Consider the following 56374-nt stretch of genomic DNA (forward strand, 5'->3'; position numbering starts at 1 on the left):
CCCCCGCGGTGCGTTGTGCCAGCCGATCCGCAGGTCACGGGGATATCGTCGGCAGGGTGACGAGTCTTCCCGGAGGCAGTGACGACGGCGGCTCCGCCAGGGAGTCCGAGGCCCTTGTGTGCGCCCGGTGCGGCATCGCGGCCCAGGCACCACAGCCCACCTGGATGTGCTCCCTGGAGAACGGCGTCCGCCAGTACTTCTGCGACGCCTGCTCCCGGGAGAACCTCAGGGCGATCGAGGGGCGGCTGGACTCGGCCTGGTGGTGAGACCTCCGAGGAACCTCACGCCTCCGCCGCCGGCTCCTCCTCAAGGCCTTCTTCCAAGTCCCCTTCCAGGCTCTCCGCCAGTACGAACCCGGGCAACCACTCCTCCAACTCCTCGCGCAGCCGCACCGTCGAGCCCAGCTGGCACAGCACGCCGATCGTGCTCAACGTCACCCGGTGGATGAGGAGATACGCCGGAGGCAGGTTGAGCTGCTTGCCCAACTGGTAGGCGGGGGAGCGCGGGTCACCGATCCGGGTCGCCTGGCTGCGCATCCAGCCGCGGGTGAAGGTGAACTCCTCGACTTGGGCCGGTTCGATGATCGGCAGGAGGTAGTCGAGGACGGCGTCAGGGTCCAGCTCTATGGACTCCTTGACGAAGCCTTCGGCACACAGGAGTTCGTAGACGGCGTCCGCCTCACCGTCGAGCGTCATCCGCAGGGAGTTGCCGATCGTGGCCGGCAGGCCGCCCGGAAGACGGTCGACCGTGCCGAAGTCCAGGACGCCCAGGCGCCAGTCGTCCTCGCCGTCCGGGCCGCCGGGCACGAGGCGGAAGTTGCCCGGATGCGGGTCGGCGTGCAGTAGCCCGGTGCGGGCTGGGCCGGAGAAGAGGAAGCGGGCCAGGAGCTGGCCGGCCCGGTCACGCTGCTCCTGGGTGCCGTCGGTGATCACCTCCGACAGCGGGACGCCGTCCATCCATTCCGTGATCAGTACCTGGTCGCACTGGTGGACCACATCGGGCACCACGACGTCCGGGTCTCCGGCGAACTCCTCGGCATGCGCGTGCTGGGCCTGCGCCTCCAGGCCGTAATCCAGTTCCTCGGAGACGCGGTCCCTGAGCTCCGAGATCAGCGGCTTGATGTCCACGCCCGGGATGAGAGGGCCCAGCAGTCGGGCGAAACGACTCAATTGGTTCAGGTCGGACAGCAGTGCCTCGCCCGCCCCCGGGTACTGCACCTTGACGGCCACCTCACGGCCGTCGCTCCACACCCCGCGGTGCACCTGGCCGATCGAGGCGGCCGCCGAGGGCTTGTCCTCGAACTCGAGGAACAGCTCCTGCCAGTTCTCGCCGAGCCGCTCCTGAAGCACCGCGTGCACGGTGCGTGTCGGCATCGGAGGCGCCGCCTCCTGGAGTTTCGTCAGTGCCGCGCGGTAGGGGCCGGCGATCTCCTCGGGGAGCGCCGACTCGAAGACGGACAGGGCCTGGCCGAACTTCATCGCCCCGCCCTTGAGCTCGCCGAGCACCTTGAACAGCTGTTCGGCCGTGCGCTGTTGCAGCTCGCGGCCGACCAGTTCGGCGGACTCGCCGACGATCCGCTTGCCCAGTCCCCAGGTCGCCCGTCCGGCGAAACCGAGCGGCAGCGCGGCGAGCTTGGCGGTACGGGTGACCGCCTTGCGGGGAAGATCAGACATGCGCCCTCCAGGTCCCAGCCAGCCGCGCCGCGTGGGTCGTGCGGCGTAACTCCTTCGTCGGTTGTTGCTCCGCCATTGTCTCGTGCGACTCCGCTTCCTTGGGTGTGTGTTCCCCCTTACCTTTCTCCGCCGCCCCGCACGGACATGCGGGGTGCCCCCAGACCGGCCGCGCATGCCATTGGAGGGTGGGCAGCGAGACCTCCCAGCGTGCGCCCACGCTCGACGGGACCTGGCCGTCCAAAAAGGCCAGGGCGTGCGCGGCGGCAAGGCCGGCGACGGTCGCGGCCAGCGCCAGATCGCAGGACCGCACCTTGCGCGGTGTACCGGAGCGCCACTGCGCGACCAGACGGGGCCAGGTCTGGTCACGGTCCATGCGCGCCTCGTGCAGACAGCCGGCGCAGCCCGTCTCACCCGGCAGCACGAACGGGCCGACCACGCCGGTCGCCTCCACCACGCCGACGTACAGATGGGGTGTGCCGGAGGTGATCAGAGGGTCGGCGGCGGACGGGAGGGGCGCGTGCACGTCGACGTCGTCCCGTGGGGCGAAAATCACCAGGGACAGGCCGGGATCGTCGCCCTCGGAAGGCGTGCGGGTGCTGCGGCGCGGTGGGCGGTCCGGCGCGGTCCGTCGTACGGCTCGTCGCGCCGCCTCCTCCCTGCGGTCGCCGACGGACTCGCCGGGCAGTCCGCCCGGAGCGACGTCGCCAGGCTCGACCGAGCCGACGTCGCGCACCTCGACCTCGCCGACCCCGGCGCCCGACAGCAGTGAGGCGAGGGTCACTCCCACCCGGCCGGCACCCCTGACCTGGACGCGCAGGGAGCGGCGGGCGGCCAGGCGCCTGATCGCCTCGCCCGGTGCGGACGTGGTCAGCGAGAGCGAGGCCAGGTCGGGACGCAGCCGGTCGAGCACCTCGCTCTTGCCGCGCAGCGTCTCGGCGTCCGGCCCGCCACCCTTCGCGTCGTCGACGAGTCCGGCCCGCGACAGCCGCTCCACCAGGGCGTCGACATGCCCGTCCGGCAGGTCCATCCGACGGCCCTCCTCCCGCAGGAGCGGCAGCCCGCGCGTGCCGTTGAGCAGGTCGAGGAAGCTGCCCGTCGCCGTGTCCATGGGCCCCAGCGTCATCGCGTGCGCCGGGGTCATCCCGAACTGCACGGTGTTGAGATCCCGCCAGCCGCGCCGGAGCGCGGGCTTCACGAGCGGAACCAGCGGAAGCGTCGAAACCGGCGGAACCACCGGATGCGGATCCAGCGACTGCATAACAGGCCCCCCGTAGCCTCGTAGCCCTCGTAGAACATCCCTGCCCGCCGGTGGAGGTCGGTCGCAGCTCCGCCGGTGGTGCCAGCATGCCCGGGCCCGCCGCCGGGTGCCGAAAGTTGTCCACAGGCGGTGGATATTCGTCGTACAAGTCAGTCGTATGAATCAAACGCATGTGGGGGATCGGAAGCGAACCGCCCCGGAGTCGGGACTTCCCGCGTGTGCAGCGGGTAACGTCGGGGCGTGCCCGCCGACCCACTGCACCGCGCCGGAACACCACAGCGCAGTACGACGAGCCTGCCGCCGAGCGGCTCGGGGGCGAGCGCGATCGAGGTACGCAGGAGTTCCCGTCGACGCCGGACGGTCTCCGCGTACCGCGAGGGCGATCGCACCGTGGTGCTCATCCCTGCCCGGATGTCCGAGGCCGAGGAGCAGCGCTGGGTGAGCGTCATGCTCGACAAGCTGGCCGCCCAGGAGAGCAAGCGAGTCCTCGGTGATGCCGAGCTGGCCGAGCGGGCCCAGCGCCTGTCGGCCCAGTACTTCGAGGACCGGGCCCGGCCGAACTCGGTGCGCTGGGTCACCAACCAGAACACCCGCTGGGGCTCGTGCACCCCCTCCGAGGGCAGCATCCGTCTGTCGCACCGCCTGCAGGGCATGCCCGAGTACGTCGTCGACTACGTCCTTCTCCACGAGCTCGCGCATCTGCTGGTGCCCGGACATGGGCCCCGTTTCTGGCGGCTGCTGGAGGCGTATCCGCGCACCGAACGGGCCCGGGGGTATCTCGAAGGAGTCGTCGCCGCCGAGCGGTTGCCGCACCTGCCGGGCGCGCGCGGAGAGTGACGGCGGACCCGCGCGGGATTTTGTACCGGATCTGTACCGGGATCCTCCGGTGTCCGAGTTTGCCGTTAGCCTGTCGCGACGTACTTGCATTCGGGATGGGGGACGGTCGTTACGCATGGCCAGGGAATTCCAACGCGGCCACAAGGCCAAGATCAGTGACCTCACCGCGGGCACCGATCTGTACGTGGGTGTACAGATCTCCGGCCCCGGGCTGACCTTCGACATCAGCTGCTTCGGTCTCGACGCCGACGAACGGCTCTCGGACGACCGGTACTTCGTCTTCTTCAACCAGCCGAAGTCCCCCGAGGAATCCATTCAGCTGCTGGGCGCGCAGGCGGGCGACACGGAGGCCTTCCGGGTCACCCTCGACAAGATCCCGCCGCAGATCCACAAGCTCTCGTTCACGGCGACGATCGACGGCGCCGGGCAGATGTCGCAGATCGCCCCGGGATACGTCCGTATCGTCGCCGGCGGCGAGGAGGTGGCCCGGTACTCCTTCGACGGCAGCGAGTTCTCCACGGAACGTGCCGTCATGCTGGGCGACCTCTATCTCAAGGACGTGTGGCGGTTCGCCGCGGTCGGCCAGGGCTTCGACGGCGGCCTCGACGCGCTGCTGAAGAACTTCGGCGGAGAGGTCGCCGAGGAGGAGCCCGCGCCCGCCGCCCCCGCGCAGACCCAGGCACCGGCCTTCGCACCTCCGCAGCAGGCCGCCGCGCCACCGGCGCCTCCCGCCCCGGCCCCCGCGCCCGACTTCGGAACCCCCGCACCGGCGGCCCCGTCCCTCCACTCGGCTCCGACGATCGCAGGGAACACTCCGCCCGCCGGTTTCGGTACTCCGCCCGGCGTCCCGCCGCAGGCGCCTCCCGCGCCGACGAGCCCACAGATGTTCTCGCCTCCCGGGGCACCCGCCGGTCAGTTCTCGCCTCCGGGCGCACCCGCCGGTCAGTTCTCGCCTCCGGGCGCACCCGCCGCCTTCCCGGGCCAGGCCCAGCCCTTCGGCGGCGCCACGACGCTGGCGCCGGTGCCGCCCGAGGCGAACGTGCGCGTCGTCCTGACGAAGTACGCGGAGGCCCCCGTAGGGGACCGCTGGACGGAGCAGAACCCGCAGCTCGTGCGGGCCACGCTCACCAAGGGCGCGCCGATCCTCGCCAAGCAGGGCAGCATGGTCGCCTACCAGGGCGACATCGACTTCGCCCACAAGGGCTCCGGGCTGCTCGGCAAGCTCACCGGAGCCCTCACCGGCCAGGGCATGTCCTTGATGCGCTGCGCCGGCGACGGCGAGGTGTTCCTCGCCGACGAGGCCAGCCGGGTGTTCGTCATCCGCCTCCAGGGGGAGCAGCTCTACACCAGCGCGCAGGGTGTGCTGGCCTTCGACGAGGCCCTGGACACCGAGGTGCGCCGCATCGAGGGTGCGGGGCTGCCGGGCGGCGGCCTGTTCAGCATGCTCTTCTCGGGGACCGGAGCGGTCGCCGTGAAGACACGCGGCGTGCCGGTCGTCATCCCCGTGGGCCCGGCCACCTACGTCGACGGCAACGCCGTCATCGCCTGGTCCGCCGGTGCGCAGGCCGTCACGACGACCGCGCTCAGGCTGCGCCGCTCGGGTTACTCCCGGCAGACCACGGAGGCCGTGAACCTCCAGTTCCGCGGCGCCCCCGGCAACTTCGTCGTCGTACAGCCCTTCGAGGTGTGAGGCCCATGGACACCCAGACTCTCAGCGCGCACCGCGCCGCTTCGACCGGCGTCCGCATGAGCGTGCACAGCTCCAAGACGCTCAAGGTCACCATGGCCACCGGCCACGATCTGCTGGCCAAGGCCGGCTCGATGATCGCGTACGAGGGCTATGTGCAGTTCGACGGGGCGCCGGCCAGCCTGCGCCGTTCGGCGGAGGAGATGGTCAGCGGCGAGGGCGGCCGGCTGATGCTCTGCCGCGGTGACGGCGACCTCTATCTCGCCGACTACGGCGGCGACGTCCTCGTCCTCCACCTGAACGGCGAGGCCCTCTCGGTCAACGGCGCCACCCTGCTGGCCTGCGACGCCTCGCTGGAACTGACCATCGAGCCGGTCAAGGGGCTCGCCAAGCTGTCCGGCTCGGGCCTGACCAACCTGGTCATCCGGGGCACCGGCTGGGTCGCGCTGGTCAGCCGGGGCATTCCGATGGCTCTGGACTGCGCCGAACGGGAGACGTACGTCGACCCGGACGCGCTGATCGCCTGGACGACCGGCCTGGACATGAAGGCGCGCCGCACGGTCAAGGCGAGCGCCCTCATCGGCCGGGGCAGTGGCGAGGCCTTCCAGATCGGCTTCAAGGGACAGGGCTTCGTGGTCGTCCAGCCGAGCGAGGACACCGGCGACCGATTCAAGATCCGGGGCTGAAGGGAGCACCACGCACATCATGCACAGCACACTCTTCGCACACGTCCCGGTGGAGTCCACCGGCCGCTACACCCTGCAGAACCCGCAGCTCCTCAAGACCGACGTCACCCAGGGCAGCAGCGCCGTGCTCGCCCGCCAGGGCGCCATGGTGGCCTTCGAGGGGCAGGTGGAGTTCGACAGCCAGTACCGCAACCGCAGCTGGCGCAACGTCGAGCGGATGACGGGCGAGCGCCTGGAACTGATGCGCTGCAAGGGCAACGGCATCGTGTACCTCGCCAACCTCGCCCAGCACCTGCACATCATGGAGGTCGGCCGCGGCCTGACCGTCGACAGTTCCTACGTCCTCGCCTTCGACGGCTCTTTGGGCGTCGGCATCGTCGCGGTCGACAGTGCCGTGGAGATCGCGTCGGCGGGTGCCTACAACCTGGAACTGACCGGCTCCGGACAGGTCGTCCTCATGACCTCCGGCGAGCCGCTGGTGATGGAGGTGACCCCGGAGAAGAACGTCTGCTGCGACGCGGACGCCGTGGTCGCCTGGTCCACGTCCCTGCGGACCCAGCTCCAGGCCCCCACCTCCACGTCCGCCGTGTGGCGCCGCAAGGGCTCGACCGGCGAGGGCTGGGAGATGCAGTTCTCCGGCACGGGACACGTCCTGGTGCAGCCCAGTGAGCTGCTGCCGCCGCAGCATCTGCGCAACTCGGGGATGCTCGGCCAGTTCAACATGCGGGGGAACTCCCTCGGGGGCAGCAACGCCTGAGCCCCCGGCACCGCCCGGGAGGCAAACGTAAGGGGCGACCACCATGGTGGTCGCCCCTTACACACGTTCAGAGCCTGGCGCGGGTCGCCTCGAGCAGTCGTACGACCGACTCGTCCGCCACGGCCGCCACCTCGTCGTATCCGAACCAGCGCACGTCGAGCGACTCGTCGCTCACCGAGTGCGCCGCGCCGGGCGGGGCCACGACCGCGTACTGGACGTCGAAGTGGAAGTGGCACGGCGGCGGGATCGGATGCCGGTCCAGGCGCACCGGACCGCCCGGAAGGAGCGTCAGCCCCTCGACGCCGGACTCCTCCGTGGCCTCACGCAGGGCGGCCGCCCCCAGCGAGGCGTCCTGCGGCTCGCAGTGGCCGCCCGTCTGGAGCCACATGCGCAGCTTCCGGTGGAGGGTGAGCAGCACCCGCCCGCGTTCCGGGTCGATCACCAGGGCGCTTGCCGTGAGGTGACCGGCCCGGCATGCCTTCCACATGCCGTCCGGGTGTGCCGCGAGGTGGTCCAGGTAGGCCTGGCTCAGCTCTTGCTGGTCCTCGTAGCCCTTCAGTACGAGGACCGCGTCGTCGTACAGGCTCACTCGGTGTCGTCGCCCTTGTCCGCGTCCTTGGAGTGGTCCTTCTTCTTGAGGTCGGGCTTGTCGGCCGCCTCGCCGAGCATCTTGTCCAGCTCGGAGAAGTCCAGCTGCTCGCGGTGCACGAAGCCGTCCGGGTCGTCCAGGTCGGAGGCCGTGGGCAGCATGTCCGGGTGGGCCCACAGGGCGTCCCGGCCGTCCACACCGCGCGCGTCGGTGAGCGAGGCCCACAGACGTGAGGCGTCACGCAGGCGACGGGGGCGCAGCTCCAGGCCGATCAGCGTGGCGAACGTCTGCTCGGCCGGGCCGCCCGAGGCGCGACGGCGACGCAGGGTCTCGCGCAGCGCGTCCGCGGACGACAGGCGCGGCTTCGCGGCCGCGTGGACCACCGCGTCCACCCAGCCCTCGACGAGCGCCAGGGCCGTCTCCAGACGGGCCAGGGCGGCCTTCTGCTCGGGCGTGTCCTCCGGCTGGAACATGCCCTGCTGCAGGGCGTCCTGCAGCTGCTCGGGGTTCTGCGGGTCGAACTGACCGACCACGTCCTCCAGCTTGGCGGTGTCGACCTTGATCCCGCGCGCGTAGCCGTCGACCGCGCCGTACAGGTGCGAGCGCAGCCACGGTACGTGCGCGAAGAGGCGCTGGTGGGCGGCTTCCCGCAGGGCGAGATACAGCCGCACCTCCTCCTTCGGCACGCCGAGGTCCTTGCCGAAACCCTCGATGTTCACCGGCAGCAGCGCGGCCTTGCCGGCCGGACCGAGGGGCAGGCCGATGTCGGTGGAACCGAAGACCTCGCCCGCGAGGACGCCGACGGCCTGCCCGATCTGCGTGCCGAACATGGCGCCACCCATCGAGCGCATCATGCCGATCAGCGGGCCCGCCATGGCCTGCATCTCCTCCGGCAGGACGTCGCCCATGGCCGCGCCGACGCGCTCGGCGACCGGGTCCACGAGCTCCTTCCACGCGGGCAGGGTCGCCTCGACCCACTCCGCGCGGCTCCACGCCACCGCGGAGCCCGCGCCGGACGGCAGGGACGTCGCGTCGTCGAGCCACAGGTCGGCGAGCCGGACGGCCTCCTCGACCGCGGTGCGCTCGGCCGGGCCGACGCTCGCGTCCTTGGTGCCTTCCGCCGTGCCCTGGGAGACCGTCTGGCGGGCGATCTGCTTGGCCATGTCCCAGTTCACCGGGCCGCCCTCGTACGAGAGCATCTGGCCCAGCTGCTGGAAGGCGGCGCCCAGGTCGGTGGGGTTCAGCGAACCGAACATGGCGGCGAGGGGATTGTCCGCACCGGGGCCGCCAAAGCCTCCGGCACCGGGCAGCCCGCCGAAACCGAACGGGTTGGCCGGCCCCTGACCACCACCGCTCTCCTGGTCCTTCTTCTTGCCCTCGTCGCCGTCGTCCGGCTCCTCCGGCGGAAGGCCGAATCCGAATGGGGTGTCACTCACGGGATTCCTCGGCTGGTAAGGCCGTCGGTTGTCCGACGGCACGGCTGCCCGATAACACCACCCAGCGTAGACACCATGGGCGCTTCGGGCCTCGGTGCTTCGCCGACTCTCGGCCTGCGGCAGGATGGATGCCACCTGGTACGTACGCGTCACGCGCGTCCGTACTGAAGACAACCGCTGGAGACGCCCGGTGAGTTCCCCAGATCCGCAGGTTCGCGCAGCGCGAAACCACTCAACCACGTCCGGTGTGCGCGGGCCCGTCGTCGCGGTCACCGGTGCCGCGTCCGGCGTCGGCGCACTGCTCACCGAGCGGCTCGCCGCGTCGGACGAGATCAAGCAGGTCATCGCCATCGACGAGCGGCGCGGCGAGTGCGCGGCGGCACAGTGGCACATCCTCGATGTGCGGGATCCGGCCATCGCGGAGAAGCTGCGCGGCGCCGACGTGGTCGTGCATCTGGCCCTCGACCTGGACCTGGAGACCGACGCGGCCGCCCGTACGGCCTACAACGTAAGAGGGACACAGACCGTGCTCACGGCTGCCGCGGCGGCCGGGGTGCACCGGGTCGTGCTGTGCACGTCGGCCATGGTCTACGGCGCCCTGCCGGACAACGAGCTGCCGCTCTCCGAGGACGCGGAACTGCGGGCCACGGCGGAGGCGACCGGGGTCGGGGACCTGCTGGAGATCGAGCGGCTCGGGCGGCGCGCCCCGCGGGCGCACCCGGGGCTCAACGTCACCGTGGTCCGGCCGGCCGTGCTGGTGGGGGAGACGGACACCGCCCTGACCAGGTACTTCGAGTCTCCTCGGCTGCTGGTCGTGGCCGGCTCGCGGCCCGCTTGGCAGTTCTGTCACGTCGAGGATCTGTGCAGCGCTCTGGAGTACGCCGCCCTGGAGAAGGTCGACGGGGAACTCTCGGTCGGATGCGACGGCTGGCTGGAGCAGGAGGAGGTCGAGGAGCTCAGCGGGATCCGGCGGATGGAGCTGCCGTCCGCCGTCGCTCTGGGAGCGGCGGCCCGGCTGCACCGGATCGGGCTGACGCCGTCTCCGGCGGGCGACCTGGCGTACACGATGTACCCCTGGGTGGTGAGCGGGAGCCGGCTGCACGACGCGGGATGGCGGCCGCGGTGGACCAATGAGGAAGTGCTCGCGGAACTCCTGGAGGAGGTCTCCGGACGGCACACCGTGGCCGGGCGGCGGCTCGGGCGCAAGGACGCGACGGCGGCGGGCGCCGCGGGGGCGACGGTGGCTCTGCTGGGCGCGGCGGCGGTGGTGCGGCGGGCTCGCAAGGCTCGCCGGCGGATCTGAGGCGTGCGGGGAGTGTCCTCGTGAGGTGCGCGGCGTGCGGGCCGAGCGGGGGTGGGTCGCGCAGCCCGGCGCCGACGGGGTGCCGCCTGCGCCCACCCGTGCCACCCTGCGGCACGACTGCCCGCAGGTCGACGGGGGCCATCTGCCGACGGGAGCGGTACGTCGCCTGTAGGAGACTCCGAACCCGCACGCGTGCGTGCCGGGCGATGACGCTATTCCCCGTGTTCCGCGGCGTGCGGCACGATGGGGGCATGGCACCCACACAGGACCACCCCGGTGAGCAGGCCGCACAGGATCCCATCAAGCTCCTTGCCATCCGGGAGACGCCTCTCTCCCTGGACGAGGTGTTCCGGGCCGTCGGGGACGATGCCGCGGGCGGGACCGCGCTGTTCGTCGGGACGGTGCGCAATCACGACGAGGGCGCCGATGTCGACGCGCTCGGCTATTCGTGCCACCCCAGTGCCGAGGCCGAGATGCGGCGGATCGCCGAGAAGGTCGTCGCCGAGTACCCGGTGCGGGCCCTGGCCGCGGTGCATCGGATCGGGGACCTCGGGGTCGGCGATCTCGCCGTCGTGGTCGCCGTGTCGTGCCCTCACCGTGGTGAGGCCTTCGAGGCCTGCCGCAAGCTGATCGACGACCTCAAGCACGAGGTGCCCATCTGGAAGCACCAGAAGTTCTCCGACGGCACCGAGGAGTGGGTCGGCGCCTGCTGATCCCGCCTCACCGCCTGTGACGAACTGTCCGGTTGCGTAACCGCACCCCTGGCGTGAGCGTTGTCAGTGCGGACGGTTAATCTGCTGATCAGTCAGTTGCGGTCACTCATCGGGGTTGGGAGGACGGCATGGCGGCGCTCGCCTGGTTGTTGATTCCGCTTGTGGCTGCGGTCGGCGCCGGTCTCTGGGGCGGTTGGGCCACTCGGACCAGAAAGGTGCGCGGTGACGGTCCCGAACTCGACGGGTACGCCCGTTTCCGTGCCGCCATGGAGAAGCCCCGGTCCGGCACGTGACCCGGGCGCGGCCCTGACGGTGCGCTGACAGAGGCGTCCCGTACTGTCGTGCCATGCCACGCCGCACCGCGACGATGCTCGCCTCCACCCTGATGCTGATCGCGCTCCTGTGCGCGGGAGTCTTCATCAACGTCCCGTACGCGGAGATGTCACCGGGTCCGACGGTGAACACACTCGGGGACCACGACGGCGAGCCGGTGCTGCAGATCTCGGGGCGCAAGACGTACGCGACGAGCGGGCATCTGAACATGACCACCGTCCGGGTCACGAGCGCGGACTACAAGATGAACCTCGTCGAGGCCGTCTACGGATGGCTCGCGCACGACAACAAGGTCGTGCCGCACGACACGCTCTACCCGGACGGCAAGACGGAGGAGCAGTCCACCCAGGAGAACGCCGAGGAGTTCAGCCAGTCCCAGGAGAGCGCCAAGGTCGCCGCCCTGGAGCAGCTGGACGTGCCGGTGCAGTCCTGGGTGATCGTCTCGACCGTCGTCAAGGACTCCCCGGCCGAGGGCAGACTGCACGCCGGTGACGTGATCAAGGCCGTCGACGGCACGGCGGTGAAGGAGCCCGACGACGTCGCGAAACTGGTCACCAAGCACAAGCCCGGCCAGGACGTCGTCTTCACCATCGTGCCCGCCAAGGAACAGGCCGCCGCCGAGAAGGCGAACAGGACGGCGACCAGGACCGAGGACATCACCATCACGACGAAGACGTCCGACGACGCCGGCGACAAGCGCGCCATCGTCGGGATCTCGGCGGGGACGGACCACACGTTCCCGTTCACCATCGACATCAAGCTCGCAGACGTGGGCGGGCCGAGCGCCGGGCTGATGTTCGCGCTCGGGATCTACGACAAGCTCACCCCGGGCAGTCTCACCGGCGGCAAGTTCGTGGCCGGTACCGGGACGATCGACGACGACGGCAAGGTCGGCCCGATCGGCGGCATCGAGATGAAGACCGTCGGCGCACGCAGCAGGGGCGCCCAGTACTTCCTCACGCCCGCCGACAACTGCGCGGCCGCCGCGAGCGACACCCCCGAGGGACTCACCCTCGTCAAGGTGAAGACCATCCACGACGCCCTCGGCGCCCTCAAGGACATCCGCTCCGGCGACACCGACGACCTGCCGAAGTGCACGACCAAGGGCTGACGGGTTCGGTCTCGTACGCGGCTGGGGGCGCCCTTCAAGAAGAAGGGCGCCCCCATCGCCGTACCGGAGGCGATCGCCGTTACCGGAAGACGATCGCCGTAGCGAAGACCTCAGTCCTCGAACGTCGCCGACAGCGCCTCGGCAAGGCCCGGCACCAGGTCGCCGCCTGTGAGGACCTCCGTCGGGGAGTCCTTCTCGCGCAGTCGCAGGGCCGAGTCGCGTGCGCCGTCCCGCAGGACGGCGACCGTCATGCGGACCTCCTGACGGTCCGGATGCTCGGCCACCCACCGGGCGAGCTTCTTGTCGCTCAGCCCCTCCGGGACCGACGCCTCCGCCGACGGCGGCAGCATCAGGCGCTCCACCGTGAGCGCGCAGCCGACCACGGCGTCGGGCCAGGCGATCGTGCCGAGGAACTCGTCGAGCGGTTTGCCCGCGGGGATCTCCTCCTGCTCGATGGGGGTGAGGCCGGTGGTCTGCTGCTCCGCGTCGAGGCCGAGCTGGGCCGCGAGGGCGGGTTCCTGGGTTCGCAGCCGGGCGGTGTCTACGAGGGCGAAGAGGCGGGCGGGCTGGTCCCAGCCGAGGCCGGAGGCGTACTCGTCGATCTCGAGAACGGCCCGGGTCAGCGGGCTCGCCGCCATGGGGGTGTTGGACATGGTCACAATCCTCTCTCGTTCAGGGCCGGAATCGGGAACCGAGTAAAGCGTGAGTAAGTTGCATAGGTGGGGGCCTACGATCACGAGGCCCACGGACGGCCCGTGATCACGCGGGTCTGACAGACCAACAGCGAACTTCGAGGTGCGCACCTTGGCTTTCCAGATGCCGGACCGCGGCGGAGGCCCGACGGGGCCACGGATCAGAGTGGGCCGCCCGTCCCGGCGTGTCCGGACCCTGCTCATGACATTGGGCGTGCTTGCCGTGCTCGGCATGGCGTTCACCATGTTCGCCGGGTTCTGGACGGACTGGCTCTGGTACCGGTCGGTGAACTACTCGTCCGTGTTCACGACCACCCTGTGGACCAAGATCGGACTCTTCTTCGTCTTCGGTCTGCTGATGGCCCTGGCGGTCGGTCTCAACATCTGGCTGGCCCACCGGCTGCGCCCGCCGCTGAGCGCCATGTCGATGGAGCAGCAGAGCCTCGACCGCTACCGCATGGGCATCGCGCCGTACAAGCGGTGGCTGCTCATCGGGATCACCGCCCTGGTGGGCCTCATCGCCGGCGCCTCGGCATCAAGCCAGTGGCGGACCTGGCTGATGTGGGTCAACGGCGTGCCCTTCAACCAGAAGGACCCGCAGTTCCACCTCGACGTCTCCTTCTACGCCTTCGACCTGCCCTGGTACCGGTTCCTGCTCGGCTTCGGCTTCGCCGCCGCGATCCTCTCCGTGATCGCCGCCGCGCTCACCCACTACCTGTACGGCGGGCTCAGGGTCACCTCCCCCGGCGCGCGTGCCACGGCCGCCGCGACCGGGCACCTGTCGGTGCTGCTGGGCGTCTTCGTCGCCCTGAAGGCGGTCGCGTACTGGCTGGACCGCTACGGACTGGCCGTGAAGTCCAGCGACTTCAAGGCCACCGACAGCTGGACCGGCCTCAGGTACGTGGACGCCAACGCGTACCTGCCGGCCAAGACGATCCTGTTCTGCATCGCCGTCATCTGCGCCGTGCTGTTCTTCGCCACCCTGTGGCGGCGGACCTGGCAGCTGCCGGTGATCGGCTTCGGTCTGATGGTCCTCTCCGCCATCCTCATCGGCGGCCTGTACCCGGCGATCGTCCAGAAGTTCCAGGTCCAGCCCAACGAGCAGGCCAAGGAAGCGCCGTACGTCGAGAAGAACCTCAAGGCGACGCGTGACGCGTACGGCATCGACGACACCAAGGTCACCGAGTACGCGGGCAAGTCCACCACCACGGACAAGACCAAGCTGCGTGACGACGTCGACAGCACGGCCAGCATCCGTGTCATGGACCCGAACGTCGTCTCGCCGACGTTCCAGCAGCTCCAGCAGATGCGTAACTACTACGCGTTCCCGACCAACCTGGACGTCGACCGCTACAGCAAGGACGGCAAGGACCAGGACACGGTCATCGGTCTGCGTGAGCTGAACCTCAACGGCATTCCGAAGAACAACTGGATCAACGACCACTTCCGTTACACCCACGGCTACGGCGTGGTCGCCGCCAAGGGCACCACGGCCGACGCCGAGGGCCGTCCGGTCTTCACCGAGTCCGACCTGCCGTCCAAGGGCGACCTCGGGACGTACCAGCAGCGGATCTACTACGGCGAGAAGACCACCACGTACTCGATCGTCGGCGGTCCCCAGAAGGAGATCGACTACTCCGACGACAGCGGCGAGAAGACGTTCAGCTACACGGACGCCAGCGGGGTCAACCTCTCCAACCCGGTCAACCGGGCCGCCTACGCGGTGGCGTTCAGCGAGCCGCAGATCCTGTACTCCGGAGCCATCGGCGAAGGGTCGCGGATTCTGTACAACCGCACGCCCAAGCAGCGCGTGGAGGCGGTGGCCCCCTGGCTGACCATCGACGGTGACGCCTATCCGGCGGTCGTGGACGGCAAGATCCAGTGGATCGTCGACGCGTACACGACGACGAACGGCTACCCGTACTCCTCGCGTACGACCCTCGGTGACACGACGGCCGACTCGCTCACCGCGACGAACAACTCGCGCGCGGTGGTGGCCCAGCAGAACCAGGTCAACTACATCCGCAACTCGGTGAAGGCGACCGTCGACGCGTACACCGGTCAGGTCAAGCTCTACCAGTGGGACACCCAGGACCCGGTCCTGAAGACCTGGATGAAGGCCTTCCCGGGCACGGTGAAGTCCAAGGGCGACATCTCCGAGTCGCTGATGGCTCATCTCCGGTACCCGCAGGACCTGTTCAAGGTCCAGCGTGAGCTGCTCAGCCGCTACCACGTCGAGGACGCGGACACGTTCCTCAGCGGCAGCGAGGTGTGGCAGGTGCCGGACGACCCGACGAACAAGTCGGGTGACGCGGTGCCGCCGTACTACCTGAGCATGAGAATGCCCGACCAGCCGGCGCAGGCGTTCTCGCTGACGACCACCTTCACGCCCAACGGGCGGGACAACCTCAGTGCGTTCATGGCGGTCGACGCGGAAGCGGGCACTCCCGACTACGGCAAGATCAGAATCCTGAAACTGCCGACCAGTACGACCGTCAACGGGCCCAAACAGGTGCAGAGCCAGTTCAACTCCGAACAGGACATCGCCGAGTCCATCAGACTTCTGCAGGGCGGCGACTCCGACGTGGAGTACGGCAACCTGCTGACGGTGCCACTCGACGGAGGACTGCTCTACGTGGAGCCGGTCTACGTACGCGGTGGTGGACTCAAGTACCCGCTGCTGCGCAAGGTGTTGGTGACCTACGGAGGCAACACCGCCTTCGAGGACACCCTCGACGAAGCCCTCAACAAGGTCTTCGGAGCGCAGGGTCCGACCACCGAGCCACCGGACGAGGGTGAGAACGACGGCGGCACGACCACACCACCGCCGACATCCAGCAACCCGACGGTCCAAGCCGCGTTGGACGACGCGCAGAAGGCCTTCGACGCCGGCCAGGAAGCCCTGAAGAAGGGTGACTGGGAGGCGTACGGCCGGGCCCAGAAGGACCTGGAAGACGCACTGCAGCGGGCCGAGGACGCGCAGGCCGCGGCCGACAAGACGGGTGGTGGCAGCACCAGCAAGCCCCGTCCCAGCGGCAGTCCGAGCCCGAGCGGCAGTCCAGACAGCGGCTGATCAAAAGCCCACCCCGCGCCGTGATACGGTTGCAGAACAACGGCGCGGGGTGGAGCAGCTCGGTAGCTCGCTGGGCTCATAACCCAGAGGTCGCAGGTTCAAATCCTGTCCCCGCTACCAAAGGCCGACGATGAGAGTCGTAGGCCAACGAAGGCCCGGATCCTGAAAAGGATCCGGGCCTTCGTGATGTGCGAACGCATGTGCCGACACGAGGGACGGCCGTGCCGCCGTGGGGAGTTGGGCGGTTCGTGTTTGACTTGTCTCTCTGTGGGCATGTCGACAAAACGCTGAAGTGACCTCACTGGCTGCGGTATACCAGGTGTACCCAGGTTGCAGGTGGTGCGACGATGGACGTTATGGGGGACAAGGCAACTCTGTTCGAGACAGGGCGTTTTGTGCAACCTTCCGGGCGGGACGAGGCCGGGGAGGTGGTCGAGGGTGTCGCCGAGGACGCGGCCGAAGAGATCCGTCGGCGGATCGCCGCCGAAGCCGGTGACGTCGAGGCGATGAGCGTCCTCGGGGCCATGCTGCTGCGCCGCGGTGATCTCGACGGAGCCGAGCCCCATCTGCGTGCCGCCACCGCGGGCGGGGACCGGGCCGCCGCCAACAACCTGGGGGTTCTCCTCCACCAGCGTGGGTACGCCGACGACGCCGCCGGATGGTGGCGGATCGCCGCCGTCGCCGGGTCCGCCGCGGCGGCGCACGCGCTGGGCCGCCACCACCGGGAGCGGGGCGACGAGCCGGCCGCGGAGTACTGGCTGCGCCAGTCCGCCGAACAGGGGCACGCGCTGGGCGCGTACGCCCTCGCCGACCTGCTGGAGCATCGCGGGGACGCCGGAGCCGAGCTGTGGATGCGGTCCGCCGCCGAGCGGGGGCACCGGGAGGCCGCCTACCGGCTGGCCCGGGCGCTTGATCGCAAGGCGATGGGTGAGGGGGACGCCGGGGGTGGCGACGGTGCCTCCGGTGTTTCGGGTGCCTCCGGTGCCTCCGGTGCATCCGGTGCGACCGGTACCTCCGGTGCTTCTGCGACGGAAGAGGCCGAGCAGTGGTACCGGCAGGCCGCCGCGCGCGGGCACCGGCGGGCCGCGCTGCACCTCGGGGCGATCCTGGAGAGGCGCGGCGAGCTCAAGGAGGCCGGCCGCTGGTATCTGACCTCCGCCAAGGACGGTGAGGCGCGGGCCGCCTGCGCGCTCGGGTTCCTGCTGCGGGACGCCGGGGACACCGAGAGCGCCGCCGTGTGGTGGCTGCGGGCCGCGCAGGACGGCGACGGCAACGCGGCCAACGCGCTGGGAGCGCTGCACGCCGAGCGCGGCGAGCCGCAGACCGCCGAGCGGTGGTACCGGGCGGCGATGGACGCGGGTGACGACAACGGGGCGTACAACCTCGCCCTGCTCTGCGCCGAGCAGGGGCGCACCGCGCAGGCCGAGCAGTGGTACCGGCGGGCCGCGTACGCCGGTCACCGCGAGGCGGCCAACGCACTGGCCATCCTGCTGCTGCAGGGCGGGGACGCGACGGGAGCGGAGCCGTGGTTCTCCAAGGCCGCGGAGGCCGGGAGCGTCGACGCCGCGTTCAACCTGGGGATCCTGTTCGCCGGGCGGGGCGAGGACGCTGTCGCGCTGCGGTGGTACGAGCGGGCGGCGGACGCCGGGCATACGGAAGCGGCGCTTCAGGTCGGGATCGCGCGGTTGCGGGACGGGGACGAGCGGGAGGCCGAGCGGTACCTGCGGTGTGCGGCGGGGGGTGGCAGCGCCGAGGCGGCGTACCGGCTGGCCACCGTGCTGGACGCGCGGCGGCCGCCGGTGCCTTCCCATGAGCTCGGCGAGACGGTGCACGAGAAGAGCGAGTGCGAGGAGTGGTACGAGCGGGCGGCTTCGCTCGGGCATCGGCGGGCGCAGGTGCGGGTCGGGATGCTGGCCGCGGCTCGGGGGGACGTGGTGGAGGCCGCGCGGTGGTACCGGGAGGCCGCCGAGGCCGGGTCTCGTAATGGCGCGTTCAATCTGGGGCTGCTGCTGGCTCGGGAGGGGAGCGAGCCGGAGGCCGCGGTGTGGTGGACCCGGGCGGCTGATGCCGGGCATGGGCGGGCCGCGTTGCGGCTGGCGCTCGTCTACGCGCGTCGGGGGGAGCTGGCGGAGGGGCAGCGGTGGGCTGACCGGGCGGTGGTGCTTGGGCCGGGGGAGGTTGCGGAGCGGGCGGCACGGTTGCGGGACGCGTTGCGGCAGGAACTGTCGGCGTGACGCTGCGCTGAGCCGGGGCGGGGTTTGTGGTGCCGGGGCTGTGGTGGGCGCGGGGTTGTTCTCGCCCCCGCCGCCCCTACCCGTCCCATCCCCAGGGGCTCCGCCCACTTCGACCCCGCCAGGGGGCTCCGCCCCCTGAACCCCGGCGGGGACTGCGTCCCCTGCACCCCTGAACCCCGGCGGGGACTGCGTCCCCTGCACCCCTGGCTCCGGCGGGGACTGTGTCTGCTGCACCCCTGGGCTCCGGAGGGACGCGTTCCCTGCGCCCCTGGGCTCCGGCGGGGACTGTGTCCCCTGCACCCCTGGGCTCCGGCGGGACGCTTTCCCTGCACCCCTGGGCTCCGGCGGGACCTGTGTCCCCTGCACCCCTGGGCTCCGGCGGGACGCGTTCCTGCACCCCTGGCTGGGCTGTGTCCTCTGGCCCCAGGGGGACTGCGTCCCCTGGACTCCGCGGTGGGCGGCGCCCCCTGCACCCCTGGTGGGCCTGCGGTCCTTGCAGGGCCCCGGCGGGACCGCGTCCCCTGTGCGCCTAAGGCCTCGGCGCGGGCCGCGCCCTCTGCAGTCCTGGTTGGGCTGCGCCCCGTGCGCCCCTGGTTGGGCGGCGGTCCTTGCAGGGCCCCGGCGGGGGACCGCGCCTCTGGACGCCGGCGCGGGCTGCGCCTCCCGCACTCCTGGCTGGGCTGCGTCCCTTGGGCCCGGGCGGGGGCTGCGTCCCCTGGATTCTGGCGTGGGCTGTGCCTCCTGCACCCTTGGATGGGCTGCGCCCGCTCGGTCCCGCAGGGGCTGCTTCTCTCGCCCCGTCCGGGTTCTCCGTCCCCAGGTGCCGGTGAAGGCTGCTTTCGTGGGGCTTCGGCCGGGGTGGTGTTCCGGGGCGGGTCCTCGGGCGTCGGGCGGGCCGTAGGGGTGGGTGCGGGGGGTGTGACCTGCGCCGATGGGGGGTGGATAATCGATTTGCCTCTGTTGGCTCTCTTGACGTAGTGTTCCATTCATCGACGCGGGGTGGAGCAGCTCGGTAGCTCGCTGGGCTCATAACCCAGAGGTCGCAGGTTCAAATCCTGTCCCCGCTACTGAAGGCCGAGGGCCGGAATCCAGAAATGGGTTCCGGCCCTCGGTGTTTGGCGGGAGCGACGGGTCAGGGGCGGTGGCCCACCGCCTCCTCGTACAGGGTTCTGGTCACCGTTCTCGACTCCGGTAGGGGGTCTCCTTCGGTCACGCCCTGGGCTCGGTACGCGGACTGGAGGCGGTCCGTGGTGCCGGTGCGGATCTCCCAGTCCATGCGGAGGGACGGGGTGGACCTGAGGATCGCCTCGTCGGCCTTCAGGAGCTTGGCCAGGTAGGAGACGAAGGCGGCGTCCCGCTTGTAGTCGGACGTGAAGTACGTGTTGATCGTGCGGACGTAGGCCCGCAGCAGGGCCACCCCCGCGTCCACGTCGTCGTTCAGCAGGCTCGGGCCGTACAGCATGCCGCCGAGGGGCTCGCCCCGCGGTTGACCGCCGAGGAAGGCGTATCCGGGTTCGCCGTCGACCTTGCGCCAGACCGGGTCGAGGAGCCAGGCGGAGTCGACGCCTCCGTTCTGGAGGGCGGTGAGGACGTCGGCCGAGCCCAGTTGCGCGTACTGGATCCTGTCGAGGCCGCCGCCGTGCTTCTCCAGCGCCTTCTCCATGGGGTACGCGATCACGGAACCCTTGCCGATCATCGTGCCCAGCCTGCGGCCGGCCATGGCCACCCGGTCAGGGCTCTCGCCCTTCTTGAGGCGCACCCACAGGCCGCTCTTCGACTGCGGGTCGGGCGAGAAGTTGCCCGCGACCCACCTGATGCCGAAGCCACCCCGGATGCCGTTCATGACGGCCGCCTCCGGCGCCGCCCACTGCGCGTCGATGTCCCCCTTGGCCAGGAGGGGGAGCGCGTCTGGCGTGGGCAGCACCTTCAGGGTGACGTCCAGGCCTTCCTTCTTGAACTCACCTTTTTCCAGGGCCACTTGGAGGGGTGCCACGTACTCGGCGCTCAGCGTCCCCGTCGCGATCGTCAGCTTGCGGGGCTTGGTGAGGGGCCGCGGGGGAGGGGCGCCAGGTTGGCAGCGGGCCGGTGAGCGGTTCGGGGAGAGGTCGGCGGGGTCGGTCCAGGAGGTGTCGCCGCATCCCTCCACCGGGCGGATCGTGCGGTCGCCCGCGCCCGCCTTCGGTTCGGAGCCCGACTCGTACGGCGACGAGCAGCCCGCCGACGCCAGCAGCGCGGCGGCGACGACCACGGCGGCGTACGCACGTCCACGTCCCCTCATGACTGCCCTCGTCCGCGGTCCCGGGGTGCCCACGGCGTGAGCAACCGCCCCACGATCCGTACCAACTCGGAGAACACGACGCCCAGTACGGCCACACAGACGATGCCGACGAACATCACGTCGTTCTGGAAGAGCGCGCGCGAGTCGAAGATCAGGTGGCCCAGGCCGTTCGTGGCGGCGATCTGCTCCGAGGCGACGATCACCAGGACGGCCACGCCCGCCGCTATCCGCGCGCCCACCAGGACGGACGGCAACGAGGCCGGCAGCAGTACGTGGCGGAACATCTGCCACGGGGAGGCACCGAAGACCCGGCCCGCGTCGCGGTGGCCGGTGGGGACGGTGATCACCGCCGACATGGTCGAGATCCATACGAAGAAGAAGACCGTCGTCGCCACCAGGGCCACCTGCGGGCCCTCGCCCAGGCCGAACATGTTCAGGAAGACCGGGAGCAGGGCCAGTTTGGGGACGACGTACAGGGCGTCCAGCAGGGGTTCGAGGGCCGCTCGGACGAGGGAGAGGGAGCCCATCAGGAGGCCCAGCGCGTAGCCCGCCGCGGTGCCGAGCGCGTAGCCGGCCAGGACACGCTGGAGCGTGGCCCACACGTCCGGCCACAGGTCTCCGGCCGCCGCCCGGTCCCAGCCGTCGGCGAGGATCGTGGACGGGGCCGGGTAGACGCGGTCGTCGATCCAGGCCTGGGTGGCGGCCAGTTGCCAGAGGAGGATCAGCAGCAGCGGGACGGCCGCGGCGAGCGACAGTTCCAGGGCACGCCTACGGCGGTGGGTGCGTACGGGGTGGAGTTCCCGGGGGCCTGGGCGGCGCACGAGGACCGAGGTCCGGTCGGGGGTGGTCGTCGTCATGCCGGCAGCGCCTCCTTCCGCAGGAGGTCCCACAGATCGCTCTTGAGGGAGGTGAACTCGGGCGTGGAACGGATGTCGCCGGTGCGCGGTCGCGGGAACGGAGGGCGGTGTTCGGCGATGATCCTGCCGGGGCGGGCGGACATCACCAGGACGCGGTCGCCGAGGACGATCGCCTCCTCCAGGCTGTGCGTGATGAAGAGGGTGGTGGTGTGGGTGGTTTGGGTCAGCTCCAGCAGCTCCTCCTGGAGGATCATGCGGAGTTGGGCGTCGAGGGCTGCGAACGGCTCATCCATGAGGAGGAGTTCGGGCTCGACCGCGAGCGCGCGGGCTATCGCCACTCGCTGGCGCATGCCGCCGGACAGGGCCGCCGGGTAGGCGTGCGCGAAGTCGGCGAGGCCCATGCGGGTCAGCCACTCGTCGGCGCGGGTGTTCGCCTCATGGCGCGGGACGCGCTGGATGTCCAGGCCGAAGCGGACGTTCGCGCGGACCGTCTTCCAGTCGTAGATGCCGTAGTCCTGGAAGATCATGGCGGCTGGGCGGGGACTGGACGTGCGGATCTCCAGGCGGCCGGTGCTCGGGCGGAGCAGGCCCGCCGCGATGCGCAGGAGCGTGGACTTGCCGCAGCCCGACGGGCCCACGAGGCAGACGAACTCGCCGGGGGCGACGGCGAGGTCGACGGGGCCGAGGGCGTCGACGGCGTGGGGCGCGCGGCCGAAGATGCGGGTCAGTTCGGTGGCGTGGAGTTTTGGGTGCGGATCTCCCACGGTTGCTCCTTGCGGAGTTCGGTACGGGGCGGGGGTCCGCACGACGATATGACGACCCGTCAGATACGGGAAGGGTGCGCGAAGGCCGTACACGGCCGAAAGCCCCGGCACCGAGTCGTCGGTGCCGGGGCTTTCGGAAGCGAGGGTGCTACGCCGCCGCGCAGGTCGGGCACACGCCTCGGTACGTCACCTCGACGTCCGAGACGGTGAAGCCGAAGCGCTCCGAGTCGGGGAGGTCGGCCAGCGGGTTGCCGCCGGGGTGGACGTCCCGGATGGTGCCGCACCGGGCGCAGACCAGGTGGTGGTGCGGCTGGTGCGCGTTCGGGTCGTAGCGCTTGGCGCGCTGGTCCGTGGCGACCTCGAGGACCTCGCCGAGGGAGACCAGCTCACCCAGCGTGTTGTAGACGGTCGCCCGGGAGATCTCGGGCAGCTTGGCGACGGCCCGCGAGTGGACCTCGTCGGCCGTCAGGTGAACGTGTTCGCCGTTGAGCACCTCGGCCACGACACGCCGCTGTGCGGTCATCCGCCATCCGCGTCCGCGCAGCCGTTCCAGAAGGTCACTCATGCGCATCAGCCTAACAGCAAGAGGGACCAGGTCGCGACCAGGTGTGACTTTGGATGCCTACTTGATTTGGACATTGTCTATTGTAGGATTGGCTTCGACATTGCATTGGCCGACGACGGGCTCGTGATCGAACGTCCGTCAGGCCGACGGAGCTACGGCAAGCGGCTGGAGGCCGCGGTCCAGGCCCTGCGCGGCCGAACGAACAACCAGCACTGGATCGCTTGTCGTGAGCGACGGGCCGGACTTCCCCGGGAAGGGAGGTCCGGCCCGTTCGCGTACGAGGACGGGTGCTAGGCCGGCACCTGCTGCCGGGCCGGGGCCCAGCAGCGGATGATGTCGCGGACGGAGACGATGCCGACCGGCTCGTCGTGGTCGAGGACGATGAGGTGGCGGAAGCCGCCGTGTGCCATGGCGCGGGCCGCCTCCTCCAGGGTCCAGGTCGGGGCGGCGAACACGACGTCGGTGGTGGTGTGGGCGTGGACGGGTTCCGAGTCCGGGCTCTGGCCGAGGCCGACCGAGTTGAGGACGTCGCGTTCGGTGAGGATGCCGATGCCGCCGGCGTCCGGGTCGTGGACGATGGCCGCGCCGATACGGCGGGCGGACATCAGGGCGGCGGCCTGCCGGAGGGTGTGGGTGGGGCCGATCGTGAGAACGACCGTGCTCATGGCGTCGCGGACCAGCATGGGTTCCGAGTCACCTCCTAGGAACCGCCGGGATAGTTCAGCGGTTCACAAGTTCACAAATGAGGGTGTCCTCAGAGTGGCAGGTAAAGCGGAGGTCAACAAGAGGGCGCGTGCGGCCGATTGACGGCGTGCACTCTCGTCTGCGCCCCTCAGTGCCGCTCGTTCAGATACCCCAGGAACTCGTCGTGCAGCAGCCCGTTCGACGCGGCCGCGTTGCCGCTGTGCGGGCCGGGGCGGCCGTCGAGGCCGGTGAAGGTGCCGCCGGCCTCCGTCACGACGATCGCGTTCGCGGCCATGTCCCAGAGGGAGAGTTCGGGTTCGGCGCACAGGTCGACCGAGCCCTCGGCGACCATCATGTACGGCCAGAAGTCGCCGTACGCGCGCGTGCGCCACACCTCGCGGGTCAGGTCCAGGAAGCCGCCCAGGCGCCCCTGGTCCTCCCAGCCGGTGAGCGAGGAGTACGCGAAGGAGGCGTCGGAGAGCTCCGAGACGCGGGAGACGTGCAGGCGGGAGGCCGAGGTGAGGCTGCGGCCCGAGAAGGCGCCGTGGCCCTTCGCGGCCCACCAGCGGCGGCCGAGGGCGGGAGCGGAGACGACACCGACGACGGGCTGGTAGCCGCCCTCCGCCGCCTCCATGAGGGAGATGAGCGTGGCCCACACGGGGACGCCGCGCACATAGTTCTTCGTGCCGTCGATCGGGTCGATGACCCAGCGGCGGGGCCCGGTGCCCTCGATGCCGTACTCCTCGCCGAGGATCGCGTCGCGGGGTCGGGCGCGCTGGAGCTGGCCGCGGATGATTTCCTCCGCGGCCTTGTCCGCCTCGCTGACCGGAGTCATGTCCGGCTTCGTCTCCACCTTGAGGTCGAGGGCCTTGAAGCGGGCCATGGTCGCCGCGTCGGCGGCGTCCGCGAGGACGTGGGCGAGGCGGAGGTCGTCGTGATAGTCCGGCATGTGACGAACGCTATCTGTCGGTGGTGGTGCGGGGCTACAGGGGGCCTGGTCATGGCGGTCGGCAGCGGGTGCCGGGCGGGGCCCGCCGGCGGTACGTGTGCTCACGCCTGTGGCGCCGGAAGGGCGCCCGCGGCTCGCGCATGCCGGCCGAGCGCCCCCGCGTGCCGTCGCGAACCCTTGACAGTGCCTCCGTGCGCGTCAAATCTGGGCGCAGTGCCGCTCGCCCCGGGAGGCGAAGATGCCTGCAGCGCGGGAATCCCTGCTGGACGCCGCTTACACGGCGCTGGCCCGTCGGCCGTGGTCCGCTGTGCGGATGGTGGACGTGGCGGCGGCGGCCGGAGTGTCCCGGCAGACGCTCTACAACGAGTTCGGGAGCAAGGAAGGGCTGGCCCGCGCCCTCGTCAGGAGGGAGGCGGACGGCTATCTCTTCGGGATCGAGCGCGCGCTCACCGCGACCGGCGACGCCCGCGACCGGCTGACCGCCACCGCCGAGTGGACCGCGTCGACGGCCCGCGACAACGCGCTCGTACGGGCCATGCTCACCGGCTGCTGGAGCGAGCGGCTGCCCTCGCCGACCCTGTCGGCGGTGCCGTCCTCCTCGGCCGTACCCGCACAGCGCCGGGCGGACGGCCCGCTGCCGTCACCCGGTGACTTCGTGGCCCTGGTGCGCGACCGGGCCGTGACGGTCCTCGCCGGACCCGGCACCCCGAAGTCGGACACCGTCGAACTGGCCCGCTCCTGCGAACTCGTCGTCCGCCTCGCCCTGTCCTGCGTGTCGGCGCCGCCCGGCGAGGGCGGCGTCGCGGATCTCGTCCACAGCGCCTTACAACGCCAGTTGGTCTTATAAGGTGTCGCGTCCTCCGGAGCGGGAGCGCCCCTCTGCCCGACCGGACCCGCTCAGTGGGCCGAGCCCGACAGCTGGAGGCCGATCACCCCGATGATCACCAGGCTGATCGAGACGATCTTCAGCGTGGAGACCAGGTCGCCGAGGAAGATCATCCCGTAGATCGCCGTCCCCGCCGCGCCGATCCCCGTCCACACGGCGTACGCCGGCCCCACGTCGAGCTTTCTCAGCGACAGGGTCAGCAGACCGAAGCTGCCGAGGGCGAAGACGCAGAACGCCACGGTCGGCCAGAGTCTGGTGAAGCCGTGCGACAGCTTCAGACAGACGGCGAAACCGGTCTCGAGCATCCCGGCCACGATGACCAGCAGCCACGCCATGTGCTGTCCTCCCGTAGATGTCCACGTGTCCCAGCGTTTTGTGACCGCTTCATCAGGTTTTGGTCAGGCTTGGATCCGGCTCGGTGCGATTATGCCCTTACCGGACCTACCCCGGGACAAACAACGCGGAGGTCAGTCGCCTTCCGTCCGCTCCTTCGTCGCCAGCATCCGGCGCAGCGAGTACAGCCGGGCCGGGTCCGCGTGCCCCTGCGCCACCCACGCGTCCAGCGCGCAGTCCGGCTCGTCGTGACTGCACGCGCGCGGGCAGCCCTCGGTGCCGGGCTCCAGGTCGGGGAAGGCCTGGATCACCCGGGACGGATCCACGTGGTGCAGGCCGAACGACCGCAGGCCCGGGGTGTCGACCACCCAGCCCGCGTCGCCCGCGAGCGGCAGGGCCAGTGCCGAGGTCGTGGTGTGACGGCCACGGCCGGTCACCGCGTTCACATGGCCGGTCAGCCGGCGGCGGTCCTCCGGGACCAGCGAGTTGACCAGGGTCGTCTTGCCGACGCCCGAGTGGCCCACGAAGGCCGTGATCCTGCCGTCGAGCTGCTCGCGGACCCGGCCCACCGCTTCACCGCTCTCCAGCTCCTCGCGGCTGGTGACGACGTACGGGATGTCCAGGTGGCCGTACAACTCCAGCAGCTTGTCGGGCGAGGCGAGGTCCGACTTGGTCATGACCAGGAGGGGTTCCAGGCCCGCGTCGAACGCCGCCACCAGGCAGCGGTCGATCAGGCGCGGGCGGGGTTCCGGGTCGGCGAGGGCGGTGACGATGGCGAGCTGGTCGGCGTTGGCGACGATCACGCGCTCGTACGGGTCGTCGTCGTCCGCCGTGCGGCGCAGGACCGACGTGCGTTCCCCGATGCGGACGATGCGGGCCAGGGAGTCCTTCTTGCCGGTCATGTCGCCGACGATGGCCACCCGGTCGCCGACCACGGCGGCCTTGCGGCCCAGCTCGCGGGCCTTCATCGCCATCACGATCCGGTCGTCGACCAGGCAGGTCAGACGACCCCGGTCGACGGTGAGGACCATGCCCTCGAGCGCGTCCTCGTGCTTGGGGCGGATGTGCGTACGCGGCCGGTTGCCCTTGCGGTTCGGGCGGGAGCGGATGTCGTCCTCGTCGGTGTGCTTGCCGTAACGGCGCATGGTGAGTCCCTACGCCCCGAGCATCCCGGTCCACAGGTCGGGGAAGTCCGGGAGGGTCTTCGCCGTCGTCGCCACGTTCTCGATCTGCACGCCCTCCACCGCCAGCCCGATGATCGCGCCGGCCGTCGCCATGCGGTGGTCCTCGTACGTGTGGAAGATCCCGCCGTGCAGTCGGCGCGGGCGGATGTGCAGGCCGTCGGCGGTCTCGGTGATGTCACCGCCGAGTTCGTTGATCTCCTTGGTGAGCGCGGCCAGGCGGTCCGTCTCGTGCATGCGCAGATGCGCGACGCCCCTCAGCGTGGAGGGGGAGTCCGCGAGCGCCGCGACCGCCGCGATGCCCGGGGTCAGCTCGCCGACCTCGCCCAGGTCGACGTCGATGCCGTGGATCGAGCCCGAGCCGTTGAACACCAGGCCGTACTCGGTGAGTTCGCAGGAACCGCCCATTTCGGTGAAGATCTCCCGCAGCCGGTCACCGGGCTGGGTGGTGCGGGCCGGCCAGTCGGGGACGAGCACCTTGCCGCCGGTCACCAGGGCCGCCGCCAGGAACGGCTGGGCGTTCGACAGGTCCGGCTCGATGGTCAGGTCCCGGCCGAGCAGGGCGCCCGGAGTGACCCGCCAGACGTTCGGCTCACCGCCCGACTCCGGGGTGTCCACCTGCGCGCCGACCGAGCGCAGCATGTCGACGGTCATCCGGATGTGCGGCATGGAGGGCAGCGCCGAACCGATGTGGCGGACCTCGACGCCCTGGTTGAAGCGCGGGCCGGAAAGGAGCAGGGCCGACACGAACTGGGAGGACGACGACGCGTCGATCTCGACCGTGCCGCCGTCCAGCGCGCCGCCGCCGTGGACCGTCAGCGGCAGCGCGCCGCGGCCCTCGTCGTCGATCCGGGCGCCGAGGACGCGCAGGGCGTCGATCACGCCGTTCAGGGGACGCTCGTACGACCTCGGGTCGCCGTCGAAGCGGATGGGGCCGTCGGCGAGCGAGGCGACCGGTGGCAGGAAGCGCATCACCGTGCCGGCGTTGCCGACGTCGACCGTGGCCGGACCGGCCAGGCCGGTGGGGAGCACGCGCCAGGCCTCGCCGGAGCCGTCGGGGCCGACACCTTCCTCGATGGCGACGCCCATCGCCCGCAGCGCGCCCGCCATCAGCAGGGTGTCGCGGGAGCGAAGCGGCCGGCGCAGCCAGCCGGGCTCGGAGGCGAGGGCGGCCAGTACGAGGGCACGGTTGGTGACCGACTTGGACCCGGGCACGTGGACCGTCGCGTCGACGGCTCCGCTTGCGTGCGGGGCGGGCCAGAGGGCGGTGTGTGCGGGGTTTGGGGCCATGGGGCCCACTTTAATGGTCGGCCGTGGTTCGGGTGCGGCGCCGTCGGGGCTGGTCGCGCCCCGTGGCGCAGCCGTATGCCGACCCGGCCGCGCGCCCCTGAGGAGGCCTTTCAGCCCTCCAGCAACCAACGGCCACCGCCTATCAGGGAACACAGTGAGACCGCGTGGAACAGGAACAGCCACAGCCCCGCCGGCACGTGCGTCAACCGCGACAACTGGTCCGCGTCCGAGTCCCCGGCCCCTCCGCGCGCCCGCTTCGCCTGGAGCTCGAACGCCGGTCGCACGCCGCCGATCAGCAGGAACCAGACCACCGCGTAGGCGAACGCCGCCTGGACCTGGGGTCCCGTCAGCCAGGACACCAGCACGAACGTGCCGCCGGTGACCAGGACCGTCACCGCGCCGTAGGCGTTGCGGATCATCACCAGCATCGCCACCAGCAGCAGCGTCGCCAGCCACAGAAGCGCGGTGATGTGGCCGGCGCCGAGGAGCGCGGCGCCGCCGAGGCCGAGCAGCGGGGGAGCGGTGTAGCCGGCGGCCGCGGTGAGGATCATGCCGATGCCGTGCGGCTTGCCGCGGCTGACGGTCAGGCCGCTGGTGTCGGAGTGGAGGCGTATGCCGGTGAGGGTGCGGCCGGTGAGCAGGGCGACCAGGCCGTGGCCGCCCTCGTGGGCGATGGTGATGGCGTTGCGCGCGACGCGCCACAGGACGTGCGGGACGACGACGGCGAGCGCGGCGACGAGGGTCGCGATCACCACCCACAGGTCGGGGTCGGGCTGGCCGCCGAAGACCTCGTCCCAGAGGGAGGCGAGCGAGTCGGATGCGGTGGTGGGCATTGTCGCGGTGGCTCCCGTAAGTCTCGTCGAATCTGGCAGTGTGGCACGTATGTGCGGACGGTATGCAGCGAGTCGTGGGCCCGAGGATCTCGCAGGAATCTTCGAGGTCGAGAAGTGGGAGCCCGAGGAGACATTGGCGCCCGACTACAACGTGGCCCCGACCAAGGAGGTCTACGCCGTCGTGGACCGCCCCCTCAAGGACGCGGACGACCCGAGGCCGGTTCGCCAGCTGCGCAAGCTCAAGTGGGGACTGGTCCCGTCCTGGTCGAAAACCCCCGAGGGCGGCGCCCGGATGATCAACGCCCGCGCGGAGACCGTCCACGAGAAGCCCTCGTACCGCCGCGCCTTCGCCACCCGGCGCTGCATCATCCCCGCCGACGGCTACTACGAGTGGGTCACCGGCACGCAGGAGCGGGACCTGGAGGTCGAGGGGAAGAAGAAGCGGCCGCGCAAGCAGCCGTACTTCGTGCTCCCCGCCGACGGATCGGTGTTCGCGATGGCCGGGCTGTACGAGTTCTGGCGGGACAAGACGCTGCCCGACGACCACCCGCAGGCCTGGTGGGTGACGTGCTCGGTGATCACCACGGAGGCCGAGACGAGCCCGCTGGCCGTCGCCCCCGCGGACGGGCCGCACGCCCTCGCCGACATCCACCCGCGCATGCCCCTGATGTTGACGCCGGACCGCTGGGACACCTGGCTCGACCCGTCCCGCACGGACGCCGACGACCTGCGCGAGCTGCTCGCCCCGCCGCCCGCCGGGCTGATGCGCGCCTACCCCGTCTCCACGGCCGTCAGCAACGTCCGAAACAACGGACCGGAGCTGCTGAAGGAGCTGGAGGGCCCCGAGGAGGGCACACTCTTCTGACGTGACGAAACAGACCACGCAGAGCATCGAGACCGACGCCGGGACCGCCCGCGTCACCTGGCACGGGGCGAAGAAGCCGCGGCTGCTGCTGGCCGTCAGCCATGGCGCCGGCGGCGGCGTCGAGGCCCGCGACCTCCAGGCCCTCGCGCGGGTGCTCCCGGAGCACGGCGTGACCGTCGCCCTCGTCGAGCAGCCCTGGCGGGTGGCGGGCAAGAAGGTGGCACCCGCGCCCAAGACCCTCGACGTGGGGTGGCGGGGGATCTGGCCCGCGCTGGCCGAGCCCGGCCTCCCGGTGATCTCCGGCGGCCGCAGCGCCGGCGCCCGGGTCGCCTGCCGTACGGCCGTCGAGCTCGGCGCGCACGCCGTTCTCGCGCTCAGCTTCCCCCTGCACCCGCCGGGCAGGCCGGAGAAGTCCCGCGCCGGGGAACTGCTCGGTTCCGGGGTGCCCACGCTCGTCGTCCAGGGCGGCAACGACCCGTTCGGCAGGCCGCAGGAGTTCCCGAAGGGGACGTACGAACTGGTCGAGGTGCCGTACGGCGATCACGGCTTCGCGGTGCCGAAGCGGGCGGGGATCGGCCAGGAGGAGGCCGTGACAGTTGTCACGGACGGGGTCGTGGAGTGGGCCCGGTCACTGACGTAAAGGCTCGGGAATGCTGAGCGGCGGAGCTCTGTTGAGCGGGACAGAAGTGCTGAGGAAACCGGCACCGACGTCGTAGGAGAGGAAGTCCGCCGCATGGGTTCGACCATCTGCCCGAGCCGCAGTAGCCGCGCCGACCTGGACTGGACGGTGCTGCATGCGGCCAAGGCCGCCCCGATTCGGGCGGCGGGCGGACCGGATCGTGTTCTATCCTCCGATTCTGGTGGGACCGGTCTCGGCCCCGCCCGAAATCTTGAGGAGGTGGGTCCGGTTCCCGGTACCGACGCAGGGACCGAACACGGCCAGGCGGAGCAGCCCGAGGGCCAGGGCAACGCGAACGCGGAGTCGAGCGCGGAGCGCAGTGCGCGCTTCGAGCGGGACGCGCTCGAGTTCCTCGACCAGATGTACTCGGCGGCGCTGCGCATGACGCGCAACCCGGCCGACGCCGAGGACCTGGTGCAGGAGACGTACGCCAAGGCGTACGCGTCCTTCCACCAGTTCCGCGAGGGCACCAACCTCAAGGCGTGGCTGTACCGCATCCTCACCAACACCTTCATCAACTCGTACCGCAAGAAGCAGCGCGAACCCCAGCGCTCCGCGGCCGAGGAGATCGAGGACTGGCAGCTCGCGCGCGCCGAGTCGCACATGTCGACCGGTCTGCGCTCCGCCGAGTCGCAGGCGCTGGACCACCTGCCCGACTCGGACGTGAAGTCAGCCCTGCAGGCGATCCCCGAGGAGTTCCGCATCGCCGTCTATCTCGCGGACGTAGAGGGCTTTGCGTACAAGGAGATCGCGGACATCATGGGGACACCTATCGGTACGGTGATGTCCCGGCTGCACCGGGGCCGCCGTCAACTGCGCGGCATGCTCGAGGACTACGCCCGTGAGCGCGGGCTGGTCCCGGCCGGCGCCGGAGAGTCGAACGAAGCGAAAGGCTCGGGCTCATGAGCTGCGGAGAGCCGCACGAAACGGATTGCAGCGAGATCCTCGATCATCTCTACGAGTTTCTCGACCGGGAGATGCCCGACACCGACTGCACCAAGTTCGAGCACCACTTCGAGGAGTGCTCGCCGTGCCTGGAGAAGTACGGCCTGGAGCAGGCCGTGAAGAAGCTGGTCAAGCGGTGCTGCGGGCAGGACGACGTGCCGACCGACCTGCGCTCCAAGGTCATGGGGCGGATCGAGCTGATCCGCTCCGGGCAGACCGTGCCCGAGCATGACGTGACAGCGACCCCGCAGGAGTCCTGAACTCCCGCCCGGGAACGGGCTGTCGTCACTCGAACGTGCTAATCCGCGGGTTATCGGCCCGTGGACTCCCCCCTCGCCGCCTTAGGCTCCGCACGCTGGACGGTCATGGCCGGGCTCGGGGGAGGGGCGTATGGAGGCGGTACCGGCACGGGCGCGCGTGTACGTGACCTGTGTGGTCCTCGGCGCCCTGTGCTGTCTGCTTCCGCCGCCCGTCGTGCGGACGCCCTGGTGGGCGGTCGTCCTGCTCGCCGCGCTCTACGGCGGCTGCGAGCAGGTCGCCGCCCGGTGGCGGTTCACCGCGACGTTCTACCCCGTGCTGCTCGCCGGCGCCTTCCTGCTGCCTCCGTCCGCCGCCGCCCTGGTGGTGCTGCCGGGGGCGTTGCTGTCCCGGGTCGAGCAGCGGCCGCGGTGGCTGCGGCGGCTCTGGCGGGCCGCCCAGCTCGTCGCCGCCGTGTGGGCGGCCGCGCGGGTGCACGAGGCGCTGGACGGGCGGGACGCCGTCCTCGCCTCCGACTTCCCGTACGCGCTCGCGCCCGCCGCGGCCGCGGTGCTGGCCTTCTGCCTGGTGCTGACCGTGCTGGACGGGGGCATCCTGGTCCTCGTCGAGCGCGTCCCGGCGCGCAGGGCCTGGCGGGGCCTGTTCGTCCGGTCGCTCGCACCCGTCGTCGTGCACGGGCTCGCCGGGCTGATGATGGCCGTGCTGTGGCGCAGTCCCTACGGGCCCGTCGCCGCCCTGCTCGTGCTGCTGCCGATGTGCGTGTCCTGGTGGGTGTTCGCCCAGTACCACCGGGAACGTGCCGCCCATCAGGCGACGATCCGGGCGCTCGTCCAGGCCGTCGACATCAAGGACCGGTACACGCGCGGGCACAGCGAGCGGGTCGGGCAGGCGTCGATGATGATCGCGCGTGAGCTGGGGATGCCCGACGAACGCGTCGAGGTGCTGCGGTTCGCCGGAATCCTGCACGACGTGGGGAAGCTGGGGGTGCCCACCCGGCTGCTGCGCAAGGACGGCCCGTTGACTCCCGACGAGCGGCGGGTGATCGAACTGCATCCCGAGTACGGGCACGAGATGGTGCGGGGGATCTCCTTCCTCGGCGAGGCCCGGGCGGCGGTTTTGCACCACCACGAACGGCTGGACGGCAGCGGCTACCCGTACGGGCTGGCCGGGAGCCAGATCCCGGAGTCCGCCCGGGTGGTGGCGGTGGCGGACGCCTTCGACGCGATGACGTCGAACCGCTGCTACAGCAGGGCGCGGCCCGTGCCCGTCGCCCTGGCGGAGCTGGAGCGCTGCGCCGGGACCCACTTCGATCCCCTGATGGTGACGGCTCTGGTCCGGGCGCTGAGCCGGCACGGCTGGCACCCCGCCGTCACCGCGGACGAGGCTCACGCGCCCCGCCCTCGCCCGCCGGCCCCCAGCAGGCCGGGAGCACGCCGATGACCGGCTGCCGGCGTGCGGCGACGAGCGGCTGCCGGCCCCCCTTCCTCCTCGTCCTCATCCACGGCTCGGCCGCCCTCCTCGCCGCCCTCTCCCTCGCCGCGACCCTCTGGACCGGCCTCGACGAGCGCGGCGCCGCCCTCGCCTTCGGGGTGCTGGTCACCGTCGGTGAGCTGAGCCGGTGGACCGGCGCGCAGGTCAGGGAGGCCGCGCCGCTCGGGGCCGCGGCGGCGCTGGCGTACGCGCTGCTGGGGGAGGACGCGGGGGCGCCGACGCGGCACGGTGTGGCTCAGGTCGTCGCCGTCGTCCTCGCCGCCTCGCTCCTCGGCGCGGTGCCGCACATCGCGCGCGGACAGCGCGGGACGTGCGACCATCTGGCCCGGCGGATCCTCACCGTCGGGTTCGCCGCCATCTGCTTCCAACCCCTCTACCACCAGGGCACGTTCCGCGACTGGGTCGGGCCCGCCTACGCGCTGCTGCTGCTCGCGCTGCTCTCTCTCACCGCGCTGTGCGACGCCGTGCTCGCCGCCGCGCTGGCACACTCCCGCACCCGGTGGCCCTTCGGACCGTTGCTGCGGGACGAGCTGCGGGCGCTGCTGGGGATCGGGTCGGCCGTCTGCGCGACGGGGGCCGTGATGGCCCTCGCGGTCGCCGTGGCGGGGCTGTGGGCGCTGCCCGTGTTCTCGCTGCCCCTGCTGCTCACCCAGATGTCCTTCCGGCGGTACGCGGCCGTCCGGGCCACCTACCGGCAGACCATCGCCTCCCTCGCCCGGGCCACCGAGATCGCCGGGTACACCCCGGCCGGGCACGCCCGCCGGGTCGCCGCGCTCGGGCAGGCCGTCGGGCGGGACCTGGGGCTCACCGAGCCGGAGCTGACCGTGCTGGAGTACGCGGCCCTGATGCACGACATCGGGCAGCTCAGCCTCGTCGATCCGGTTCCGGTGGGCGCCACGGCCGGGCTGCCCGCCGCGGAACAGCGCCGGATCGCGCTCCTCGGCGGGGCCGTCGTACGGCAGACCGGTGTGAATCCGCAGGTGGCGATGGTGGTGGAGCGGCAGGCCGACCCCTGGCGGGAACAGCCGGTCGCGGCGCGGGTCGTCCGGGCCGTGAACGCGTACGAGGAGAAGGCCCGGGACGCCGGGCCCGGCGGGCCCCTGAAGGCGCTGGAGGAGCTGCGGCTGGCGACCGCGGAGGAGTACGCGCCCGAGGTCGTCGAGGCGCTGGCCCGTGTCCTGTCACGGGACTGTCTGACCCTGCCCCTGGCTGGGTAACCCATGGGTAATGAGCGCCCTTCCAGCCGTACGTGGTTGGATGCGAATGAGAGGGTGTCCGGGGGCACAGCCAGCCCACTGAACGGAACTGGCAGGCGGGAATCGTGAGGATCTTCGGCAAGGGACGGAACCGGCCCTCCGCCTCCTGGCGGCAGGCCACAGATCGTGCGTTCACGCTGATCGGCGACGGTCGGTACGAGGACGCGGGGGCGCTGCTGACGCGCGCCGCCGACCTGGAGCCCTGGCTGTCCGAGTCCTGGTTCAACCTCGCCCTGCTCCACAAGTTCCGGCACGACTGGGAGCAGGCGCGGGCGGCCGGTCTCAGGGCCGTGGCCCTGCTGGACCGGGAGGCGGGGGCACCTGACTGGTGGAACGTCGGCATCGCGGCCACCGCCCTGCAGGACTGGCCGCTGGCGCGGCGGGCCTGGCAGGCGTACGGCCTGCGGGTGCCGGGCGGTGCCACCGCCGCCGGCGAGCCCGTCGGGATGGACCTCGGCAGCGCGGCCGTACGGCTGTCCCCCGAGGGCGAGGCCGAGGTGGTGTGGGGGCGCAGGCTGGACCCCGCGCGGATCGAGGTGCTGTCCATTCCGCTGCCGTCGTCCGGGCGGCGCTGGGGCGAGGTCGTGCTGCACGACGGGGTGCCCCACGGCGAGCGGACCACCGCCGCCGGGCACTCCTATCCGGTGTTCGACGAGATCGAGCTGTGGGCGCCCTCGCCCGTGCCCACCTGGGTGGTCCTCCTGGAGGCCGCCACCGAGGCCGACCGGGACGCCCTGGAGCAGCTCGCCTCCGACGCCGGCTTCGCCGCGGAGGACTGGTCCTCGTCCGTACGGCTGCTGTGCCGGATGTGCTCGGAGTCCCGGATGCCGTCCGACGAGGGCGACGGGGAGCATCTCGACCCGCACGACCACAGCGAGCCCGGGCATCCGGGGCCGCTCGGCCATGTGACCGACGGGCAGCTGTGGGTGCCGGAGCGGGAGTGCGGGGTGGCCGCGCCGGCCTCGCTGGTGCGCGGGCTGCTGGACGGGTGGGTCGCGGACAGCCCGGATTCCCGGGAGTGGCGGGACCTCGAAGAGGTCTGCTGAGGCCATGGCGCCTCGCCGTCCCCTTTAGGCTGTACTCGCAGAATTCCCAGGCATGCAGGAAGGCATACGTCGGTCATGGCGCAGCAGGACACCGATCAGCAGCACGCGGGCGTGCTCCCCGTGGACGACGAGGGCTTCGTCATCGACACCGAGGACACCGAGGAGCGCGAGAACGCCTGGCGTGAGCGCGGCACCTCGCGGCCGATCACGGTGGTGGGAAACCCGGTGCTCCACAAGGAGTGCAAGGACGTCACCGACTTCGGCGCGGAACTGGACCAGCTGATCGCGGACATGTTCGCCTCGCAGCGCACCGCCGAGGGCGTGGGCCTGGCCGCCAACCAGATCGGCGTCGACCGGAAGGTCTTCGTGTACGACTGCCTGGACGACGAGGGCAAGCGGCACGTCGGTGTCGTGTGCAACCCGAAGCTCGTCGACCTGCCCGCCGACAAGCGCCGCCTGGACGACAGCAACGAGGGCTGTCTGTCGGTTCCCACCGCGTACGCGCCGCTCGCCCGCCCGGACTACGCGGAGGTGACCGGGCAGGACGAGAGGGGCAACCCGGTCAAGGTGCGCGGCACCGGCTACTTCGCCCGCTGTTTGCAGCACGAGACCGACCACCTGTACGGGTACCTCTACATCGACCGTCTCTCCAAGCGCGAACGCAAGGACGCGCTGCGGCAGATGGCCGAGAACGAGCCCCGCTACCCCGTGGTCGCCAACGACTGAGTGCCCCGCCGCCTCACCACTCCCTTACGTACGGCGTCCGATCAGGAGGATCTTCCTGCTCGGACGCCGTTCGTCTGTGCGTCGTACATTCGATCCCTTGCGCTCTTCTAGTGATCCAGAACCAGTCACGCAAGTGGCGGATCTCAGCACTGTGGGGTAGTGAATGGAGCAAATCCGTTCCCAGATCGCTCAGTTGTGGTGCTGAATGGGATGAGCGGGGATACGCAACGGCGCACGCCCGGCACAGCGGGAGGGGTGGGTGCGCCAACTGGCGGCTGGAAGGGGTTTGTTCGTGCCTGCTTTCCCACACAGCACCACATCGACACCGACGGCGATCGCGGTTCCGTCGTCGCTCTCTCTCCCGGTGATCGAGGCAGCGTTTCCCAGGCAACTGCATCCGTATTGGCCCAGGCTCCAGGACAAGACGCGTACCTGGCTACTGGAAAAACGGCTCATGCCGGCCGACAAGGTGGAGGAATATGCCGACGGCCTGTGCTACACCGACCTGATGGCGGGGTACTACCTCGGTGCCCCCGACGAGGTCCTCCAGGCGATAGCGGACTACAGCGCGTGGTTCTTCGTCTGGGACGACCGCCACGACCGTGACATCGTGTACGGCCGTCCGGCCGCCTGGCGGCGGCTCAGGTTCCGCCTGCACGCGGCGCTCGACTCGCCACGGAACCACCTGCACCACGAGGACTCGCTGGTCGCCGGGTTCGCGGACAGCGTGCTGCGGCTGTACTCGTTCCTGCCGCAGAGCTGGAACGCCCGCTTCGCCCGGCACTTCCACGAGGTGATCGAGGCGTACGACCGGGAATTCCACAACCGCACCGAAGGCGTCGTCCCCGGTGTCGAGGAATATCTCGCGCTACGGCGACTCACCTTCGCGCACTGGATCTGGACCGATCTGCTGGAGCCGGCCGCGGGATGCCAACTCCCGGACGGTGTGAGGAAACACCCGGCATATCGGAGGGCGGCCCTCCTCAGTCAGGAATTCGCCGCCTGGTACAACGACCTCTGTTCGCTCCCCAAGGAAATAGCGGGCGACGAGGTGCACAATCTCGGAATCAGCCTCATCGCACACGAGGGGATGACCCTGGAAGATGCGGTCGCCGAAGTCCGGCGGCGGGTCGAGGAATGCGTGTGTGAATTCCTCGTCGCCGAACGCGACGCGCTGCGTTTCGCCGACGACCTCGCCGACGGAACGGTGCGCGGAAAGGAACTGAGCGTCGCCGTGCGGGCCTGTGTCGGCAATATGCGGAACTGGTTCAGCACCGTCTACTGGTTCCACCACGAGTCCGGCCGGTACATGGTCGACAGCTGGGACGACCGGTCCACGCCCCCGTACGTCAACAACCAAGCGGCAGGTGAGAAATGACCGTCGAATCTGTGAAGCCCGCGGCCCCACAAGCCCCGGAGCTGCGCGAGGCGCCCCTGGCGGGCGGCGGTGTCCCGGTCCTCGGGCACGGCTGGAAGCTGGCGCGCGATCCGCTCAGCTTCATGGCCCGGCTGCGCGACCACGGCGACGTCGTACGCCTCAGGCTCGGCCCCAAGACGGTGTACGCCGTCACCGCCCCGGCCCTCACCGGAACCATGGCGCTGAGCACCGACTACATCATCGCCGGCCCGCTGTGGGAGTCGCTGGAAGGCCTGCTCGGCAAGGAGGGCGTGGCCACCGCCAACGGGCCCACGCACCGGCGCCAGCGGCGCACCATCCAGCCCGCCTTCCGGCTCGACGCCATTCCCGCGTACGGGCCGATCTTGGAGGAGGAGGCGCACGCGCTGGCCGAGCGCTGGAAGTCCGGCGAGACGATCGACTGCACCTCCGAGTCCTTCCGGATCGCGGTGCGCATCGCGGCCCGCTGTCTGCTGCGCGGCGACTTCATGGACGAGCGGGCCGAGCGGCTGTGCGTCGCCCTCGCCACCGTCTTCCGGGGCATGTACCGGCGGATGGTGATTCCCGCCGGGCCGCTCTACCGGTTGCCACTTCCGGCCAATCGCCAATTCAACCGCGCACTGGCCGATTTGCATCTCCTCGTCGACGAGATCGTCGCCGAACGAAGGGCATCTGGTCAAAAGCCGGACGATTTGCTGACGGCATTGCTGGAGGCGAAGGACGACAATGGCGAGCCCATCGGGGAACAGGAGATCCACGACCAGGTCGTCGCCATACTCACGCCCGGCAGCGAAACCGTCGCGTCCACGATCATGTGGTTGCTCCACGTCCTCGCGGAACATCCGGAACACGCGGACAGGGTGTGCGCGGAAGTCGAATCCGTCACCGGCGGGCGTCCGGTGGCATTCCAGGACGTCCGGGCGCTGAGGCACACGAACAACGTCGTCGTCGAAGCAATGCGTTTGCGGCCCGCCGTATGGATTCTGACGCGACGGGCGGTGCGGGACACCGAACTCGGTGGCTGCCGCATCCCGGCCGGTGCCGACATCATCTACAGCCCGTACGCGATCCAGCGCGACGGCCGGTCCTACGCGGACAACCTGGCGTTCGACCCCGACCGCTGGCTTCCCGACCGGGTCAAGGACGTGCCGAAGTACGCCATGCGCCCGTTCAGCGTGGGCAACCGCAAGTGCCCGAGCGACCACTTCTCGATGGCCCAGCTGACGCTCATCACGGCGGCGCTGTCGGCCAAGTACCGCTTCGAGCAGGTGTCCGGGTCCGACGACGCGACTCGGGTGGGGATCACGCTGCGCCCGCAGCGGCTGCTGCTGAAGCCGGTTCCCCGGTGAGGGGTCAGGCCGCCTCGGGGCCCCGGAAGGTACGCCGGTAGGCGTTCGGGGTGGCGCCCACCGCCCGGACGAACTGGTGGCGCAGCGCGGCAGCGTTGCCGAACCCTGTTCGACCGGCGATCGCGTCCACCGTCTCGTCCGTCACCTCCAGCAACCGCTGGGCCAGCAGTACCCGTTGGCGCAGGATCCAGCGGTAGGGAGTCGTCCCCGTCTCCTGCTGGAAGCGGCGGGCGAAGGTGCGCGGGGACATGTGGGCGCGGTCGGCGAGCTGCTCGACGGTGACCTCCTCGTCGAGGTGCTGCTCCATCCACACCAGCACCTCGCCGACGGTGTCGCACTGCGACCGGGGCAGCGGCCGCTCGATGTACTGCGCCTGCCCGCCGTCCCGGTGCGGCGGCACGACCATCCGCCGGGCGATCTTGTTGGCGACCTCGGGCCCCTGTTCCTTGCGCACGATGTGCAGACAGGCGTCGATGCCGGCGGCGGTGCCGGCCGAGGTGATCACGGGATCCTCGTCCACGTACAGCACGTCCGGCTCGATGATCGCCCTCGGGAAGCGCCGGGCCAGCTCCTCCGCGTGCCGCCAGTGCACGCTGCACCGCCGGCCGTCCAGGAGTCCGGCGGCGCCGAGCAGGAAGACGCCGGAACAGACGCTGAGCACCCGGGCCCCACGGTCGACGGCTGTGACCAGGGCGTCCAGCAGATCCTGCGGGTAGGAGCGGGTGACGTAGTCGCTCCCGGCCGGTACGGCGATCAGGTCGGCCTCGGCCAGCCGGTCGAGGCCGTAGGGCGTGGAGACGGTGAGGCCGCCGACGTGCGTGCCGAGCGCGGGGCCCTCCGCGGAGACGACCGCCAGGTCGTAGGCCGGCAGGCCCTCGTCGGTCCGGTCGATGCCGAAGACCTCGCAGACGACACCGAGTTCGAAGGGGTGCACGCCGTTGAGGAGGACCGCGGCCACGTTTTTCAGCATGCTGCCAGTGTGCCTCGCGGCTGGCAGTAAATCGAGGGTCTACGGCAGTCCTGCCACTGTCTGTCAGGAGTGTCCGGCAGGACAGTGGTGTCTATGAACACGACACAGACAGAAGGCCTGATCGGAATGCTCACCGTCCTCGGAGTCCTCGTCCTCCTGGTCCTCCCGTCGGTGATCGGCCTCGCGCACGACCGGCGCGTCGACCGTCAGATCAGGGAGGCCCAGGAGGCTCAGGAGCCCCGTGAGGACTACAAGGATCAGAAGTCCTCGTCCAGGTCCACGGTGCCCTCCACCGCGACCTGGTACGCCGACGGACGCCGCTCGAAGAAGTTGGTCAGCTCCTGAACACCCTGGAGCTCCATGAAGGAGAACGGGTTCTCCGAGCCGTACACCGGGGCGAAGCCGAGGCGTGTGAGTCGCTGGTCGGCGACGCACTCCAGATACTGGCGCATGGACTCGGTGTTCATGCCCGGGAGGCCGTCACCGCACAGATCCCGCCCGAACTGGAGCTCCGCCTCGACGGCCTCCTTGAGCATGTCGACGACCTGCTGCCGCAGCAGGTCGTCGAACAGTTCCGGCTCCTCCTTGCGGACGGTGTCGACCACCTCGAAGGCGAAGCTCATGTGCATCGTCTCGTCGCGGAACACCCAGTTGGTGCCGGTGGCCAGACCGTGCAGCAGACCCCGGCTGCGGAACCAGTAGACGTACGCGAACGCGCCGTAGAAGAACAGGCCCTCGATGCACGCGGCGAAGCAGATGAGGTTGAGCAGGAAGCGGCGGCGGTCGGCCTTGGTCTCCAGGCGGTCCAGCTTCTCGACCTCGTTGATCCACTTGAAGCAGAACTCGGCCTTCTCGCGGATGGAGGGGATGTTCTCCACCGCGTCGAAGGCGGCCGCCCGGTCCTGCGGGTCGGGCAGGTAGGTGTCCAGGAGGGTCAGGTAGAACTGGACGTGGACCGCTTCCTCGAAGAGCTGCCTGCTGAGATACAGCCGCGCCTCGGGGGAGTTGATGTGCTTGTACAGGGTCAGCACGAGGTTGTTCGCCACGATCGAGTCGCCCGTCGCGAAGAACGCGACCAGCCTGCCGATCATGTGCTGCTCGCCCGGCGTGAGCTTCGCGAGGTCGGCGACGTCGGAGTGGAGGTCGACCTCCTCGACGGTCCAGGTGTTCTTGATGGCGTCCCGGTAGCGCTCGTAGAAGTCCGGGTAGCGCATGGGGCGCAGAGTCAGCTCGAAGCCGGGGTCGAGCAGGTTCTGGTTGCTGGACATTACTGGCAGGCCTCGCAGGACTCGGGGTTTTCCAGGGAGCAGGCGACGGCCTCTTCGGGGGCCGGCTGCTGAACGGGGACAGCGGCCTGGGCCGCGCGGGCGATGCGGGTCGCCGGGCGCGAGCGCAGGTAGTACGTCGTCTTCAGGCCCGACTTCCAGGCGTACGCGTACATCGAGGAGAGCTTGCCGATGGTCGGCGTCTCCAGGAACAGGTTCAGGGACTGGGACTGGTCCAGGAACGGGGTCCGGGCCGCCGCCATGTCGATCAGACCGCGCTGCGGGATCTCCCACGCCGTGCGGTACAGCGCCCGTACGTCCTCCGGGATCCAGGTGAAGCCCTGCACCGAGCCGTTGGCGTCGCGCAGCGCCTCACGGGTGCGGGCGTCCCAGACGCCGAGCCGCTTCAGCTCGTCCACCAGGTACGAGTTGACCTGGAGGAACTCGCCGGACAGCGTCTCGCGCTTGAACAGGTTGGACACCTGCGGCTCGATGCACTCGTACACGCCCGCGATCGACGCGATGGTGGCGGTCGGCGCGATGGCGAGCAGCAGGGCGTTGCGCATGCCGGTCGTGGCGACACGTGCCCTCAATGCCGCCCAGCGCTCCGGCCAGGTCAGTTCGGTGTCGTAGTGGTCGGGGTGCAGAACGCCACGGGCCGTGCGGGTCTTCTCCCAGGCCGGCAACGGGCCGTTGCGCTCGGCGAGGTCCGCGGAGGCCTCGTACGCGGCGAGCATGATGCGCTCGGCGATGCGGGTGGAGAGCTGACGGGCCTGTGGCGAGTCGAAGGGCAGCCGCAGCTGGAAGAAGACGTCCTGGAGGCCCATCGCGCCGAGGCCCACCGGGCGCCACCTGGCGTTGGAGCGGCCCGCCTGCTCGGTCGGGTAGAAGTTGATGTCGACCACGCGGTCGAGGAAGGTGACGGCGGTGCGGACGGTCTCGTCGAGGCGGTCCCAGTCGATGTCCCCGGCCGTCCGGTCGACGAACGCGCCGAGGTTCACCGACCCCAGGTTGCACACCGCCGTCTCCCCGTCGTCCGTGACCTCCAGGATCTCCGTGCAGAGGTTGGAGGAGTGCACGACGTGGCCCGGCTCGGCCGTCTGGTTGGCCGTGCGGTTGGCGGCGTCCTTGAAAGTCATCCAGCCGTTGCCGGTCTGCGCGAGGGTGCGCATCATGCGGCCGTACAGGTCACGGGCGGGGATGGTCTTGCGCGCGAGGCCCTTTTCCTCGGCCTCGCGATAGGCGGCGTCGAACTCCTCGCCCCACAGGTCCACCAGCTCGGGCACGTCGGCGGGGGAGAACAGCGACCAGGGCGCGTCGGCGCTCACGCGGCGCATGAACTCGTCCGGGATCCAGTGCGCGAGGTTCAGGTTGTGCGTACGGCGGGCGTCCTCACCGGTGTTGTCGCGCAGCTCCAGGAACTCCTCGATGTCAGAGTGCCAGGTCTCCAGGTAGACCGCGGCCGCGCCCTTGCGCCGGCCGCCCTGGTTCACCGCGGCGACGGAGGCGTCGAGGGTCTTCAGGAACGGGACGATGCCGTTGGAGTGCCCGTTCGTGCCGCGGATCAGCGAACCGCGGGAGCGGATGCGGGAGTAGGCGATGCCGATGCCGCCCGCGTGCTTGGAGAGCCGGGCGACCTGGTGGTAGCGGTCGTAGATGGAGTCCAGCTCGTCCTTCGGGGAGTCCAGGAGGTAGCACGACGACATCTGGGGGTGCCGGGTGCCGGAGTTGAAGAGGGTGGGGGAGGAGGGGAGGTAGTCGAGGCGGCTCATGAGCCGGTAGAGGGCGGCGACTTCGTCGAGAGCCCTGACCGTGTCGTCCTCGGCGAGCCCGGACGCCACCCGGAGCATGAAGTGCTGGGGCGTCTCGATCACCCGGCGGGTGATCGGGTGCCGGAGCAGATAGCGGCTGTGCAGGGTGCGCAGGCCGAAGTAGCCGAAGCGGTCGTCGGCGTGCAGGTCGACCAGGGCGTCGAGGCGGTCGGCGTGCACCCGCACGAACTCGGCCGTACGGTCCGCGACGAGGCCCTCGCGGTGGCCCACCGCCACCGACTCGGTGAAGGACGTGACGCCCTGGGAGGCGGCCTCGGCGCGGATGCTGACCGTCAGCAGGCGGGCGGCGAGCCGCGAGTAGGCGGGGTCCTCGGAGATGAGGCCGGCGGCCGCCTCGGTGGCCAGCTCGCGCAGTTCCGTCCCGTCAGCCCGCGCGGACCGGCCGCGCAACGCGGCGGCGGCGACCCGGCCGGGATCGGCGTCGGGGAGGTCGGCGGTCAGCTCGGTCAGGATCCGCAGCAACACGGTCCCGGGACCGTCGTCGGCCACCGGTGTCACTGAGGCCGGATCTGCTGGCGCGATGGTCACGTGGGGCTCTCCCTCGCTCGGCACGGGGACCTTGCGGAGGGCAGGCGGCAGCACACGAGCGCACGCGGCGTCGCGTCCACCGGCCCATTCCACGAGGCCCGGACGTCATGGCACCCGGGCCTGATGGCCGGGCGCGCTGTCGGCAGGTCCTCGGACTGACTCCCGTGCACGCATAAACGCGCATGAGTACACCGTTGCGGGACAGTTCCGGATTCGCACCGGATTCCCCTGCGGCGACAGCGAGCATGAGCATACATCTTGTGCCGGGTGAGGAAAGCACCCCCATATGTTGTGTCGCGCTGGTTTCAGAGCGTCAACTCATAGGTGACGAGAGTGATGTCGTCGACGCCCGTCGCGGCCGCCGAGGTTGGCGGCGGGCGGGGACACGGCAACGGGCCGCCGGATTTCTCCGGCGGCCCGTGATGACGTACCGCTCAGTGCGAGGTGCCCGCGGTCGCCGGCGGCAGCTCCACCTGGACGCCCGGGTCGCCGGCGTCCGCCGTGTAGTCCTCCGGGGACGTCTCGTCGATTCCCTCGGGGGCCTTCAGCGCCTTCAGGACGAAGGTGAGGACCACCGTGACGGCGACGTTGAGGAGGAACGCCGTCAGGCCGATGTAGCCGATCTCCCCGATGCCGGGGATCTCCTTGGACGAGCCGCCGAAGTGCTTCTGCGTCGGCGAGGCCACCCCGTACGCGGCGACCGTGCCGTAGACCATGCCGACCGCCCAGCCGGCGAGCAGGGCCCAGCGGTGGAACCACCGTGTGAACAGGCCGCCGACCAGGGCGGGGAAGGTCTGCAGGATCCAGATGCCGCCGAGCAGCTGGAAGTTGATGGCGACCGTCTTGTCCATGGTGAGGACGAAGGCCAGCGCGCCCACCTTCACCAGGAGCGACACCAGCTTGGAGACCTTGGTCTCCTGCTCCGGCGTGGCGTCCGGCTTGATGAAGTCCTTGTAGATGTTGCGGGTGAAAAGGTTCGCGGCCGCGATCGACATGATCGCCGCCGGCACCAGCGCGCCGATGCCGATCGCCGCGAAGGCCACGCCCGCGAACCAGTCGGGGAACATGTTCTCGAAGAGCTGGGGGATGGCCAACTGCCCGTTGCTCACCTTGACTCCGGCCGCGATCGCCATGAAGCCCAGCAGCGCCAGCAGGCCCAGCATCAGCGAGTACAGCGGCAGGATCGTGGTGTTGCGGCGGATCACCTCGCGGCTCTTCGAGGACAGCGTCGCCGTGATCGAGTGCGGGTACATGAAGAGCGCGAGGGCGGAGCCCAACGCCAGCGTGGCGTAGGTCCACTGACCGGCCTCCGCCGGGACCAGCGCCCCGCGCGGCGCGCCGGTGGCCGGGTTGGTCTGGCCGTACGCCTCGCTCGCCTTGGCGAAGATCTCGTCGAACCCGCCCAGCTTGATCGGGATGTAGATGATCGCCACCGCGATGACGATGTAGATCAGCGTGTCCTTCACGAACGCGATCAGCGCGGGCGCGCGCAGCCCCGACGAGTAGGTGTACGCCGCGAGCACACCGAAGGCGATCAGCAGCGGCAGGTCCTTGACGAACCAGTTGGTGTCCTCACCGCCGCCGACGCCCATCACGTCGAGGACGGCCTGGATACCGACCAGTTGGAGCGCGATGTACGGCATCGTCGCGAGGATGCCGGTCACGGCCACGGCGAGCGACAGGCCCTTGGAGCCGTGACGGCCGCGCACGAAGTCCGAGGTCGTCACGTACCCGTGCTTGTGCGAGACCGACCACAGGCGGGGCAGGAAGGTGAAGATCAGCGGGTAGACCAGGATGGTGTAGGGCACCGCGAAGAAGCCGGCCGCGCCCGCCGCGTAGATCGCCGCCGGTACGGCGACGAAGGTGTACGCCGTGTACAGGTCGCCGCCGAGCAGGAACCAGGTGACCCAGGTGCCGAACGACCGGCCGCCCAGGCCCCATTCGTCGAGGCTGTGCTCGTTGGCGGCCTTGCGCCAGCGCGCTGCCAGGAAGCCCAGGATCGTGACGGCCAGGAAGAAGAAGATGAAGACGGCGAGTGCGACGCCGTTCACGCCGTCGTTCACTTGTCGGCACCTTCCTGACGGCCGCTCTGGTCACGGCGCCACAGCTTGTACGCGAGCATCGTCAGCGCTGTCGAGATCAGCACCCACGCCATCTGGTACCAGTAGAAGAACGGGATGCCGATGAAGGCGGGGTCGACCTTCGCGTACGACCCCACCCACAGCATCGCCACGAAGGGTGCGACGAGACAGAGCGCGATGACCACGCGGACCGGTGTCACCACCGGTGGTCTCACTTCAGGCGCATTGGACATACCGGGGCTCCGTCCCCTCACTGATCATCTGTGTAATGCGCAGGCAATCTAGGCGACGCTGTCAGGAGAGCGGAAGACCTCGTCCGCATATCGGTATGTGCTGGTTCTGTGTGTACGCACCGGGGAGTCCTCCCGTCCGTCCATGCGGCGACGGGAGGACCGTAGAGCAGGAGCGGCGGTTGCGCCACACCGCGTGCGGCACTCGTCCGCGCTAGTCCTGGGGGCGCTTGAGGCGGGCCACGAACTTGTAGCGGTCCCCGCGGTAGACGGACCGCACCCACTCCACCGGCTCGCCCTGCCGGTCCAGCGAGTGGCGGGACAGCATCAGCATCGGCAGGCCGACGTCGGTGCCGAGCAGGCCGGCCTCGCGCGGGGTGGCCAGCGAGGTCTCGATGGTCTCCTCGGCCTCGGCGAGATGGACGTCGTACACCTCGGCGAGCGCGGTGTAGAGGGACGTGTACTTGACCAGGGACCTGCGCAGGGCAGGGAAGCGCTTGGCGCTCAGGTGGGTCGTCTCGATGGCCATCGGCTCGCCGTTGGCCATGCGCAGGCGCTCGATGCGCAGCACCCGCCCGCCGGCCGTGATGTCGAGCAGGCCGGCGAGGCGGTCGTCGGCGGTGATGTAGCCGATGTCGAGCAGCTGCGAGGTGGGTTCGAGACCCTGGGCGCGCATGTCCTCGGTGTACGAGGTGAGTTGGAGTGCCTGCGAGACCTTCGGCTTGGCGACGAAGGTGCCCTTGCCCTGGATGCGCTCCAGGCGTCCCTCGACGACCAGTTCCTGAAGGGCCTGGCGCACGGTGGTGCGCGAGGTGTCGAACTCGGCGGCCAGGGTGCGCTCGGGCGGCACGGGCGTGCCGGGCGACTGCGTCTCCGTCATGTCGAGCAGATGCTTCTTCAGGCGGTAGTACTTGGGCACGCGCGCGGTACGGACGATCGCCCCACCCTCGTTCTCCGCACTGCTGACGTCGGTGCTCATGCTCTGCCTTCCCGGCTCCGGGTGCCGAAGCGGCCGACGTCCCGTCGGCCACGGCTCACATCGTGGCACGGCAGCGTACCGGGATGTTCCCGCCCGCCGCGTGATCTCCTCTGTATACCCCCGCGATCCCCGTTGGTCTAGTCCACCAAGTCTCTTCTGTCGGCGGGCGGTCGCCGGAACTGGTCCGTCCGATCTGTCGCTTGTCTGGCGCTTGCGGAATGAAAGGTCCCTGCATATCTCGGTACCGCAACGGACCCCCGAGCCTGCCGGAACACCCTTGACAGCCCTATTGGTCTGGGCCAAGCTCCCCCTACTGGTCTACACCATTGGTCCAGTCCCGGCCCCGCTGGGCGGTACCCACCACAACGGTCACCGCAGGGAGCGTGGGGGGTTTGAGGGCATCCCTGAGGAGGGTGGCATGAAGCGCAAGCTGATAGCCGCGATCGGCATCGCGGGCATGATGGTCTCCATCGCGGCGTGCGGGGGCGACAGCGGCAGCGGGGACTCGGACAAGAGTGGCGCGGACGCCAAGGAGCTGACCGTCTGGCTCACCGTCGACGCCCAGAACAACTGGCCGGAGCTGGTGAAGGCGGCCGACGCCGCGGTCACCAAGGCGCACCCCGGCATCAAGATCAACCACGAGTACTACGGCTGGCCGGACAAGAACGCGAAGCTCGACGCGGTCCTCGCCACCGACAAGGCCCCCGACGTGGTCGAGATGGGCAACACCGAGATGCTCGGCTACATGGTCAAGGGCGCCTTCGCGCCCCTCGACCCGGCGAAGTTCGACAACTCCTCCGCCTGGCTGGACGGCCTCAAGGCCTCGGTGACCTACGACGACAAGACCTACGGCGTCCCCTACTACGCCGGCGGCCGCGTCGCCAACTGGCGCAAGGACGTGTTCGCGTCGGTGGGCGTCAAGTCGGCCCCCAAGACGTACGACGAGCTCACCGCCGCCCTGGACAAGGTCCAGAAGAAGAAGGGCGACAAGTTCAGCGCCTGGTACCAGCCCACCCGTGACTGGTACGCGGCCATGTCCTTCGTCTACGACGCCGGCGGCTCGATCGCCGTCGAGTCCGGCGGCCAGTGGAAGGGCAACCTCTCCGCGCCCGAGTCCCTCAAGGGCCTCAAGGAGTTCAAGAACGTCGTCGACACGTACATGCACGGCGACAAGACCAAGGACGAGTCCGACCGTTACATCGTCTACGGCCAGGGCAAGTCCGGCATGATCTTCGCCCCCGCCTGGGAGGGCGCGACCGCCGCGGCCAAGGAGAACGACAAGACCGGCAAGCTCGCGGGCAACGTCGAGAACTTCGTGATGCCCGGCCCGTCCGGCAAGAACCTCCCCGTCTTCCTGGGCGGCAGCGACCTCGCCGTCCCGGTGAAGTCGGACGCGCAGGCCGTGGCCGCCGAGTGGATCAACGCGTTCACCAACTCCACCGGCCAGAAGGGCCTGATCGCCAAGGGCAACCTGCCCAACAACAAGACCGACCTGGCCACCCTGAAGAACGACCCGGCGACGGCGGTCCCGGCCATCGCGGCCGAGTCCAACTGGTTCGTCCCGATGGCACCGGGCTGGGGCCAGGTCGAGAAGGCCCAGGTCCTGCAGACCATGCTGCAGAGCATCGGCACCGGCAAGAAGTCGGTCGAGGACGCCGCGAAGGACGCGGACGCCGCGATCGACAAGGTCATCAACAACAAGTGACCTGACGCAGGGCCCCGCTCCAACCCGGGAGCATCCGGGGGCGGGGCCCTGCTTCCCGTACGACCCGCTGTGCGGGCGTACGAGGGCTTCGGACGACCCGAGGGACCGCTGAGGAGCGCGCGGATGAGTGCCGACACGACCACCCCTGCCAAGGTGCCGCCGCCGCGGCAGGCACCGCCACCACCGGCCGTGGCGAAGAAGCCGCCCAGAGGGCGGACTTCCGGCGGAGCCGGTACCCCGTGGCTCCTGCTCGCCCCCTGCCTCCTGATCCTGGCGCTCGTCCTCGGCTATCCGCTGGTCCGCCTGGTCGTCCTGTCCTTCCAGAAGTTCGGGCAGTCCCAGCTGTGGGGCTTCCTGCCGGCCGAGTGGGTCGGCTTCGACAACTTCACCGGTGTGCTCGGCGACGGCGAGTTCTGGGCGGTCGTGGTCCGCACGATCGTCTTCGCGGCCGGCTGCGTGATCTTCACGATGGTCGCAGGCATGCTGATCGCGCTGCTGCTGCAGCGGGTCTCCGGCTGGGTCAAGACGCTCATCAACATCGCGCTCGTGGCCAGCTGGGGCATGCCGATCATCGTCGCCACCACGGTCTTCAAATGGCTCTTCGACGCCGACTACGGCATCCTCAACGCGCTGCTCAGCAAGCTGCCGGGGGTCGAGATGATCGGCCACAACTGGTTCGCCAGCGGGCCGCAGGGCCTGGCCGTGATCATGCTCCTGGTGGTCTGGGGGGCCATACCCTTCGTCGTGATCACGCTGAGCGCCGGTCTCACCCAGGTCCCCAAGGAGATGGAAGAGGCGGCCCGGCTCGACGGCGCGGGCGCCTGGGGCGTCTTCCGATACGTCACCCTCCCCATCCTCAAGCCCATCATCGTGATGCTCACGACCCTGTCGGTCATCTGGGACATGGGCGTCTTCCCCCAGGTCTTCGTGATGCGGGGCGGCCATCCCGAGCCCGAGTTCCAGATCCTCACCACGTACTCGTACGACCGCGCCTTCGTCGTCAACGACTACGCCCAGGGCTCGGCGATCGCCCTGCTCACCGTGCTGCTACTGCTCGGCGTGGTCGCCGTCTACATGCGCCAGATGCTGAAGATCGGAGAGGTCGAATGAGCACACTGACGACTCCCGCGCACCGGAAGTCGAAGGCCGGCTGGAACCTTCTCGGCCTCCTCGTCTTCGTCACCGCCGGCTTTCCCGTCTACTGGATGCTCAACACGGCGTTCAAGCCGGCCAAGGACGCCATCGACCCGGACCCGAGCGTGCTGCCCACGGGCCTCACCCTCTCCAACTTCAGCCGCGCGCTGGACATCGCCGACTTCTGGGGCCCGGTCGGCCGCAGCCTCGTCGTGTCCCTCGCGGTGGTCGTGATCGGCATGGTCGTCGGCATGCTGGCCGCGCTCGCCATCTCCCGGTTCGCCTTCCGCGGCCGGAAGATCGTGATCGTGGGCATCCTCGCGGTCCAGATGGTCCCGCTGGTCGCGATGATCATCCCGGTCTTCCTGCTCCTGAACGACCTGGGCCAGTACGACCGGCTCACCGGCCTGATCATCACGTACCTGACCTTCATCCTCCCCTTCACGGTGTGGACGCTGCGCGGCTTCATCGTCAACATCCCGAAGGAACTGGAGGAGGCGGCGATGGTCGACGGCTGCAGCCGCACCGGCGCCTTCGTCCGGGTGGTGTTCCCCCTGCTCGCTCCCGGCATGGTCGCCACCTCGGTCTACGGTTTCATCCAGGCCTGGAACGAGTACCTGTACGCCCTCATGCTGCTCAGCCAGAAGAACCAGACCGCGACCGTGTGGCTCGGCAACTTCACCACCAAGCACGGCACCGAGTACGCCCCGATGATGGCCGGATCCACCATGATGGCCGTGCCGATCGTCGTCCTGTTCCTCCTCGTCCAGCGCAAGATGGCCGCGGGCCTGACCGCGGGCGCGGTGAAGGGATAACGCCCCCGATGACGACATTCGCCAGCGGTACGGACACGTTGACGCGCGACGCCCTCACCGTCCTCCAGCCCGGCTTCACGGGCACCACCGCCCCCGACTGGCTGCTGCGCCGCCTGGGCGAGGGCCTCGCGTCCGTCGGCCTGTTCGGCCGCAACATCGCCTCTCCCGACCAACTGGCCACCCTGACCGCGCAGCTGCGCGCCGAACGCGACGACGTCCTGGTCGCGATCGACGAGGAGGGCGGAGACGTGACGCGCCTCGAGGTGCGCACGGGCTCCAGCTTCCCCGGCAACCACGCCTTGGGCGCGGTCGACGACGTCTCGCTCACACGGGAGGTGGCCTTCGAACTCGGCCGCCGTCTCGCCGCCTGCGGCGTGAACTTCAACTGGGCGCCGTCGGCCGACGTGAACTCGAACCCGTCGAACCCGGTCATCGGCGTACGGTCCTTCGGCGCCGACCCCGACCTGGTCGCCCGGCACACCGCGGCCTACGTCACGGGCCTCCAGTCGGCCGGCGTCGCCGCCTGCACCAAGCACTTCCCGGGCCACGGCGACACGGCGATCGACTCTCACCACGCGCTCCCGCGCATCGACGCGGACCACTCGGTGCTCAACGATCGCGAACTGGCCCCCTTCAGCGCGGCGATCGCCGCCGGCACACGGGCCGTGATGACCGCGCACATCCTGGTCCCGGCCCTGGACCCGAACCGCCCGGCCACGCTGTCCCGCCGGATCCTGACCGAACTGCTCCGCGGCGAACTCGGCTACGACGGCCTCATCGTCACCGACGGCATGGAAATGCAGGCCATCGCCGGCACCTACGGCATCGAACGCGGCAGCGTCCTCGCCCTTGCCGCCGGCGCCGACGCGATCTGCGTGGGCGGCGGCCTCTCCGACGACGCGACGGTCCGCCGCCTGCGCGATGCCCTGACCACCGCGGTACACACAGGCGAGCTCCCCGAGGAACGTCTGGCGGAGGCGGCGGAACGGGTGCGGGGGCTGGCTCGGTGGACGGCGTCGCCGGGGCCCGTGTCGGTCCCTGCGTCGGTGCCGGTCTCGGCTTCCGAAGGCGCCTCTCCCACGCGGGAGACCGTCGCAGGGGACGTGGGCCTGCGTGCGGCCCGGCGTGCCCTTCGGCTGACCGGCGCCGAGGACTTCACCCCGCTCACCGAACCGCCGTACGTCGCCGCACTCACTCCCGTCGCCAACTTCGCCGTCGGCGACGAGACCCCGTGGGGCGTCGCCGCGGAACTCTCCCGCCTGCTGCCCGGCACGCAGACCGGCAGCTACGCGGGGGAGGAGGCAGGGACCTCGGTCCTGGAGTCGGCCGGCCCGCGCCGCATCGTCGCCGTCGTCCGCGACGAACACCGCCACCCCTGGATGGCCACGACCCTCGACACCCTCCTGGCCTCCCGCCCCGACACGATCGTCGTCGAAATGGGCCTCCCCCAGGCCACCCCCCGAGGCGCCCTCCACATCGCCACCCACGGCGCCGCGCGCGTCTGCGGCCGAGCAGCAGCGGAGATCATCGCGGGCGCGTAACCACCCCCCGATCCGGAGAACCGGCCCAGCGAAGACGGCCCCGCGGCCGGGGGCCCCGACCCACCTCGGAAGGTCCTTCCCGGTGCTGGGGGGCGGCTCCGGCATGGTCGAGGCTCCGGTGTGGCCGGGGCTCCGGTGCGGCCAGGGCTCCGCTGCGGTGGGTCTTCGCCCTGCTTGGCCCGGCGGCTCCGATGTGGTCGGGCCTCTGCCCTGTTGAAGGGCGGCTCCGGAGGGTCGGGCCTTCGCCCTGCTTGCCGGGCAAGTTTCCGCGTCGGGGGTCTCTGTCTCGCTCAGCGGGCCGACTCCTGCGTCGGCAGGCTTCCGTCTTGTCCGGTGGGGAGGTGTTCTTGCACGGGTCCTCTTCCTCCCGCCTGGCGAGCAGGTTCAGCGGCGGTGGCTTCCCCTCCGACCGGTGGGGAGGGTCTCGCACGTGGCCTCTTCCTCCCGCCTGGCGAGCAGGTTCAGCGGCGGATCCTCCCGCCTGGCGAACAGGCTCAGCGCCGGAAGCTTCCACTTCGCCCGGTGGGGAGGGTCTCGCGCATGGCCTTTTCCTCCCGCCTGGCGAGCAGGTTCAGCGGCGGATCCTCCCGCCTGGCGAGCAGGCTCAGCGTCGGTGGCTTCCCCTCCGACCGGTGGGAGGTTCCCGCGCGGGTGAACCTCCCTTCCGTTCCGTGGCCAGGCTCCCGCCTGGCCGGGCCTCCAGCCCTGCGCGGCCGGGCTGGGCACGCTCCTGAGCCTGAGCCCGAGCCTGATCCCACCGATCCCGAGCCCGATCCCGATCCCGAGCCGGAGCCGGAGCCCGAGCCCGATCCCACCGATCCCGAGCCGGAGCGCGATCCCGATCCCGAGCCCGAGCCCGAGCCCGAGCCCGAGCCCGAGTAAGCCTCCGCCCCGCTCAGCCCAAAGTCGCCGCCCGCACGGCAAAGGCGCCGGTCAGCCCTGGCCGGAGGCCGCCGGCGCTTCCTGCCCCTGCCTCCGCCCCCCGCTCCCACCCCCGCTAGATCCCCTGCCACTCCGGCTTGTTGGCGTACGTGTAACGGAAGTAGTCCGCCAGCTTCAGCTTGGACGCGGCGGCGTCGTCGATGACGACCGTCGCGTGGGGATGGAGCTGGAGTGCCGAGGCCGGGCACACCGCGGCGATCGGCCCCTCGACGGTCGCGGCGACCGCGTCCGCCTTGCCCTCGCCCGTCGCGAGCAGCACCAGGTGTCGGGCCTCCAGGATGGTTCCGATGCCCTGTGTGATGACGTGATGCGGCACCTGCTCGATGTCGCCGTCGAAGAAGCGCGCGTTGTCGATCCGCGTCTGCTCGGTCAGTGTCTTGATCCGCGTGCGTGAGGCCAGCGAGGAGCACGGCTCGTTGAACCCGATGTGTCCGTCGGTCCCGATCCCCAGCAGCTGCAGATCCACCCCGCCCGCCTCGGCCAACGCCCTGTCGTACGCCTCGCACGCCCCCTGGACGTCCTCGGCTGTGCCGTCCGGCCCCATGAACGCGTCCATCCCGATCCCGAGGGGCTCCAGCACCTCGCGCCTGAGCACCGAGCGGTAGGACTCCGGATGCTCGGCCGGCAGCCCCACATACTCGTCGAGCTGAGCTATCCGAACCTGTGAGGCCTCCACGGCACCGGAACGCACCTTCGCCGACAGCGCCTCGTAGACCGGCAGCGGCGTCGAGCCGGTGGCCACGCCGAGCAGAGCGCCGGGCTTGCGCCGGAGCAGTTGTGCCATGGCCTCGGCGATGAGCTCGCCACCCGACTTGGCGTCCGGAACGATGACAACTTCCACGCTGGGCCTGCCGATCTGAAGGGGGGACTCGACTCTGAAGAGGGGGACCTCAACTGTGACCCGAGAGGTCCTATGTGGTTTAGACCAATCTAACAGAGGCCGGTCCCACGGCCCAGGTGGCAGAAGGCGCACGGGGTCCGAGTGGCCAGAGCGGCGTGGCCCGCTCCTCCACTGTCGCCGCTCGCTAATTCAGGCTCAGCAATGACCCTCCCGTCGCGTCGATGTGCTGTCCCGTCACCCACCGGGAGTCCGGCGACGCCAGAAACGCCACCACGTCCGCGACCTCGGACGCCGTGCCCACCCGCTTGAAGACCGAGACCGACTCGGCGTGGGCGCGCGCGGCGGGGTCGGCGAGTACCGCGCTCGTCAGGTCGGTGTCGATGAAGCCGGGGCCGACGGAGTTGGCGGTGATGCCGCGCGGCGCCAGCTCGGCCGCGAGTGAGCGGGTCAGGGTGGTGACCGCACCCTTGGCCATGTGGGTGGCGGCGATCGGGGATATGGCGGCATCCGTGGCGGCCGTGACGTTGATGATCCGCCCGTGGTCGCGCAGCCGTCGCAGACCGTGCCGGACGATGAAGAAGGGCGCCTTGGCGTTGACCGCCTGCGTCCGGTCGTAGATCTCCTCGTCCGTCTCCTCGACGGTCGCGAAGATCGCCATGCCCGCGTTGCTGACCAGGATGTCCACGCCGCTCGCGAACCGGTCGAAGGCCGCCCACAGGGCCTCCGCGTCGCCGGGCACGCCCAGCTCGGCGCGGATGGCGAAGGCGCTCCCGCCGGCCGCCTCGATCGCGGTGACCGTCTCCTTCGCCGCCGCCTCGTTGCTGCCGTAGTGCACCGCGACCCGCGCCCCGTCGCCCGCGAGTCGCTCGGCGACGGCCCGCCCGATGCCCCTGCTCGCCCCTGTGACCAGTGCCGTCCTGCCCGTGAGCACACCCATGCCGACGCCCCCTCGAATTCCCTAGCGGTCGCTACAGAAAAACCGTACAACACGCCGCGGACATTTTCCTAGCACTCGCTATAAAATCCACCCCATGGTGAACAGCGAGGAGACCAAGGCGAAGGCCGGCCCGGTGTCCCGAACCCGCGGCCGCCCCCGATCCTTCGACCGTGCGACCGCCCTGGAGAAGGCGATCCTCGCCTTCTGGGAGCACGGCTACGAAGCGACCTCCGTCTCCGACCTCACCCGCGTCATGGACATCGGCACCCCGAGCCTGTACGCGGCCTTCGGCGACAAGCGGTCGCTCTTCGAGGAGGCGGTCCGCGTCTACACCACCCGGTACGCCTCCTTCGGCGACCGCGCCCTCGCCGAGGAGCCCACCGCCCGCGCCGCCGTCGAGCGCACACTGCGGGAGGCCGCCGCCGTCTACACCGACCCCGGCCATCCGCACGGCTGCCTCGTCGCCCACGCGGCCACCAACTGCTCGACCCCGGAGGTCGCCGAGTCCCTGCGCGCCCGGCGCAACGCCACCATCGCCGCCTTCGAGGCCCGCATAAGAACCGACATCGCCACCGGCGAACTCCCGCCCGGCACCGACGCGGCCGCCCTCGCCCGGCACACCGGCGCGATGATCCACGGCATGTCCCAACAGGCGCGCGACGGCGCGAGGCGGGGGGAGTTGGAAGCGCTCGCGGAAATTGCCATGGCCATCTGGGCCCGCACATGAACCCACACGGGTTAGGCTGCGTGGTGGATGTCAGGGCACCCGATCAGTGGGGACCAGCGGTTGTACCGCCCGAAAAAGTCCCAACAACAAACAGGCTCCAACGCATGGACACACGTAGTGGTCTAGTCCAGAATGCGTAGGACAAGAGAATACGAGCACACTTCCGCCTTCCCCGCACAGGAAGGCGGACCGAGGAACCGGAGCTCTCTGCCCTGACTGCCCCGGGTCCTCATCCTTCGGCCGACCGGGACCGCACACCCCACGGCCGATATTGCTCCGGGCTGCGGTGCCGAGAGGGTTGAGGGTCCCTCTCAGGCGCCGCGGCCCGCGGGTGTTTTTCGGGCCCGCCCAAATGCCCGGGTACGCTCGCACACGTGCCCTCCATGAACGAACTCGTACACCAGCACACGGCTCTCGACGACTCCGACCTCGAGTGGCTCCACCTGCTGGTCTCGGAGTGGCAGTTGCTCTCCGACCTCTCCTTCGCCGATCTCGTGCTGTGGGTCCCCACCCGCGACGGCACCCGCTATGTCTCCGTCGCCCAGATGCGGCCCAACACCGGCCCCACCTCGTACCAGGACGACATGGTCGGCCACCTCGTCCCGCGCGGCCGCCGCCCCCTGCTGGACGCCGCCCACGACGAGGGCCGGATCGTGCGCGAGGGTGACCCCGAGTGGCGCGAGGAGGTCCCGGTCCGCGTCGAGTCGATTCCCGTACGACGGGAGGGGCGCGTCCTCGGTGTCATCGCGCGCAACACCAACCTCCTGACCGTGCGCACCCCGAGCCGCCTGGAGCTGACGTACCTCCAGAGCGCCTCGGACCTCGCGCAGATGA

General features: G+C 70.3%; 51 protein-coding genes, 2 tRNA genes and 1 riboswitch (1 of these 54 only partly in view). Of the genes, 30 read left to right on the forward strand and 23 right to left on the reverse strand.

Features of this window, described 5'->3' with window-relative positions; all coding sequences use genetic code 11:
- Positions 1-56: 56 nt before the first annotated feature.
- Positions 57-266 (forward strand): hypothetical protein, encoded by a 210-nt coding sequence (locus tag ACWBNA_RS03250; protein WP_482702066.1) that lies wholly within the window; start codon positions 57-59, stop codon positions 264-266.
- 15 nt (positions 267-281) lie between these two features.
- On the opposite strand, the gene ACWBNA_RS03255 is transcribed toward ACWBNA_RS03250, so the two are convergent.
- Positions 282-1673, reverse strand: a complete 1392-nt coding sequence (locus tag ACWBNA_RS03255) for an ABC1 kinase family protein (RefSeq protein WP_482702067.1) — start codon at positions 1671-1673, stop codon at positions 282-284.
- Positions 1666-2880 carry a TOMM precursor leader peptide-binding protein gene (locus ACWBNA_RS03260; RefSeq protein WP_482702434.1) on the reverse strand — a complete coding sequence of 405 codons (1215 nt, stop codon included), beginning with the start codon at positions 2878-2880 and terminating at the stop codon, positions 1666-1668. The genes ACWBNA_RS03255 and ACWBNA_RS03260 overlap by 8 nt, the downstream gene beginning before the upstream one ends.
- Positions 2881-3171: 291 nt before the next feature.
- On the opposite strand from ACWBNA_RS03260, the gene ACWBNA_RS03265 reads away from it, so the two are divergent.
- From ACWBNA_RS03265 to ACWBNA_RS03280, 4 genes are all read left to right on the forward strand, one after another.
- On the forward strand, positions 3172-3768 hold the full coding sequence (locus ACWBNA_RS03265; protein ID WP_482702069.1) for a M48 metallopeptidase family protein: 597 nt from the start codon (positions 3172-3174) through the stop codon (positions 3766-3768).
- A 115-nt stretch (positions 3769-3883) separates the two neighbouring features.
- Positions 3884-5458: a TerD family protein gene (locus tag ACWBNA_RS03270; RefSeq protein WP_482702070.1), complete on the forward strand. Its 1575-nt coding sequence runs from the start codon at positions 3884-3886 to the stop codon at positions 5456-5458.
- Between the two features lie 5 nt (positions 5459-5463).
- Complete coding sequence (locus ACWBNA_RS03275) at positions 5464-6141, forward strand: AIM24 family protein (RefSeq protein WP_482702072.1); 678 nt, start codon at positions 5464-5466, stop codon at positions 6139-6141.
- Between the two features lie 19 nt (positions 6142-6160).
- Positions 6161-6898, forward strand: coding sequence for an AIM24 family protein (locus ACWBNA_RS03280; RefSeq protein WP_482702073.1), 738 nt, complete (start codon positions 6161-6163; stop codon positions 6896-6898).
- A 67-nt stretch (positions 6899-6965) separates the two neighbouring features.
- Here the strand turns inward: ACWBNA_RS03280 and ACWBNA_RS03285 are convergent, their stop codons facing one another.
- Positions 6966-7487: an NUDIX hydrolase gene (locus ACWBNA_RS03285; protein ID WP_482702074.1), complete on the reverse strand. Its 522-nt coding sequence runs from the start codon at positions 7485-7487 to the stop codon at positions 6966-6968.
- On the reverse strand, positions 7484-8923 hold the full coding sequence (locus tag ACWBNA_RS03290) for a zinc-dependent metalloprotease (protein ID WP_482702075.1): 1440 nt from the start codon (positions 8921-8923) through the stop codon (positions 7484-7486). The genes ACWBNA_RS03285 and ACWBNA_RS03290 overlap by 4 nt, the downstream gene beginning before the upstream one ends.
- A 190-nt stretch (positions 8924-9113) precedes the next feature.
- Here ACWBNA_RS03290 and ACWBNA_RS03295 point away from each other — a divergent pair, with 190 nt between their 5' ends.
- The 3 genes from ACWBNA_RS03295 (at position 9114) to ACWBNA_RS03305 (ending at position 12383) form a co-directional block, all read left to right on the forward strand.
- Positions 9114-10226: an SDR family oxidoreductase gene (locus ACWBNA_RS03295; protein WP_482702077.1), complete on the forward strand. Its 1113-nt coding sequence runs from the start codon at positions 9114-9116 to the stop codon at positions 10224-10226.
- A 251-nt stretch (positions 10227-10477) separates the two neighbouring features.
- Entirely contained in the window at positions 10478-10939 is a 462-nt protein-coding gene (locus tag ACWBNA_RS03300; RefSeq protein ID WP_482702078.1) for a molybdenum cofactor biosynthesis protein MoaE, read from the forward strand.
- A 346-nt stretch (positions 10940-11285) separates the two neighbouring features.
- A complete protein-coding gene (locus ACWBNA_RS03305) occupies positions 11286-12383 on the forward strand; it encodes a YlbL family protein (protein WP_482702079.1) in 1098 nt (365 codons plus the stop codon).
- 110 nt (positions 12384-12493) lie between these two features.
- Here the strand turns inward: ACWBNA_RS03305 and ACWBNA_RS03310 are convergent, their stop codons facing one another.
- The gene (locus tag ACWBNA_RS03310) at positions 12494-13036 is read right to left on the reverse strand and encodes a PPA1309 family protein (protein WP_482702081.1); all 543 of its coding nucleotides are present in this window, start codon (positions 13034-13036) and stop codon (positions 12494-12496) included.
- Positions 13037-13199: 163 nt separating this feature from the next.
- Between ACWBNA_RS03310 and ACWBNA_RS03315 the strand changes: the two genes are divergently transcribed.
- The 4 genes from ACWBNA_RS03315 (at position 13200) to ACWBNA_RS03330 (ending at position 19449) form a co-directional block, all read left to right on the forward strand.
- Positions 13200-16148, forward strand: coding sequence for a UPF0182 family membrane protein (locus ACWBNA_RS03315; RefSeq protein WP_482702436.1), 2949 nt, complete (start codon positions 13200-13202; stop codon positions 16146-16148).
- A 43-nt stretch (positions 16149-16191) separates the two neighbouring features.
- Positions 16192-16268, forward strand: a tRNA-Met gene (locus ACWBNA_RS03320).
- A 227-nt stretch (positions 16269-16495) separates the two neighbouring features.
- Complete coding sequence (locus ACWBNA_RS03325; protein ID WP_482702083.1) at positions 16496-18382, forward strand: tetratricopeptide repeat protein; 1887 nt, start codon at positions 16496-16498, stop codon at positions 18380-18382.
- Positions 18383-19375: 993 nt separating this feature from the next.
- A tRNA-Met gene (locus tag ACWBNA_RS03330) sits at positions 19376-19449 on the forward strand.
- A gap of 65 nt (positions 19450-19514) precedes the next feature.
- Here the strand turns inward: ACWBNA_RS03330 and ACWBNA_RS03335 are convergent.
- From ACWBNA_RS03335 to hisN, 6 genes are all read right to left on the reverse strand, one after another.
- On the reverse strand, positions 19515-20660 hold the full coding sequence (locus tag ACWBNA_RS03335) for an ABC transporter substrate-binding protein (RefSeq protein ID WP_482702086.1): 1146 nt from the start codon (positions 20658-20660) through the stop codon (positions 19515-19517).
- Complete coding sequence (locus tag ACWBNA_RS03340) at positions 20657-21517, reverse strand: ABC transporter permease (RefSeq protein WP_482702088.1); 861 nt, start codon at positions 21515-21517, stop codon at positions 20657-20659. Before ACWBNA_RS03340 ends, ACWBNA_RS03335 begins: the two co-directional genes overlap by 4 nt.
- Positions 21514-22281, reverse strand: a complete 768-nt coding sequence (locus tag ACWBNA_RS03345) for an ABC transporter ATP-binding protein (RefSeq protein WP_482702090.1) — start codon at positions 22279-22281, stop codon at positions 21514-21516. Before ACWBNA_RS03345 ends, ACWBNA_RS03340 begins: the two co-directional genes overlap by 4 nt.
- Before the next feature lie 148 nt (positions 22282-22429).
- Positions 22430-22846: a Fur family transcriptional regulator gene (locus ACWBNA_RS03350; RefSeq protein ID WP_482702092.1), complete on the reverse strand. Its 417-nt coding sequence runs from the start codon at positions 22844-22846 to the stop codon at positions 22430-22432.
- A 290-nt stretch (positions 22847-23136) separates the two neighbouring features.
- Positions 23137-23529: a CBS domain-containing protein gene (locus ACWBNA_RS03355; protein ID WP_482702094.1), complete on the reverse strand. Its 393-nt coding sequence runs from the start codon at positions 23527-23529 to the stop codon at positions 23137-23139.
- Between the two features lie 149 nt (positions 23530-23678).
- Complete coding sequence (gene hisN / locus ACWBNA_RS03360; RefSeq protein WP_482702096.1) at positions 23679-24479, reverse strand: histidinol-phosphatase; 801 nt, start codon at positions 24477-24479, stop codon at positions 23679-23681.
- A gap of 238 nt (positions 24480-24717) precedes the next feature.
- On the opposite strand from hisN, the gene ACWBNA_RS03365 reads away from it, so the two are divergent.
- A complete protein-coding gene (locus ACWBNA_RS03365; protein ID WP_482702098.1) occupies positions 24718-25326 on the forward strand; it encodes a TetR/AcrR family transcriptional regulator in 609 nt (202 codons plus the stop codon).
- Between the two features lie 50 nt (positions 25327-25376).
- On the opposite strand, the gene ACWBNA_RS03370 is transcribed toward ACWBNA_RS03365, so the two are convergent.
- The 4 genes from ACWBNA_RS03370 to ACWBNA_RS03385 form a co-directional block, all read right to left on the reverse strand.
- Positions 25377-25700: a DMT family transporter gene (locus ACWBNA_RS03370; RefSeq protein ID WP_482702100.1), complete on the reverse strand. Its 324-nt coding sequence runs from the start codon at positions 25698-25700 to the stop codon at positions 25377-25379.
- A gap of 132 nt (positions 25701-25832) precedes the next feature.
- Positions 25833-26843: a ribosome small subunit-dependent GTPase A gene (gene rsgA / locus ACWBNA_RS03375; protein ID WP_482702102.1), complete on the reverse strand. Its 1011-nt coding sequence runs from the start codon at positions 26841-26843 to the stop codon at positions 25833-25835.
- Between the two features lie 9 nt (positions 26844-26852).
- Complete coding sequence (gene aroA, locus ACWBNA_RS03380; protein WP_482702104.1) at positions 26853-28169, reverse strand: 3-phosphoshikimate 1-carboxyvinyltransferase; 1317 nt, start codon at positions 28167-28169, stop codon at positions 26853-26855.
- A gap of 110 nt (positions 28170-28279) precedes the next feature.
- Complete coding sequence (locus ACWBNA_RS03385) at positions 28280-29002, reverse strand: M50 family metallopeptidase (protein ID WP_482702106.1); 723 nt, start codon at positions 29000-29002, stop codon at positions 28280-28282.
- A 49-nt stretch (positions 29003-29051) separates the two neighbouring features.
- Between ACWBNA_RS03385 and ACWBNA_RS03390 the strand changes: the two genes are divergently transcribed.
- The 10 genes from ACWBNA_RS03390 to ACWBNA_RS03435 all read left to right on the forward strand — a co-directional run bounded on the left by ACWBNA_RS03390 (position 29052) and on the right by ACWBNA_RS03435 (position 39013).
- Positions 29052-29867, forward strand: coding sequence for an SOS response-associated peptidase (locus tag ACWBNA_RS03390; RefSeq protein WP_482702108.1), 816 nt, complete (start codon positions 29052-29054; stop codon positions 29865-29867).
- Position 29868: 1 nt separating this feature from the next.
- Positions 29869-30507 (forward strand): alpha/beta hydrolase family protein, encoded by a 639-nt coding sequence (locus ACWBNA_RS03395; RefSeq protein ID WP_482702110.1) that lies wholly within the window; start codon positions 29869-29871, stop codon positions 30505-30507.
- A gap of 258 nt (positions 30508-30765) precedes the next feature.
- A complete protein-coding gene (sigR, locus tag ACWBNA_RS03400; protein ID WP_482702112.1) occupies positions 30766-31452 on the forward strand; it encodes an RNA polymerase sigma factor SigR in 687 nt (228 codons plus the stop codon).
- Positions 31449-31751 carry a mycothiol system anti-sigma-R factor gene (rsrA, locus tag ACWBNA_RS03405; RefSeq protein ID WP_482702114.1) on the forward strand — a complete coding sequence of 101 codons (303 nt, stop codon included), beginning with the start codon at positions 31449-31451 and terminating at the stop codon, positions 31749-31751. Before sigR ends, rsrA begins: the two co-directional genes overlap by 4 nt.
- Before the next feature lie 130 nt (positions 31752-31881).
- Positions 31882-33189, forward strand: coding sequence for an HD-GYP domain-containing protein (locus ACWBNA_RS03410; protein ID WP_482702116.1), 1308 nt, complete (start codon positions 31882-31884; stop codon positions 33187-33189).
- On the forward strand, positions 33186-34457 hold the full coding sequence (locus tag ACWBNA_RS03415) for an HD-GYP domain-containing protein (RefSeq protein WP_482702118.1): 1272 nt from the start codon (positions 33186-33188) through the stop codon (positions 34455-34457). Before ACWBNA_RS03410 ends, ACWBNA_RS03415 begins: the two co-directional genes overlap by 4 nt.
- Before the next feature lie 104 nt (positions 34458-34561).
- Positions 34562-35542 (forward strand): tetratricopeptide repeat protein, encoded by a 981-nt coding sequence (locus ACWBNA_RS03420; RefSeq protein WP_482702120.1) that lies wholly within the window; start codon positions 34562-34564, stop codon positions 35540-35542.
- A 75-nt stretch (positions 35543-35617) separates the two neighbouring features.
- Positions 35618-36268, forward strand: a complete 651-nt coding sequence (gene def / locus ACWBNA_RS03425; RefSeq protein WP_482702122.1) for a peptide deformylase — start codon at positions 35618-35620, stop codon at positions 36266-36268.
- Positions 36269-36560: 292 nt separating this feature from the next.
- Positions 36561-37646, forward strand: coding sequence for an epi-isozizaene synthase (gene cyc1, locus ACWBNA_RS03430; protein ID WP_482702124.1), 1086 nt, complete (start codon positions 36561-36563; stop codon positions 37644-37646).
- Positions 37643-39013: a bifunctional albaflavenone monooxygenase/terpene synthase gene (locus tag ACWBNA_RS03435; protein ID WP_482702126.1), complete on the forward strand. Its 1371-nt coding sequence runs from the start codon at positions 37643-37645 to the stop codon at positions 39011-39013. The genes cyc1 and ACWBNA_RS03435 overlap by 4 nt, the downstream gene beginning before the upstream one ends.
- A 4-nt stretch (positions 39014-39017) precedes the next feature.
- Here the strand turns inward: ACWBNA_RS03435 and ACWBNA_RS03440 are convergent, their stop codons facing one another.
- Entirely contained in the window at positions 39018-39983 is a 966-nt protein-coding gene (locus ACWBNA_RS03440; RefSeq protein ID WP_482702128.1) for a GlxA family transcriptional regulator, read from the reverse strand.
- Positions 39984-40076: 93 nt separating this feature from the next.
- Between ACWBNA_RS03440 and ACWBNA_RS03445 the strand changes: the two genes are divergently transcribed.
- Entirely contained in the window at positions 40077-40328 is a 252-nt protein-coding gene (locus ACWBNA_RS03445; protein WP_482702130.1) for a hypothetical protein, read from the forward strand.
- On the opposite strand, the gene ACWBNA_RS03450 is transcribed toward ACWBNA_RS03445, so the two are convergent.
- The 5 genes from ACWBNA_RS03450 to ACWBNA_RS03470 form a co-directional block, all read right to left on the reverse strand.
- Positions 40241-41251 (reverse strand): ribonucleotide-diphosphate reductase subunit beta, encoded by a 1011-nt coding sequence (locus tag ACWBNA_RS03450; RefSeq protein ID WP_482702132.1) that lies wholly within the window; start codon positions 41249-41251, stop codon positions 40241-40243. The genes ACWBNA_RS03445 and ACWBNA_RS03450 overlap by 88 nt on opposite strands.
- On the reverse strand, positions 41251-43608 hold the full coding sequence (locus tag ACWBNA_RS03455) for a ribonucleoside-diphosphate reductase subunit alpha (RefSeq protein WP_482702134.1): 2358 nt from the start codon (positions 43606-43608) through the stop codon (positions 41251-41253). The genes ACWBNA_RS03450 and ACWBNA_RS03455 overlap by 1 nt, the downstream gene beginning before the upstream one ends.
- Positions 43609-43732: 124 nt before the next feature.
- Positions 43733-43861, reverse strand: a riboswitch (cobalamin riboswitch).
- 181 nt (positions 43862-44042) lie between these two features.
- Positions 44043-45671 carry a monocarboxylate uptake permease MctP gene (mctP, locus tag ACWBNA_RS03460; protein WP_482702136.1) on the reverse strand — a complete coding sequence of 543 codons (1629 nt, stop codon included), beginning with the start codon at positions 45669-45671 and terminating at the stop codon, positions 44043-44045.
- The gene (locus tag ACWBNA_RS03465) at positions 45668-45922 is read right to left on the reverse strand and encodes a DUF3311 domain-containing protein (RefSeq protein WP_482702138.1); all 255 of its coding nucleotides are present in this window, start codon (positions 45920-45922) and stop codon (positions 45668-45670) included. The genes mctP and ACWBNA_RS03465 overlap by 4 nt, the downstream gene beginning before the upstream one ends.
- A gap of 211 nt (positions 45923-46133) precedes the next feature.
- Entirely contained in the window at positions 46134-46898 is a 765-nt protein-coding gene (locus ACWBNA_RS03470) for a GntR family transcriptional regulator (RefSeq protein ID WP_217239441.1), read from the reverse strand.
- A 418-nt stretch (positions 46899-47316) separates the two neighbouring features.
- On the opposite strand from ACWBNA_RS03470, the gene ACWBNA_RS03475 reads away from it, so the two are divergent.
- The 4 genes from ACWBNA_RS03475 (at position 47317) to ACWBNA_RS03490 (ending at position 52093) form a co-directional block, all read left to right on the forward strand.
- Positions 47317-48603, forward strand: coding sequence for an extracellular solute-binding protein (locus tag ACWBNA_RS03475; protein ID WP_482702141.1), 1287 nt, complete (start codon positions 47317-47319; stop codon positions 48601-48603).
- Positions 48604-48726: 123 nt separating this feature from the next.
- Positions 48727-49713, forward strand: a complete 987-nt coding sequence (locus ACWBNA_RS03480; protein WP_482702143.1) for a carbohydrate ABC transporter permease — start codon at positions 48727-48729, stop codon at positions 49711-49713.
- Positions 49710-50552, forward strand: coding sequence for a carbohydrate ABC transporter permease (locus ACWBNA_RS03485; protein ID WP_482702145.1), 843 nt, complete (start codon positions 49710-49712; stop codon positions 50550-50552). The genes ACWBNA_RS03480 and ACWBNA_RS03485 overlap by 4 nt, the downstream gene beginning before the upstream one ends.
- A gap of 8 nt (positions 50553-50560) precedes the next feature.
- On the forward strand, positions 50561-52093 hold the full coding sequence (locus ACWBNA_RS03490) for a glycoside hydrolase family 3 protein (protein WP_482702147.1): 1533 nt from the start codon (positions 50561-50563) through the stop codon (positions 52091-52093).
- A 997-nt stretch (positions 52094-53090) separates the two neighbouring features.
- Here ACWBNA_RS03490 and nagB read toward each other — a convergent pair.
- Positions 53091-53876 carry a glucosamine-6-phosphate deaminase gene (gene nagB / locus ACWBNA_RS03495; RefSeq protein WP_482702149.1) on the reverse strand — a complete coding sequence of 262 codons (786 nt, stop codon included), beginning with the start codon at positions 53874-53876 and terminating at the stop codon, positions 53091-53093.
- Between the two features lie 184 nt (positions 53877-54060).
- Complete coding sequence (locus ACWBNA_RS03500) at positions 54061-54813, reverse strand: SDR family oxidoreductase (RefSeq protein ID WP_482702151.1); 753 nt, start codon at positions 54811-54813, stop codon at positions 54061-54063.
- Between the two features lie 94 nt (positions 54814-54907).
- Here ACWBNA_RS03500 and ACWBNA_RS03505 point away from each other — a divergent pair, with 94 nt between their 5' ends.
- Both ACWBNA_RS03505 and ACWBNA_RS03510 read left to right on the forward strand, forming a co-directional pair.
- Positions 54908-55540, forward strand: a complete 633-nt coding sequence (locus tag ACWBNA_RS03505) for a TetR/AcrR family transcriptional regulator (RefSeq protein ID WP_482702153.1) — start codon at positions 54908-54910, stop codon at positions 55538-55540.
- A gap of 383 nt (positions 55541-55923) precedes the next feature.
- Positions 55924-56374, forward strand: the start of a protein-coding gene (locus tag ACWBNA_RS03510) for a sensor histidine kinase (RefSeq protein WP_482702438.1). It continues 1016 nt past the right edge of the window; the window shows 451 of its 1467 coding nt (coding positions 1-451); the start codon lies at positions 55924-55926; its stop codon lies off the right edge, out of view.

The sequence above is a fragment of the Streptomyces sp. Q2 genome (assembly GCF_056820935.1).

Bases quoted from the DNA above. Each gene is read 5' to 3' on its own strand.
- ACWBNA_RS03255 (WP_482702067.1), bottom strand. From the start codon at position 1,673: ATGTCTGATCTTCCCCGCAAGGCGGTCACCCGTACCGCCAAGCTCGCC.
- ACWBNA_RS03270 (WP_482702070.1), top strand. From the start codon at position 3,884: ATGGCCAGGGAATTCCAACGCGGCCACAAGGCCAAGATCAGTGACCTC.
- ACWBNA_RS03275 (WP_482702072.1), top strand. From the start codon at position 5,464: ATGGACACCCAGACTCTCAGCGCGCACCGCGCCGCTTCGACCGGCGTC.
- ACWBNA_RS03280 (WP_482702073.1), top strand. From the start codon at position 6,161: ATGCACAGCACACTCTTCGCACACGTCCCGGTGGAGTCCACCGGCCGC.
- ACWBNA_RS03300 (WP_482702078.1), top strand. From the start codon at position 10,478: ATGGCACCCACACAGGACCACCCCGGTGAGCAGGCCGCACAGGATCCC.
- ACWBNA_RS03305 (WP_482702079.1), top strand. From the start codon at position 11,286: ATGCCACGCCGCACCGCGACGATGCTCGCCTCCACCCTGATGCTGATC.
- ACWBNA_RS03310 (WP_482702081.1), bottom strand. From the start codon at position 13,036: ATGTCCAACACCCCCATGGCGGCGAGCCCGCTGACCCGGGCCGTTCTC.
- ACWBNA_RS03315 (WP_482702436.1), top strand. From the start codon at position 13,200: ATGCCGGACCGCGGCGGAGGCCCGACGGGGCCACGGATCAGAGTGGGC.
- ACWBNA_RS03325 (WP_482702083.1), top strand. From the start codon at position 16,496: ATGGACGTTATGGGGGACAAGGCAACTCTGTTCGAGACAGGGCGTTTT.
- ACWBNA_RS03335 (WP_482702086.1), bottom strand. From the start codon at position 20,660: ATGAGGGGACGTGGACGTGCGTACGCCGCCGTGGTCGTCGCCGCCGCG.
- ACWBNA_RS03340 (WP_482702088.1), bottom strand. From the start codon at position 21,517: ATGACGACGACCACCCCCGACCGGACCTCGGTCCTCGTGCGCCGCCCA.
- ACWBNA_RS03350 (WP_482702092.1), bottom strand. From the start codon at position 22,846: ATGAGTGACCTTCTGGAACGGCTGCGCGGACGCGGATGGCGGATGACC.
- ACWBNA_RS03355 (WP_482702094.1), bottom strand. From the start codon at position 23,529: ATGCTGGTCCGCGACGCCATGAGCACGGTCGTTCTCACGATCGGCCCC.
- hisN (WP_482702096.1), bottom strand. From the start codon at position 24,479: ATGCCGGACTATCACGACGACCTCCGCCTCGCCCACGTCCTCGCGGAC.
- ACWBNA_RS03365 (WP_482702098.1), top strand. From the start codon at position 24,718: ATGCCTGCAGCGCGGGAATCCCTGCTGGACGCCGCTTACACGGCGCTG.
- ACWBNA_RS03370 (WP_482702100.1), bottom strand. From the start codon at position 25,700: ATGGCGTGGCTGCTGGTCATCGTGGCCGGGATGCTCGAGACCGGTTTC.
- rsgA (WP_482702102.1), bottom strand. From the start codon at position 26,843: ATGCGCCGTTACGGCAAGCACACCGACGAGGACGACATCCGCTCCCGC.
- aroA (WP_482702104.1), bottom strand. From the start codon at position 28,169: ATGGCCCCAAACCCCGCACACACCGCCCTCTGGCCCGCCCCGCACGCA.
- ACWBNA_RS03385 (WP_482702106.1), bottom strand. From the start codon at position 29,002: ATGCCCACCACCGCATCCGACTCGCTCGCCTCCCTCTGGGACGAGGTC.
- ACWBNA_RS03390 (WP_482702108.1), top strand. From the start codon at position 29,052: ATGTGCGGACGGTATGCAGCGAGTCGTGGGCCCGAGGATCTCGCAGGA.
- rsrA (WP_482702114.1), top strand. From the start codon at position 31,449: ATGAGCTGCGGAGAGCCGCACGAAACGGATTGCAGCGAGATCCTCGAT.
- ACWBNA_RS03410 (WP_482702116.1), top strand. From the start codon at position 31,882: ATGGAGGCGGTACCGGCACGGGCGCGCGTGTACGTGACCTGTGTGGTC.
- ACWBNA_RS03415 (WP_482702118.1), top strand. From the start codon at position 33,186: ATGACCGGCTGCCGGCGTGCGGCGACGAGCGGCTGCCGGCCCCCCTTC.
- def (WP_482702122.1), top strand. From the start codon at position 35,618: ATGGCGCAGCAGGACACCGATCAGCAGCACGCGGGCGTGCTCCCCGTG.
- ACWBNA_RS03435 (WP_482702126.1), top strand. From the start codon at position 37,643: ATGACCGTCGAATCTGTGAAGCCCGCGGCCCCACAAGCCCCGGAGCTG.
- ACWBNA_RS03440 (WP_482702128.1), bottom strand. From the start codon at position 39,983: ATGCTGAAAAACGTGGCCGCGGTCCTCCTCAACGGCGTGCACCCCTTC.
- ACWBNA_RS03445 (WP_482702130.1), top strand. From the start codon at position 40,077: ATGAACACGACACAGACAGAAGGCCTGATCGGAATGCTCACCGTCCTC.
- ACWBNA_RS03450 (WP_482702132.1), bottom strand. From the start codon at position 41,251: ATGTCCAGCAACCAGAACCTGCTCGACCCCGGCTTCGAGCTGACTCTG.
- ACWBNA_RS03465 (WP_482702138.1), bottom strand. From the start codon at position 45,922: ATGTCCAATGCGCCTGAAGTGAGACCACCGGTGGTGACACCGGTCCGC.
- ACWBNA_RS03470 (WP_217239441.1), bottom strand. From the start codon at position 46,898: ATGAGCACCGACGTCAGCAGTGCGGAGAACGAGGGTGGGGCGATCGTC.
- ACWBNA_RS03475 (WP_482702141.1), top strand. From the start codon at position 47,317: ATGAAGCGCAAGCTGATAGCCGCGATCGGCATCGCGGGCATGATGGTC.
- ACWBNA_RS03480 (WP_482702143.1), top strand. From the start codon at position 48,727: ATGAGTGCCGACACGACCACCCCTGCCAAGGTGCCGCCGCCGCGGCAG.
- ACWBNA_RS03485 (WP_482702145.1), top strand. From the start codon at position 49,710: ATGAGCACACTGACGACTCCCGCGCACCGGAAGTCGAAGGCCGGCTGG.
- ACWBNA_RS03490 (WP_482702147.1), top strand. From the start codon at position 50,561: ATGACGACATTCGCCAGCGGTACGGACACGTTGACGCGCGACGCCCTC.
- ACWBNA_RS03500 (WP_482702151.1), bottom strand. From the start codon at position 54,813: ATGGGTGTGCTCACGGGCAGGACGGCACTGGTCACAGGGGCGAGCAGG.
- ACWBNA_RS03505 (WP_482702153.1), top strand. From the start codon at position 54,908: ATGGTGAACAGCGAGGAGACCAAGGCGAAGGCCGGCCCGGTGTCCCGA.